This window comes from Cryobacterium sp. TMT2-42-4, assembly GCF_004402645.1.
GTDB classification, from domain to species: Bacteria; Actinomycetota; Actinomycetes; order Actinomycetales; family Microbacteriaceae; genus Cryobacterium; species Cryobacterium sandaracinum.
Map to the genome: position 1 here is coordinate 1 of NZ_SOFT01000041.1, position 57,671 is coordinate 57,671.

The 57,671-nt window shown below is 68.2% G+C and carries 46 protein-coding genes and 1 tRNA gene (1 of these 47 running past the window's edge); 37 read left to right on the forward strand and 10 right to left on the reverse strand.

Annotated features, from left to right (window positions below; all coding sequences use genetic code 11):
- Nucleotides 1–316: 316 nt before the first annotated feature.
- Nucleotides 317–2,836 carry a DEAD/DEAH box helicase gene (locus tag E3O18_RS13350; RefSeq protein WP_241973325.1) on the forward strand — a complete coding sequence of 840 codons (2,520 nt, stop codon included), beginning with the start codon at nt 317–319 and terminating at the stop codon, nt 2,834–2,836.
- Nucleotides 2,837–2,875: 39 nt separating this feature from the next.
- The gene (locus tag E3O18_RS13355; RefSeq protein WP_134393855.1) at nt 2,876–3,925 is read left to right on the forward strand and encodes a Gfo/Idh/MocA family oxidoreductase; all 1,050 of its coding nucleotides are present in this window, start codon (nt 2,876–2,878) and stop codon (nt 3,923–3,925) included.
- A 98-nt stretch (nt 3,926–4,023) separates the two neighbouring features.
- On the opposite strand, the gene E3O18_RS13360 is transcribed toward E3O18_RS13355, so the two are convergent.
- The 4 genes from E3O18_RS13360 to E3O18_RS13375 all read right to left on the reverse strand — a co-directional run bounded on the left by E3O18_RS13360 (nt 4,024) and on the right by E3O18_RS13375 (nt 7,937).
- Nucleotides 4,024–4,515 (reverse strand): LysM domain-containing protein, encoded by a 492-nt coding sequence (locus E3O18_RS13360; RefSeq protein ID WP_134393854.1) that lies wholly within the window; start codon nt 4,513–4,515, stop codon nt 4,024–4,026.
- Between the two features lie 75 nt (nt 4,516–4,590).
- The gene (locus E3O18_RS13365; RefSeq protein WP_134393853.1) at nt 4,591–5,964 is read right to left on the reverse strand and encodes an L-serine ammonia-lyase; all 1,374 of its coding nucleotides are present in this window, start codon (nt 5,962–5,964) and stop codon (nt 4,591–4,593) included.
- A gap of 42 nt (nt 5,965–6,006) precedes the next feature.
- Complete coding sequence (locus E3O18_RS13370; RefSeq protein ID WP_241978197.1) at nt 6,007–6,525, reverse strand: CoA-binding protein; 519 nt, start codon at nt 6,523–6,525, stop codon at nt 6,007–6,009.
- 119 nt (nt 6,526–6,644) lie between these two features.
- Nucleotides 6,645–7,937 (reverse strand): O-acetylhomoserine aminocarboxypropyltransferase/cysteine synthase family protein, encoded by a 1,293-nt coding sequence (locus E3O18_RS13375; protein WP_134393851.1) that lies wholly within the window; start codon nt 7,935–7,937, stop codon nt 6,645–6,647.
- 120 nt (nt 7,938–8,057) lie between these two features.
- On the opposite strand from E3O18_RS13375, the gene E3O18_RS13380 reads away from it, so the two are divergent.
- Nucleotides 8,058–9,233: an FAD-dependent oxidoreductase gene (locus tag E3O18_RS13380; protein ID WP_134418319.1), complete on the forward strand. Its 1,176-nt coding sequence runs from the start codon at nt 8,058–8,060 to the stop codon at nt 9,231–9,233.
- A 56-nt stretch (nt 9,234–9,289) separates the two neighbouring features.
- Here E3O18_RS13380 and E3O18_RS13385 read toward each other — a convergent pair whose 3' ends face one another.
- From E3O18_RS13385 to E3O18_RS13395, 3 genes are all read right to left on the reverse strand, one after another.
- Complete coding sequence (locus E3O18_RS13385) at nt 9,290–10,282, reverse strand: putative sulfate exporter family transporter (RefSeq protein ID WP_134393849.1); 993 nt, start codon at nt 10,280–10,282, stop codon at nt 9,290–9,292.
- Between the two features lie 127 nt (nt 10,283–10,409).
- On the reverse strand, nt 10,410–11,510 hold the full coding sequence (locus tag E3O18_RS13390; protein ID WP_134418321.1) for an acyl-CoA desaturase: 1,101 nt from the start codon (nt 11,508–11,510) through the stop codon (nt 10,410–10,412).
- Nucleotides 11,511–11,692: 182 nt separating this feature from the next.
- Nucleotides 11,693–13,180 (reverse strand): phospholipid carrier-dependent glycosyltransferase, encoded by a 1,488-nt coding sequence (locus tag E3O18_RS13395; RefSeq protein ID WP_134393847.1) that lies wholly within the window; start codon nt 13,178–13,180, stop codon nt 11,693–11,695.
- A gap of 39 nt (nt 13,181–13,219) precedes the next feature.
- Between E3O18_RS13395 and rsmI the strand changes: the two genes are divergently transcribed.
- The 23 genes from rsmI (at nt 13,220) to E3O18_RS13510 (ending at nt 41,866) form a co-directional block, all read left to right on the forward strand.
- On the forward strand, nt 13,220–14,086 hold the full coding sequence (gene rsmI / locus E3O18_RS13400) for a 16S rRNA (cytidine(1402)-2'-O)-methyltransferase (RefSeq protein WP_134393846.1): 867 nt from the start codon (nt 13,220–13,222) through the stop codon (nt 14,084–14,086).
- A 125-nt stretch (nt 14,087–14,211) separates the two neighbouring features.
- Entirely contained in the window at nt 14,212–15,774 is a 1,563-nt protein-coding gene (gene metG / locus E3O18_RS13405; RefSeq protein ID WP_134393845.1) for a methionine--tRNA ligase, read from the forward strand.
- A gap of 31 nt (nt 15,775–15,805) precedes the next feature.
- Nucleotides 15,806–16,726 carry a TatD family hydrolase gene (locus E3O18_RS13410; RefSeq protein ID WP_134393868.1) on the forward strand — a complete coding sequence of 307 codons (921 nt, stop codon included), beginning with the start codon at nt 15,806–15,808 and terminating at the stop codon, nt 16,724–16,726.
- A gap of 236 nt (nt 16,727–16,962) precedes the next feature.
- On the forward strand, nt 16,963–17,763 hold the full coding sequence (gene rsmA / locus E3O18_RS13415; RefSeq protein ID WP_241973333.1) for a 16S rRNA (adenine(1518)-N(6)/adenine(1519)-N(6))-dimethyltransferase RsmA: 801 nt from the start codon (nt 16,963–16,965) through the stop codon (nt 17,761–17,763).
- Nucleotides 17,764–17,815: 52 nt separating this feature from the next.
- Nucleotides 17,816–18,751, forward strand: coding sequence for a 4-(cytidine 5'-diphospho)-2-C-methyl-D-erythritol kinase (locus E3O18_RS13420; RefSeq protein WP_134393843.1), 936 nt, complete (start codon nt 17,816–17,818; stop codon nt 18,749–18,751).
- A 148-nt stretch (nt 18,752–18,899) separates the two neighbouring features.
- On the forward strand, nt 18,900–20,705 hold the full coding sequence (locus tag E3O18_RS13425; protein ID WP_134393842.1) for an ABC-F family ATP-binding cassette domain-containing protein: 1,806 nt from the start codon (nt 18,900–18,902) through the stop codon (nt 20,703–20,705).
- Between the two features lie 196 nt (nt 20,706–20,901).
- The gene (locus E3O18_RS13430; RefSeq protein WP_134393841.1) at nt 20,902–21,771 is read left to right on the forward strand and encodes a MetQ/NlpA family ABC transporter substrate-binding protein; all 870 of its coding nucleotides are present in this window, start codon (nt 20,902–20,904) and stop codon (nt 21,769–21,771) included.
- A gap of 66 nt (nt 21,772–21,837) precedes the next feature.
- Complete coding sequence (locus E3O18_RS13435; protein WP_134397729.1) at nt 21,838–22,899, forward strand: methionine ABC transporter ATP-binding protein; 1,062 nt, start codon at nt 21,838–21,840, stop codon at nt 22,897–22,899.
- A gap of 1 nt (nt 22,900) precedes the next feature.
- The gene (locus tag E3O18_RS13440) at nt 22,901–23,560 is read left to right on the forward strand and encodes an ABC transporter permease subunit (protein WP_134393839.1); all 660 of its coding nucleotides are present in this window, start codon (nt 22,901–22,903) and stop codon (nt 23,558–23,560) included.
- 261 nt (nt 23,561–23,821) lie between these two features.
- Entirely contained in the window at nt 23,822–24,292 is a 471-nt protein-coding gene (locus E3O18_RS13445; protein ID WP_134418322.1) for a hypothetical protein, read from the forward strand.
- 2 nt (nt 24,293–24,294) lie between these two features.
- Nucleotides 24,295–25,101, forward strand: a complete 807-nt coding sequence (locus tag E3O18_RS13450) for a lytic murein transglycosylase (RefSeq protein ID WP_241978195.1) — start codon at nt 24,295–24,297, stop codon at nt 25,099–25,101.
- An 8-nt stretch (nt 25,102–25,109) separates the two neighbouring features.
- Complete coding sequence (locus E3O18_RS13455) at nt 25,110–26,951, forward strand: PASTA domain-containing protein (RefSeq protein ID WP_166784934.1); 1,842 nt, start codon at nt 25,110–25,112, stop codon at nt 26,949–26,951.
- A 168-nt stretch (nt 26,952–27,119) separates the two neighbouring features.
- Nucleotides 27,120–28,160, forward strand: coding sequence for a phosphate ABC transporter permease subunit PstC (gene pstC, locus E3O18_RS13460; RefSeq protein ID WP_134418324.1), 1,041 nt, complete (start codon nt 27,120–27,122; stop codon nt 28,158–28,160).
- The gene (pstA, locus tag E3O18_RS13465; RefSeq protein ID WP_134418325.1) at nt 28,160–29,485 is read left to right on the forward strand and encodes a phosphate ABC transporter permease PstA; all 1,326 of its coding nucleotides are present in this window, start codon (nt 28,160–28,162) and stop codon (nt 29,483–29,485) included. The genes pstC and pstA overlap by 1 nt, the downstream gene beginning before the upstream one ends.
- Nucleotides 29,482–31,131 carry a phosphate ABC transporter substrate-binding protein PstS gene (gene pstS, locus E3O18_RS13470; RefSeq protein WP_241976478.1) on the forward strand — a complete coding sequence of 550 codons (1,650 nt, stop codon included), beginning with the start codon at nt 29,482–29,484 and terminating at the stop codon, nt 31,129–31,131. Before pstA ends, pstS begins: the two co-directional genes overlap by 4 nt.
- Nucleotides 31,128–33,827 (forward strand): hypothetical protein, encoded by a 2,700-nt coding sequence (locus tag E3O18_RS13475; protein ID WP_134393834.1) that lies wholly within the window; start codon nt 31,128–31,130, stop codon nt 33,825–33,827. Before pstS ends, E3O18_RS13475 begins: the two co-directional genes overlap by 4 nt.
- A 112-nt stretch (nt 33,828–33,939) precedes the next feature.
- Nucleotides 33,940–35,046 (forward strand): hypothetical protein, encoded by a 1,107-nt coding sequence (locus E3O18_RS13480; RefSeq protein WP_134418326.1) that lies wholly within the window; start codon nt 33,940–33,942, stop codon nt 35,044–35,046.
- A 36-nt stretch (nt 35,047–35,082) separates the two neighbouring features.
- Nucleotides 35,083–36,147, forward strand: a complete 1,065-nt coding sequence (locus tag E3O18_RS13485; RefSeq protein ID WP_134393832.1) for a hypothetical protein — start codon at nt 35,083–35,085, stop codon at nt 36,145–36,147.
- A gap of 107 nt (nt 36,148–36,254) precedes the next feature.
- Nucleotides 36,255–37,349 (forward strand): DUF916 domain-containing protein, encoded by a 1,095-nt coding sequence (locus tag E3O18_RS13490; RefSeq protein ID WP_134418328.1) that lies wholly within the window; start codon nt 36,255–36,257, stop codon nt 37,347–37,349.
- A gap of 45 nt (nt 37,350–37,394) precedes the next feature.
- A complete protein-coding gene (locus E3O18_RS13495; protein ID WP_134393830.1) occupies nt 37,395–38,213 on the forward strand; it encodes a hypothetical protein in 819 nt (272 codons plus the stop codon).
- Between the two features lie 176 nt (nt 38,214–38,389).
- Nucleotides 38,390–39,268: a sortase gene (locus E3O18_RS13500; protein ID WP_134418329.1), complete on the forward strand. Its 879-nt coding sequence runs from the start codon at nt 38,390–38,392 to the stop codon at nt 39,266–39,268.
- Nucleotides 39,269–39,488: 220 nt separating this feature from the next.
- On the forward strand, nt 39,489–40,301 hold the full coding sequence (locus tag E3O18_RS13505) for a phosphate ABC transporter ATP-binding protein (RefSeq protein WP_198410928.1): 813 nt from the start codon (nt 39,489–39,491) through the stop codon (nt 40,299–40,301).
- Nucleotides 40,302–40,345: 44 nt separating this feature from the next.
- Nucleotides 40,346–41,866 carry a CYTH and CHAD domain-containing protein gene (locus tag E3O18_RS13510; protein WP_134393828.1) on the forward strand — a complete coding sequence of 507 codons (1,521 nt, stop codon included), beginning with the start codon at nt 40,346–40,348 and terminating at the stop codon, nt 41,864–41,866.
- Nucleotides 41,867–41,869: 3 nt separating this feature from the next.
- Here the strand turns inward: E3O18_RS13510 and E3O18_RS13515 are convergent, their stop codons facing one another.
- Nucleotides 41,870–42,361: a MarR family transcriptional regulator gene (locus E3O18_RS13515; protein ID WP_134393827.1), complete on the reverse strand. Its 492-nt coding sequence runs from the start codon at nt 42,359–42,361 to the stop codon at nt 41,870–41,872.
- A 123-nt stretch (nt 42,362–42,484) separates the two neighbouring features.
- Here E3O18_RS13515 and E3O18_RS13520 point away from each other — a divergent pair.
- The 3 genes from E3O18_RS13520 to E3O18_RS13530 all read left to right on the forward strand — a co-directional run bounded on the left by E3O18_RS13520 (nt 42,485) and on the right by E3O18_RS13530 (nt 45,021).
- Nucleotides 42,485–42,556, forward strand: a tRNA-Gln gene (locus E3O18_RS13520).
- Nucleotides 42,557–42,618: 62 nt separating this feature from the next.
- Nucleotides 42,619–44,043: a bifunctional UDP-N-acetylglucosamine diphosphorylase/glucosamine-1-phosphate N-acetyltransferase GlmU gene (glmU, locus tag E3O18_RS13525; protein WP_134393826.1), complete on the forward strand. Its 1,425-nt coding sequence runs from the start codon at nt 42,619–42,621 to the stop codon at nt 44,041–44,043.
- Nucleotides 44,044–45,021 carry a ribose-phosphate diphosphokinase gene (locus tag E3O18_RS13530; protein WP_104100824.1) on the forward strand — a complete coding sequence of 326 codons (978 nt, stop codon included), beginning with the start codon at nt 44,044–44,046 and terminating at the stop codon, nt 45,019–45,021.
- Between the two features lie 97 nt (nt 45,022–45,118).
- Here the strand turns inward: E3O18_RS13530 and E3O18_RS13535 are convergent, their stop codons facing one another.
- Nucleotides 45,119–45,487 carry a hypothetical protein gene (locus E3O18_RS13535; RefSeq protein WP_134418330.1) on the reverse strand — a complete coding sequence of 123 codons (369 nt, stop codon included), beginning with the start codon at nt 45,485–45,487 and terminating at the stop codon, nt 45,119–45,121.
- 166 nt (nt 45,488–45,653) lie between these two features.
- Here E3O18_RS13535 and E3O18_RS13540 point away from each other — a divergent pair, with 166 nt between their 5' ends.
- The gene (locus E3O18_RS13540) at nt 45,654–46,613 is read left to right on the forward strand and encodes a hypothetical protein (protein ID WP_134418331.1); all 960 of its coding nucleotides are present in this window, start codon (nt 45,654–45,656) and stop codon (nt 46,611–46,613) included.
- Nucleotides 46,614–46,735: 122 nt separating this feature from the next.
- Here E3O18_RS13540 and gndA read toward each other — a convergent pair whose 3' ends face one another.
- Complete coding sequence (gene gndA, locus E3O18_RS13545; protein WP_134418332.1) at nt 46,736–48,193, reverse strand: NADP-dependent phosphogluconate dehydrogenase; 1,458 nt, start codon at nt 48,191–48,193, stop codon at nt 46,736–46,738.
- A gap of 338 nt (nt 48,194–48,531) precedes the next feature.
- On the opposite strand from gndA, the gene E3O18_RS13550 reads away from it, so the two are divergent.
- The 7 genes from E3O18_RS13550 to E3O18_RS13580 form a co-directional block, all read left to right on the forward strand.
- Nucleotides 48,532–49,143, forward strand: a complete 612-nt coding sequence (locus E3O18_RS13550) for a 50S ribosomal protein L25/general stress protein Ctc (protein ID WP_134393822.1) — start codon at nt 48,532–48,534, stop codon at nt 49,141–49,143.
- A 38-nt stretch (nt 49,144–49,181) separates the two neighbouring features.
- Nucleotides 49,182–49,763: an aminoacyl-tRNA hydrolase gene (pth, locus tag E3O18_RS13555; protein WP_134393821.1), complete on the forward strand. Its 582-nt coding sequence runs from the start codon at nt 49,182–49,184 to the stop codon at nt 49,761–49,763.
- Nucleotides 49,764–49,815: 52 nt separating this feature from the next.
- Nucleotides 49,816–53,442, forward strand: a complete 3,627-nt coding sequence (mfd, locus tag E3O18_RS13560; protein WP_134393820.1) for a transcription-repair coupling factor — start codon at nt 49,816–49,818, stop codon at nt 53,440–53,442.
- Nucleotides 53,443–53,491: 49 nt separating this feature from the next.
- Complete coding sequence (locus E3O18_RS13565; RefSeq protein ID WP_134393819.1) at nt 53,492–54,211, forward strand: MazG family protein; 720 nt, start codon at nt 53,492–53,494, stop codon at nt 54,209–54,211.
- 287 nt (nt 54,212–54,498) lie between these two features.
- Entirely contained in the window at nt 54,499–55,755 is a 1,257-nt protein-coding gene (gene hisS / locus E3O18_RS13570) for a histidine--tRNA ligase (protein ID WP_134418333.1), read from the forward strand.
- Between the two features lie 105 nt (nt 55,756–55,860).
- Nucleotides 55,861–57,141: a phosphopyruvate hydratase gene (gene eno, locus E3O18_RS13575; RefSeq protein WP_134397746.1), complete on the forward strand. Its 1,281-nt coding sequence runs from the start codon at nt 55,861–55,863 to the stop codon at nt 57,139–57,141.
- A gap of 125 nt (nt 57,142–57,266) precedes the next feature.
- On the forward strand, nt 57,267–57,671 hold the 5' portion of the coding sequence (locus tag E3O18_RS13580) for a septum formation initiator family protein (protein WP_134343481.1). Its footprint extends 72 nt past the window's final position; 405 of the gene's 477 nt are visible here — the first part of the coding sequence; its start codon is at nt 57,267–57,269; its stop codon lies beyond the right edge, outside the window.

Here is a 57,671-nt window from a genome sequence, read left to right on the forward strand (position 1 = left end):
CCGAGGCCGGCCAGTGCGGCGGCCACGCCGGCCGTCGCGGGCCGCCCGAGCCGTGCCGAGGCCGATCGGGCCGGCGGCCCGGGCGAGGGAGGCGTCGGCGACGTCGGAAGTGAGGACGAGGAAACGTCGCGGCTGGCCATGTCGCCAGCCTAGATTTGCGGCCTGTGAGTCCTCCGCAATGGCCCGTGACGGCCGCGGTGATCGGACATATCGTCCCTGTGTTCACGCTCAGCCGGAGGAGAGACCCTGCTCGGTTCCGACCCGGCCGCCGGGCGCGGAGCGGATGCCCAGTGGAATAGGGCAGGATCGAAGGATCATGGCAACTCTCACCGCCCTCCCGCATGTCACCGATCCCGATGTGCTGTTCGAGGCCTTCGAAACGTGGGCGGGGGAGCAGGGTCTGTCCCTGTATCCCGCGCAGGAAGAGGCCCTGATCGAGATCGTCTCCGGGGCGAACCTGATCCTCAGCACCCCGACCGGCACCGGTAAGTCCCTGGTCGCCGTCGGTGCGCACTTCGCCGCGCTCTCGGCCGGCAAGCGCACCTTCTACACGGCGCCGATCAAGGCCCTCGTCAGCGAAAAGTTCTTCGCGCTGGTGGAGATCTTCGGCGCCGAGAACGTGGGCATGATGACGGGGGATTCCTCGGTCAACTCCGACGCCCCGATCATCTGCTGCACGGCGGAGATCCTGGCCAACCTCGCCCTGAGAAACGGTGCGGACACTCCTGTGGACCAGGTCGTGATGGACGAGTTCCACTTCTACGGCGACCCCGACCGCGGCTGGGCCTGGCAGGTGCCGCTGCTGCTCCTGCCCGGGGTGCAGTTCATCCTCATGTCGGCGACCCTCGGCGACGTCACGTTCATCGCCGACGACCTCTCGCGCCGCACCCGTCGGACCACCGCGGTCGTCACGGGCGTGGAGCGCCCGGTGCCGCTGCACTACTACTACGAGACCACGCCCGTGCACGAAACGGTGGAGGAGCTACTGAAGACCGGGCAGGCTCCGATCTACATCGTGCACTTCGCCCAGGCGGCCGCGCTCGAACGGGCTCAGGCCCTCAGCAGCGTCAAGGTCGCCACCAAGGAACAGAAGGAGGCGATCGCTGAGCTGATCGGCGAGTTCCGCTTCACCACGAGCTTCGGCAAGACCCTGTCCCGGCTGATCCGGATGGGCATTGGCGTGCACCACGCCGGTATGCTGCCCAAGTACCGCCGCCTGGTCGAGCAGCTCGCCCAGCGCGGCCTGCTCCGCGTCATCTGCGGCACCGACACCCTCGGCGTGGGCATCAACGTGCCGATCCGCACCGTGCTCTTCACCGCACTCACCAAGTACGACGGCGTCAAGATGCGCCAGCTGAACGCCCGCGAATTCCACCAGATCGCGGGCCGCGCGGGCCGGGCCGGCTATGACACGGCCGGCACCGTCGTCATCCAGGCGCCCGACCACGAAACCGACAACCTCAAGGCCATCGAGAAGGCCGGCGACGACCCTAAGAAGAAGCGCAAGATCATCCGCAAGAAGGCGCCCGAGGGCTTCGTGTCCTGGGGTGAGCCCTCGTTCCAGCGGCTTGTGGCGGCCGAGCCGGAAACGATGCACTCGAGCATGCAGATGACCGCGGCGATGCTGATCAACGTCATCGGGCGCGGCGGCGACGCGTTCACCCACGTCCACGACCTGATCTTCGACAACCACGAACCCTGGAATCGCCAGCTCGCGCACGCCCGGCGTGCCCTCGGGATCTACAAGACCCTGCGCGCGGCAGGGATCGTGGAGCAAAGCGCGGCCGGGGACATCCGTCTCACCGTCGACCTGCAGCCCAACTTCGCCCTCAACCAGCCACTGTCGCCGTTCGCGCTCGCCGCGTTCGACCTGCTCGACGCCGACCCCGATGTGGCCGGCCCCGGCAGCGGCCACTACGCCCTCGACATGATCTCCATTGTCGAGGCCACCCTCGACAACCCGCGCCCGGTGCTGATGGGCCAGCAGTTCGCGGCCCGCGGCGAGGCCGTGAACGCCATGAAACGCGAGGGCATCGAATACGACGAGCGGATGGCGCTGCTCGAGGAGATCACCTGGCCGAAGCCGCTCGAGGAGTTGCTGCACGTCACCTTCACCACCTACAAGGAATCCCAGCCGTGGATCGCCGACTTCGAGCTCAGCCCGAAGACGGTCGTGCGGGACATGTACGAGCGGGCCATGTCCTTCGGTGAGTTCGTGGCCTTCTACAAGCTCGCCCGCAGCGAGGGCGTCGTGCTCCGCTATCTCTCGGATGCGTACCGGGCCGCCCGGCAAACCATCCCCGACGACGCCAAGACGGAAGACCTGCTCGACCTGATCGAGTGGCTGGGCGAGCTGGTGCGCCAGGTCGACTCGAGCCTGCTCGACGAGTGGGAGGAACTCATCCACCCGGACCTCGCCGTGCACTCGGATGCTGCCCAGTCGGTGCTGCCGCCCGCGCCCCGCCGCCTGACCACCAATACCCGCGCGTTCCGCATCCTGGTGCGCAACGAGCTCTTCCGCCGGGTGCAGCTGGCCGCGCTCGAGAACTACGACGCGCTGGGCGAGCTCGACCGGGAACACGGTTTCCACACGGATGCCTGGGTCGATGCCATGGACGGCTACTTCGCCGAGCACGACGAGCTGCTGACCGGGGCGAATGCGCGCAGCGCGGACCTGATCATCTTCGACGAGGGCGCATCCGTCTGGACCGTGCGGCAGATATTCGACGACCCGGCGGGGGACCACGATTGGGGCATCAGCGCCACGGTCGACCTGGCCGACTCCGACGAGCTGGGCGCCGCCGTCGTGCGCGTCACCGGCGTCGACCGGCTGTAGCGGGCCGGGCGGAGGCCGCACCGGGAGTACCGTGGGAGCATGACGCAGTCGCCAGCATCCGTCGCCCCAATCCGCACCGGACTGATCGGGTTCGGCACGTCCGGACGCGTGTTCCACAGCCCGCTCCTCGCCGCGAACCCCGAGTTCTCGCTCGACCTGATCGTCACCCGCGACCCCGTGCGGCGAGAGCAGGCCGGTGAGCGTCACCCGGGGGCGCGCCTGATGTCGACCGCCGAGGACCTGTTCGCCGCCGCGGACGACCTGGACCTGGTCGTGATCGGCTCACCGTCGGGCACGCACGTCGAACTCGCCCACGCCGCCCTCGACGCCGGGCTCGCCGTGGTCGTCGACAAGCCCTTCGCGGTGACGGCCCGGGACGGCCGCGGCTTGATCGAGAAGGCTGTGAGCCTCGGCCTGCCGCTCACCGTGTTCCAGAATCGGCGCTGGGACGGCGATTTCCTCACCCTGCGCGGCCTAGTCGCCGCGGGGGCGCTGGGCGATGTGCGCCGGTTCGAGTCCCGGTTCGAATGGTGGAAGCCGGAGCAGACCAAGTCGTGGAAGGTCGGCGCGACCATCCAACAGGGCGGCGGGGTGCTCTTCGACCTCGGCGCCCACCTGATCGACCAGGCCCTGCAACTGTTCGGCCCGGTCGACGACGTCTACGCGGAGACCCTCATTCGACGCCCGGGTGGGGCCGCCGACGACGACACCTTCGTGGCGCTGCACCACGGGTCGGGGGTGCGCTCGCACCTGTGGATGAACGGGATCGCCGCCCAGGTCGGCCCGCGCTTCCACGTCCTCGGCTCCGAGGCGGGCTACACCAAGTGGGGCCTCGACGGCCAGGAGACCGCCCTCGGGGCGGGTGCCCGACCGACCGACCCGGGTTTCGGCGTCGACCCGGAGTCCGCCTGGGGCGTGCTCGGACGGGACGGCGCGCTGACCCGGGTGCCGACCGAGCGCGGCAACTATGCGGCGTTCTACACCGGTCTGGCCGACGCGATCCTGCGTGGGGCGCCGATCCCGGTCGACCCGCGGGACTCGCTGCGCACGATCACCCTGATCGAGCGCATCAACCTGCTGACGCACTAAGGCACATGCGTCCCGGCCCCGCCGTTACGGCGGCCACAATCTCCGTCGAATTCGTACCGGAGCCGTAGCGAGACGCTGGGAACGTACCCCCGAGCGCGCTACCCGGTGGTTGTCCAGTCGAGGTTGATCACGTCCCGGATGTAGATATTCTCACCGAGACCCGACACCGACGGATTCATGCGCAACAGCTGCTGCACCGGTAGGTCGAAGCGCTGCGCGATGGCGAAGAAGTCGTCGCCCTCCAGCACGGAGTAGCTGGTCGGGGCGCCCGCACCATCGGTGACCGGGGCGCCGGTGGCACCCGTACTGGCGCCAAGGTCGACGGCCGGGCCCTCGGGCAGCGGCTCCACGGGCACGGCATCGGCGTTGGGCGTGATAGTCGGATTCGGCACAACCGGGGCCTCGGGCTCGGGGGACGGCGTGGGGGTGGGTGTGGGAGTCGCAGTGGGCGTCGGCGTGAAGGTGACCGTCGCGGTGACCACCGGAGCCGGGGCGCCGGCGCACCCGGTGAGGCCGAGCGGGAACAGCAGCATGGCGGCCAGAGCGACCCGCGCCCGGACAGGAGTGGTTGTCGGTCGCGCAGAATTCATCGGATGTCCCCCTCGCAGAAAGTTCCGTTCGTGCCCCCGAGCGGATGCGTCCAGCTTAGGGCGCGAGTGGCGATGTCAGCATTCGATCACGTTGACGGCGAGGCCACCCTCGCTGGTCTCCTTGTACTTGGTCGACATGTCCAGGCCGGTCTGGCGCATGGTTTCGATCACGGCGTCGAGGGAGACGAGGTGCGTGCCGTCGCCGTGCAGGGCCAGCCGGGCCGCCGACACGGCGGTCGACGCGGCGATGGCGTTGCGCTCGATGCACGGCACCTGCACGAGCCCGCCGACGGGGTCACAGGTGAGGCCCAGGTGGTGCTCCATCGCGATCTCGGCCGCGTTCTCCACCTGCCGCGGCGTGCCGCCGAGAACGGCGCAGAGTGCGCCGGACGCCATGGCGCAAGCGGAGCCGACCTCGGCCTGGCAGCCGCCCTCCGCCCCGGAGATGGAGGCATTGGCCTTCACGAGCGAACCGATGGCAACGGCGGTGAGCAGATAGCGACGGATTCCCGCGGCATCCGCCCCGGGCACGAAGCGCAGATAGTAGTGGCCGACTGCGGGGATGATGCCGGCCGCGCCGTTGGTGGGGGCGGTGACCACGCGGCCGCCGGAGGCGTTCTCCTCGTTGACGGCGAGGGCGAATGCATGCAGCCATTCGGTCGAGGTGTCGCGTTCACGCAACGGCAGCCGGTCATATTCCTCTAGCTGCATGCGCACGGCCGCCGCGCGGCGCTTGACCTGAAGGCCGCCGGGGAGGGTTCCGGTGGCCGCGAGCCCGGACTCCACGCAGTCGCTCATGGCGTTCCAAATTGCGTCGAGGCCGACGTCGAGCGTCTCGGTCCCGTGGATCGCCTCCTCGTTGGCGCGGGCGATGTCGCAGATGGCGACGGCGTAGAGGTCGCAGAGGGCGAGGAGTTCGGCGCTGGAGGAGTACTGCCGCGGCTGTGGCACGGCACTGCTCGGACCGATCGGGTCGCCGTCGCGCCGGATGAAGCCGCCACCGATCGAGTACCAGGTCTCCTCGAGCAGGGGGACGGCGTCGTGCCCCCAGGCCGTGAGGGTCAGCGCGTTGGGGTGGCCGGGCAGCCGGGTGCGCGCCTCGAAGGCCACGTCGTCCTTTCGCACGGGGATGGCATGGCTGCCGCCGAGCATCAGCACGGCGTCGTCGGCCAGGCCGGACCAGGCGGAGCGCACGTCATCCGGGTCGCAGGTCTCGGGGCGGAGCCCGGAGAGGCCGGCCAGGACTGCGTCGGGCGTGCCGTGGCCGAGTCCGGTCGAGCCGAGCGAGCCGTAGAGCGAGCAGCCGATTCGGGCCACGTCGGCGAGTAGTCCGGCATCGCGAAGGTGGTCCGCGAAGGTGAGCGCCGCCCGCATCGGGCCCACCGTGTGGGAGCTGGAGGGGCCGATGCCGATGGAGAAGAGGTCGAGTGCCGACACATACGCAGTCATCCGACCATCGTAACCGTGCCGGGGTTTCACCCCGGGGACGGATCAGCGGATGATTTTGCGCGCCGTGATCTGGCCGGTGTCGAACCCGAGGAGGTGCAGCCCGCCGTGGAACCGGGCGTGCTCGATCTTGATGCAGCGGTCCATCACCACGGTGAGTCCCTGCGATTCGCCGTATTCGGCGGCCTCCTGGTTCCAGATGCCCAGCTGCACCCAGACGGTGGGCACCCCGATTGCGAGCACCTCGTCGATCACGGCCGGGATGTCGCCGGCGCGACGGAACACGTCGACGATGTCGGGCACCTCGGGCAGCGACGCGAGGTCCGGGTAGGCCGTCTCGCCGAGGATGGTCGTCGCGTTCGGGTTGACGAAGTAGACCCGGTAGTCGCTCGACTGCTGCAGGTAGGTACCGACGAAATAACTGGAGCGGGCCGGATTCGGCGACGCGCCGACGATGGCGATGGACTTCGCCGCCCGCAGGATCTTCAGCCGGGCCTTGGCGTCGGGACCCACCCAGGTGCGCTGGGATTTCAGCAGCTTCGCGAGGGGGGAACCGGCGGGCACTGAGCAACTGAGCCCATTGGCGAGGTGCACGGTGTCGTGCGCGGTAGCATCCGTGACCGGTGCGGCGTCGCTGTCGTGGGTGGCGCCGGGGGTGGCGTCGATGTTCACGTGGTGCTCGCTCATCTGGTCCCCGCAATCCGGCTAAGGGCCTGGTCGAGGTCGTAGATGATGTCCTCGACGTCTTCGATGCCCACGCTGATGCGGACCAGGCCGGGCAACACGCCGGCGTCGGCGAGCTGGGTCTCGTTCAGCTGAGCATGGGTGGTGGAGGCCGGGTGGATGACCAGGGTCTTGGCGTCGCCGATGTTGGCGAGGTGGCTGGCCAGGTCGACCGATTCGATGAAGGTTCGCCCGGCGTCGCGGCCGCCCTTCACGCCGAAGCTGAAGACCGATCCGGGGCCCTTCGGCAGGTATTTGAGGCCGCGGTCGTAGTGCGGGTGGGCCGGCAGCCCGGCCCAGTTGACGTACTCGATCCGGGGATCGGCGTCGAGCCACTCGGCCACCGCGCGCGCGTTGTCCACGTGCGCCTGCATCCGGAACGGCAGTGTCTCGACGCCCTGGGCGAGCAGAAACGCGGAGTGCGGGGAGAGGGCCGGGCCGATGTCGCGCAGCTGCTCGGCGCGCAGGCGGGTGAGGAACGCGTACTCGCCGAAGTTGCCGGCCCACTCGAGACCGCCGTAGCTGGGCACCGGCTGGCCGAACAGCGGGAACTTGTCGCTGTGCCAGTCGAAGCGTCCACTCTCGACGACGACGCCGCCGAGAGTGGTGCCGTGCCCGCCGAGGAACTTGGTGGCGGAGTGGATCACGATATCGGCGCCCCATTCGATCGGCCGGGTCAGGTAGGGCGTGGCGATGGTCGAGTCGATCACCAGGGGGATCCCGGCCGCGTGGGCGACGGCGGCGAGACCCTCGATGTCGGCGACCTCGCCGGAGGGGTTGGCCACCGTCTCGGCGAAGATCAGCTTGGTTTTCTCGGTGATCGCGGCGGCGTAGTCGGCCGCGTCGGCGCTGCGCACGAACGTCGTCTCGACCCCGAACCGGCGCAGCGTCACGTCGAGCTGGGTGATCGAGCCGCCGTAGAGGTTGGCACTGGAGACGATGTGGTCTCCCGAGCCGGCGAGGCTGGCGAAGGTGATGTACTGCGCGGACAGGCCGCTGGCGGTGGCGACGGCGCCCAGCCCGCCCTCGAGGCTGGCCACGCGCTCCTCGAAGGCCGCCACGGTCGGGTTCGCGAGACGGGAGTAGACGTTACCGTACTTCTGCAGGGCGAAGCGGGCGGCGGCATCCGACGCGTCATCGAAGACGAATGCGCTGGTCTGGTAGATCGGCAGGGCCCGCGCGCCGGTGACGGCGTCGGGGATGTTCCCAGCGTGGATTGCCCGGGTCTTGAAACCGTACTCGCGATCAGCCATGGCCTTACGTTAGCGATGATCGCCGGGGAGACGGGACACGGGCGTAACAGTGCGAAACGGATGCCGACTTGCGGCCGCCCCGGTGCCCGCGCCTGCCGCCCGGTCGGGCAGGATAAGGGCATGGAAGAGCGCGTGGAGACGGTCGTCATCGGCGGCGGGGCAATGGGGTCGGCGACGGCCTGGCAGCTGGCGCGGCGGGGCCGGCCGGTCACCGTGCTGGAGCGGTTCACGCCCGGGCACCTCAACGGTGCCTCGCACGGCGCCTCCCGCAATTTCAACACCGCCTACGCCGAACCGACCTACGTGGCGATGCTTGCCGAGGCGTTGTCGCTCTGGCGCGAGCTGGAAGCCGAGACGCAGAGCACACTCCTGCGTCAGGTCGGCGTCGTCAATCACGGGGCGAATCCGTCGTTCGACCGAGTGGCGGCAATGCTGGCCCGGGTGGGCCTTTGCGCCGAGTTCCTCACGCCGGAGGCCGCAGCCGAACGCTGGCCGGGAATCCGCTTCGACGGCCGGGTGCTGTTCGCCCCCGACGCCGGCCGGGTGAACGCGGATGCCGCGGTGACCGCCCTGCAGACCGCCGCGGCCACCGCCGGGGCCGACGTGCGGCACGGCATCCGCGTGCAGCGCCTGGAGGTGCAGGGCGACGACCGGGTGCGGGTGACCCACGAGGCCGGCACGATCATCGCCCGCCGCGCCATCGTCACGGTCGGCGCGTGGACCAGCGCACTGCTGGCCGGGGTGATTCCGATTCCGCGCCTCACGGTGACGCAGGAGCAGCCGGCGCACTTCGCCTTGCGCGACGCCTCCCCGGCCGCCGCCGCACACGCCGAGACCGAGTGGCCCGGCTTCAACCATGCGCCCGCCTGGTCCGACCCGCGCTACGGATACTGGTACTCGCCGGTCTACGGCATGTACACGCCCGGCCAGGGGATCAAGGCAGGCTGGCACGGCGTGGGTCCCGGCACCGACCCCGATGCGCGCAGCTTCCAGCCCGAGCCCGTTCAGCTGGCTGCCCTGGCGCGCTATGTGCGCGAATGGCTGCCCGGCGCAGACCCCGACACGCTCGACCCGGTCAGTTGCACCTACACGACCACGGCCGACGAGGACTTCGTGCTCGACCGGGTGGGCCCCGTGATCGTGGGGGCCGGCTTCAGCGGCCACGGCTTCAAGTTCACGCCGACGGTCGGGCGCATCCTCGCCGACCTGACCACGGGCACCGCAGCCGCTCCGCCGCGGTTCGCCCTGAACCGGGCGCCGAACGCCGCGGCCGGGGGCTGGCTCTCCCGCCGCTGAGCGCCACCGCGCTGATCGGCGTCGAATTCGTTCGGGACGAAGCCGCTGACACCGGCTCAGGGCAGCTGCACGGCGGCGAAGGCGAGGGTGGCGATCAGCGTCCAGGAGGTCAGCCCCACGAGGAGGGCCCTGCCTCCGGTGCGCAGGATGGAACCGAGGTTCACGGCGGCGCCGAGCCCGAAGAGCGCGGCCGCGAGCAGGTAGGTCTGCACGGTGTCCGCGCCGGCCAGCACGGTGTCCGGCAGCGGGACGAACGTGCGCACGAGAACGGCGGCCAGGAAACCGGCCACGAACAGGGGCACGAGCGGTGGGCGGAACGCGGGGGCATCCGTCACCGTGGCGACGCGCGTCTCGCGGCGGCGCTCGCCGACGGCGACGACGGCGACGATCGGCGCGAGTAGCAGCACCCGGGTGAGCTTCACGACGACGGCCACGGCCAACGCGGCGGGCCCGGCGATCTGCGCGGTCGCGACGACCTGGCCGACGTCGTGCACGCCGGCGCCGACCCAGTGCCCGAACTGCAGATCGGTCAGACCGAGCGGATGCCACAGCACCGGCAGCACCGCGATGGCCAGCGTGCCGCAGAGGGTGACCAGGGCGATCGGGGTGGCGGTGTCGACATCCTTCGCCTTGACCACCCCGCTCATCGCGCCGATCGCGGACGCCCCGCAGATGGAGAAGCCGGTGGCGATCAGGATCGGTTGGCGGCCGGGCAGGCGAACCGCGCGCCCGAGCCAGTAGGTGCCGACGAAGGTGATCAGCACGATCAGGACGGTGGTCATGATGGTCATCCAGCCCAGGCCCAGAATGTCCACCAGGCTCAGCTTCAGGCCGAGCAGCACGATGCCGATGCGCATGAACCGGGTGGCCGCGAGCTTCAGGCCCGGGGAAAGGACTCCCGTCAACGCACGGTGGGCGGCCGGGAGATTACCGGCGACGATTCCGAAGGTGACAGCGAGCGTGAGCAGCGGCAGGGCGGGGAAGACCGCGTGTACGATTCCGGCGAGCAGCGCGGCCGCGGCCGCGACCAGCACACCGGGCAGCCACATGCCACCGAGTTTACGGCCAGCTTTGCCTGCGGCGGGCCTGCTACCCGTAGCCGATCCATGAGAAAAGCCCCTCTCCCGCACGGGGACAGGGGCTGTGCTCACGGCTTGTCGGGGTGCGTCAGCCGATCTACCGGTGGTGGAAACGGGCGACCATCGGGCAGTCGAACGGGTCGCGAGCGCCGAGTCCGACCTTGTTCAGGTATGCGATGACGATGCCGTAGGACTCGAAGAGAGACGTCTCCGTGTAAAGGATGTCGTGCGTCTTGCAGTATTCCTTGGTGATCTCCTGGGCCTTGCGCAGGTGCGGCCGGGCCATGTTCGGGAACAGGTGATGCTCGACCTGGTAGTTGAGCCCGCCCATGAACGTGTCCATGAACGTGCCGCCGCGGATGTTTCGGGAGGTGAGCACCTGGCGGCGAAGGAAGTCCACTTTGCTCTCGTGGGGGAGCTGCGGCATGCCCTTGTGGTTCGGCGCGAAGGACGCCCCCATGTAGACACCGAAGACGGCCAGCTGCACGCCGATGAACGCGAACGCCATGCCGACGGGGAGGAAGTAGAAAATCGCGGCGACGTAGAGCACGATGCGGGTGGACAGCATACTGATCTCGAGCCAGCGCTTGTCCACCTTCTTCTTGCCGAAGACGGTTTTGAAACCCTGCACGTGCAGGTTGAACCCCTCGGCCATCAGGAGCGGGAAGAAGAGATAGCCCTGCTTGCGGGTGACGAACGAGCCGAGCCAGCTGACCTTCGCTGCGTCCTCTTCCCGGAAGACGATGAAGTCGGGGGCGATGTCCGGGTCCTTGCCGATGACGTTCGGATTAGCGTGGTGACGACTGTGCTTGTTCATCCACCAGGCGTAGCTGATGCCGACGAACAGGTTGGCGAGGATGCGCCCGGCGCGGTCATTCGCGCGGCCGCCCTCGAACACTTGGCGGTGCGACGCCTCGTGGGCGAGGAACGCGTACTGGGTGAGGATGATGCCGAGCACGCCCGCGACGATGAGCTGGTACCAGCTGTCGCCGAGCAGCACGAACGCGGTCCCGGTTCCCAGGGTGGCGAGCACCAGCATGGCGAAGACGAACCAGTAGAAACCCGTGGCACGCTTCAGCAGGCCAAGGATGCGCACGGTGTGCAGCAGCGATGAATACTCGGTGGTGGGGTTTTTCGAATCGCCACCCGGGCGGGTCTTGACAATGCGCACCGTGGGTGCGGCAACAGCTTCCGACATGAGGCCTTTGGTTTGTATCCGGACTTCTCAGTCGGTGATAGAGCAAACACTCGTAGAACAGATACTCATATCCTATGGGCCGGACCCCTCGGACACGGGTGCTTTCACACCGCTTTCCCAGTCGCTATATGCCCACAGGAGCATATAGCTGGCTATCAGTTTCCCGGAAAAGCACGTGCAAATCAGCGCCAGCTGGGAAGCCAGATGTGCAGTTGCCAGAACGTAAACGGGGTCTGGATGCCCGTCCAGAGCGGGTAGAAATACGCGCTGAGGAGCGCGGCCGCCACCAGGAAGCCCAGCACGACCCAGCGTGCCCGGGGGAGGAGGAGACCGAGCACGAAGGTGAGGCCGAGGAGCAGATAGGGCTCGAACGCGATCGTGTAGAACTGGAACACCGTGCGGTTCAGATACATCAGCCACGGCAGGTAGCCGGCGACCAGCCCCATCAGGATCAGGCCGACCTGCCACTCGCGGTAGCGCGCCAGCCGGTACACCAGGTAGAAGGTCGCGGCCGTGGCCGCCCACCAGATCAGCGGGTTCGCGATTCCGGTAATCGCCTCGGAGCAGGTGGCGACGTCGCATCCGTTCTCGCCCAGCGCCGATCCGCGGTAGTACATGCTGGTCGGGCGCACCATGAACAGCCAGGTCAACGGGTTCGCCTGATACGGATGCGGCGTGGAGAGCCCCACGTGATAGGTGTAAGCCGCCACCTGGTAGTGCCAGAAGCTTTGCACCGAGTCGGGAATCCAGGCGAGGGCGCCGGTCCACGCGGCCTCCGGCGTAGTGGCCCAGTCGCGGTAGTAGCCTCCCCGGGTGACGAACCAGCCGGTCCAGGAGGCCAGGTAGGTGGCGACGGCTACCGGCACGATCAGCAGGAAGGTCGCCGGCGCCTGCTTGAGTACGGCGGCGCTGAACCAGAACGGAAGCCCGGCACGGCGCCGGGCGAGGGCGTCGACGAGAACAAGGTAGACGCCGAAGGCGGCGAGGAAGTAGATGCCCGACCACTTGACGCTGCAGGCGAGCCCGAAGGCAAGGCCGGCCGCGAGCAGCCAGGGCCGCCGCCACAGGGTCGGACCCCAGCCCGGCTGCCGCCCGGCCTCACGCGCCTGGACCAGGAGAGCAGACAGCCTGATGGCGTGCCGGTCCCGGTCGAGCAGCACAGCGCCGAACCCGAGAAGTGCGAAGAACATCACGGAGTTGTCCAGCAGGGCCACGCGCGACATCACGATGGCGTTGCCGTCGATGGCGAAAAGGAACCCGGCGATCACGGCCAGCACGGTCGACCCGAACAGCTTCTTCGCGATCAACATCAGCAGCACGACCGCCAGCACACCGATCAGGGCGGTGGCTATCCGCCAGCCCCAGCTGTGTTCGGGGCCGACGAGGGCCATACCCAGTGCGATCAGCCACTTGCCGAGCGGCGGATGCACCACGAACGACGGGTCGGACAGGAAGACATCGGTCTGCCCGGCGGCGAAGAGGGCGTCCGCTCCCTCGGGCCAGGTCGACTCATAGCCGAGGTTGTTGAGAGTCCACGCGTCTTTCACATAGAAGGTTTCGTCGAACACCAGCGAGCGCGGCACGCCGAGATTCCAGAGTCGCAGCACCGCCGCGAGCAGGGTCACCGCCAGCGGCCCGGCCCAATGGAAAACGCGGCTTGTCAGGAACACGTGACCATCGTAGTGAGCCGGGGCTGAGAGACTGGGATCATGATCCTCCTGGCTGCCACCCCGATCGGAAACCTGGGCGACGCGTCAACGCGTCTGATCGAGGCGCTCGGTACGATGACGATTATCGCCGCCGAGGACACCCGGGTCACCGTGCACCTGCTCAAGGCCCTGGGCATCGAGAACCGCCCGCGGCTGATCAGCCTGCACGACCACAACGAGCGCGGCAAGGCGGCCGAACTCGTCGAACTCGCCCGCGACACCGACATCCTGGTGCTCAGCGACGCAGGGATGCCGACGGTCTCCGACCCGGGTTTCCACCTGGTGGATGCCGCGGTGGCGGCCGGTGTCGTCGTGTCGGTGTTGCCCGGGCCGTCGGCCGTGCTCGCCGCGCTCGCCGTGTCCGGGCTGCCGACGGACCGGTTCACCTTCGAGGGCTTCCTGCCCCGCAAGCACGGCGACCGGGTCTCGGCCCTCCGCGAGGTGGCCGCGGAGCGGCGCACAATGGTGTTTTTCGAATCGCCCAACCGGCTGGCGGCCTCCCTGACGGATCTGGCTGCGGTGCTCGGGGCCGGGCGCCGCGTCGCGGTCTGCCGTGAGCTGACCAAGTTCTACGAGGAAGTGAAGCGCGGTACCGCGATCGAGCTGGCTGATTGGGCCGCCGGCGGGGTCAAGGGCGAGATCGCCATCGTGGTCGCCGGGGCGGAGGCACGCGTGCTGGATCTGGAGACCGGGGTGGTCGAGGTGCTCGCGCTGGTGGGGTCGGGCATCCGTCTCAAGGATGCCGCCGCCGACGTGTCCGCCGCCACCGGGCTCGGCAAGCGCGCCCTCTACGAGGCGGCGCTGGAGCGCAAGACGGGCAAGCCCGCCGCGGCCCGCACGGACTTTCAGGCTCTGCCTCTGCCCTGACGTTCCCTGCTCCGAACCGATTCGACCGAGATTTTGGCCGCCGCGGCTGCAGGACGCCCACCGCGACGAACGCGGCACAAGGTAACACGGCCAGTGGCATCCGCCGCTCCTAATAGGATAAGAGCATGTCCGACGGTTCATCTTTTTACATCACCACGCCCATTTTCTACGTGAATGATGTCCCCCACATCGGGCACGCCTATACCGAGGTGGCTGCCGACGTGCTCGCACGCTGGCACCGGCAGTCCGGCGAGGATGCCTGGCTGCTCACCGGAACGGACGAGCACGGGCAGAAGATCCTGCGCACCGCGACCGCCAACGGCGTCACGCCGAAGGAGTGGGCCGACCGTCTGGTCGAAACCGCCTGGAAGCCGCTGCTGAAGACGGTCGACATCCGCAACGACGACTTCATCCGTACCACCGATGTGCGCCACGAAGTGAACGCGCAGAAGTTCCTGCAGCACCTCTACGACTCCGGCCACATCTACACCGGCGAGTACGAGGGCTTCTACTGCGTCGGCTGCGAGGAGTACAAGCAGCCGAGCGACCTCATCGATGGGGTCGGCGAGTACGCCGGGCAGCAGGTCTGCGCCATCCACTCCATCCCCTGCGAGCTGCTGCACGAGAAGAACTACTTCTTTCGGATGAGCACGTTCGCCGACCAGCTCCTCGCCCTGTACGAGGAGAACCCGAACTTCGTACAGCCCGCGTCGGCGCGCAACGAGGTCATATCCTTCGTCAAGCAGGGCCTCAGCGACCTGTCGATCTCCCGCTCCAGTTTCGACTGGGGCATCAAGGTGCCTTGGGACGACAGCCACGTCGTCTATGTCTGGTTCGACGCCCTGCTCAACTACATCACCGCCGCCGGCTACGGCCACGACGACGAAAAGTTCAGCCGCCTCTGGCCGGCGACGCACGTCGTGGGCAAAGATATTTTGCGTTTTCACGCCGTCATCTGGCCTGCAATGCTCCTCGCCGCGGGCATCGAGGTGCCTCGCCAGGTCTTCGGCCACGGCTGGTTGCTCGTGGGCGGCGAGAAGATGAGCAAGTCCAAGCTCACCGGTATCGCCCCAAGCCAGATCACGGATACGTTCGGCTCCGACGCCTTCCGCTACTACTTCATGCGCGCGATCAGCTTCGGCCAGGACGGCTCTTTCTCCTGGGAAGACCTGTCCGCCCGGTACCAGTCCGAGCTGGCCAACGGCTTCGGCAACCTCGCCTCCCGCGTGATCGCCATGGTCGTGCGCTACTGCGACGGCGAGATCCCCACCGCCGTCGACTTCAGCGAAGCCGACGAGCTCATTCGCGGCACCGAGAAGAGGGTGACGGATGCCGCCACGCTGTCCATCGGACACCTCGCCATCCACGACGCCATCGCCGCGATTTGGGAACTGGTCGACGAGCTCAACGGCTACATCACCGCCCAGGAGCCGTGGTCGCTCGCGAAGGACCCGGCCAACCGGGACCGACTCGAAGCCGTGCTGGTCACCGCCGTGCGCGGACTGGGCACGCTCGCCGTGCTGCTCTCGCCGGTCGTACCGCAGGCCACGGCGAAGCTCTGGACCGCCCTCGGCGGCTTCGGACTGGTCACCGACCAGCGCATCGACCGGGCCTGGGAGTGGACCGGCGGCCCGCGGGTCTCCCCGCTCGAGGCGCTGTTCCCTCGCATCGAGGCCACGGTTGGCTAACGAGCCCGAGCCCGAGCCCGAAGCCGGCCCCGTGCGCCAGCGCGAAAAAGGCGCCGGCCGGGACCTGAGCTACCCGCCGCGGCCCGACCCGCTCGTCGTTCCGGTCTACGACAACCACACCCACTTGGAGATCGCCGACGGCGAGCAGTCGCTGAGCGTGGCCGAGCAACTCGACCGCGCGTCCAGCGTCGGCGTGCGCGGCGTCATCCAGGTCGGCGGCGACCTGAAGACCTCGCGCTGGTCGGCCGCGATGGCTGCCCGGGAGCCGCGCATGCTCGCGGCCGTCGCCATCCACCCCAACGAGGCCCCCGTCTACGAGGCCGCCGGCACCCTCGACGACGCCCTGGCCGAGATCGCCGAACTGGCGACGCGCCCGCGCGTCGTCGCCATCGGGGAGACCGGCCTGGACTTCTTCCGCACCGGCCCCGAAGGACACGCCAGCCAGCTCCGCTCCTTCGAGGCGCACATCGACATCGCCAAGCAGAACGGCCTCGCGCTGCAGATCCACGACCGCGACGCCCACGCCGCGGTGATCGAGACCCTGCTGCGGGTCGGTGCGCCCGATCGCACCGTCTTCCACTGCTTCTCCGGCGACGCCGAGATGGCCCGCATCCTCGCCGACAACGGCTGGTACCTCTCGTTCGCGGGAACCGTGACCTTCAAGAACGCCCGGAATCTGCGGGAGGCCCTGGCCGCGGTGCCGCGCGCTCTGCTGCTGGTCGAGACGGATGCCCCGTTCCTCACCCCCGCACCCTTCCGCGGCCGCCCGAACGCGCCGTACCTGCTGCCGCACACCCTGCGCGCCATGGCCGACCACCTCGAAACGGAGGCCACCATTCTCGCCACCCAGATTTCGTCCAACACCGAACTCGTCTACGGACGGTGGGACGCCGAACCGGTGACGGTCACCGAGCCAAAGCCCGACACGAGCCCGTTCGGAGGCCTCGCATGACCCCGCCCCGCCACGGCTACGCTCCCGGAGACGAACCCGAGGCCGGCACCCGACCCGTCAGCGACGAAGTGACCGGCGGCCGGCACGCCGCGCCGGCCGCCGTGCCGGAGTCGGCATCCGCTCTCGAAACGGATGCCGAGCCCGCGGACCCCGCGGCTGCACCCGCTGCGGCTCCAGCCGCCGCTCCCAGCGCACGGTCCCTCCTCGGCCCCGCCGAGATCCGCGACCTGGCCGAGATGCTGGGCGTCAACCCCACCAAGAAGCTCGGCCAGAACTTCGTCATCGACGGCAACACCGTGCGACGCATCGTCAAGGTCGCAACCGTCTCACCCGGCGACACCGTGCTGGAGGTGGGCCCCGGGCTGGGATCCCTCACGCTGGGGCTGCTCGAGACCGGCGCGACCGTCGTGGCCGTGGAGATCGATGACCGGCTCGCCGAGCAGCTGCCGCTGACGGTCGAGCTGATGCATCCCGGAGCGCCGCTCACCGTCATCCGCAACGACGCGCTCAAGATCACCGAACTGCCCGGCGACCCGAGCCGCCTCGTGGCGAACCTGCCCTACAACGTGTCGGTGCCGGTGCTGCTCTATCTGCTGGAGCACTTCTCCTCCATCCGGGCCGGAGTGGTCATGGTCCAGGCCGAGGTGGGGGAGCGCCTCGCGGCGCCATCCGGCAACAAGGTCTACGGCAGCCCGAGCGTCAAGGCCGCCTGGTACGGGGCATTCCGCACCGCCGGCAAGGTCAGCCGCCAGGTGTTCTGGCCGGTTCCCGGCGTCGATTCGATCCTGATCGCCTTCGAACGGCGCGCCCGGCCGCTTGAATCCGAGGAATTGCGCCGCGCCACCTTCGCCCTCGTCGATGCCGCGTTCCAGCAGCGCCGCAAAATGCTGCGCCAGTCGTTGTCCGCCGTTCTCGGTGACCCATCGAGTGCCACCGAGATCATGACGCGCGCCGGAATCGACCCTACCGAGCGCGGCGAGCAGCTCACGGTCGAGGACTTCCTGGCGATCGCCCGCGCCCAGCTCGCCGCACACTGACGCGTGCCGCCGCGGGGCAGTCGCGACTGTGCGGCTGGGCTAGGTTAGTCACATGACCAACCCGGCCCCTTCCCCCGTGGTGCATGCGCGGGCGCCCGGAAAGATCAACGTGTTCCTCAAGGTCGGTGCGGTCCTCGAAGACGGGTACCACGAGGTGGCCACCGCTTACCAGGCCGTGTCACTGTTCGAAGACGTGCGCGCTTGGCCGGCCGACGACTTCTCGGTCGTGTTCACCGGTCCCATAGACGCCTCGGGTCTCGCCGTCGACGGCAGCAACCTCGCCATCAAGGCCGCGCGCGCCCTGGCCCGTAAGGCCGGCTATCGCGGGGGAGTGCGCCTCTCGATCGAGAAGAACGTGCCCATCGCCGGCGGCATGGGTGGCGGGTCGGCGGATGCCGCGGCCACCCTCCTCGCGTGCGACACCCTCTGGGGAACCGACGCCACCCGCGACGACCTCATCGAGATCGCCGCGACCCTCGGCGCTGACGTCCCGTTCGCCTTCACCGGCGGCACCGCCATCGGCACCGGGCGCGGCGACCAGCTCAGCCCAGCCCTGGCCAAGGGGCAGTTCCACTGGGTGCTCGCCCTCGCCGACTTCGGCCTCTCGACCCCCGGCGTCTACAACGAGCTCGACCGCCACCGCGAACGCCACGCCCAGGACATCTTCCCTGCCCAGATCCAGCCCTCCGTCGACACCAACGTGCTCCAGGCGCTTCGGGCCGGCGACCCGCGGATGCTGGCCGAGGCCCTGCACAACGACCTGCAGGCTCCCGCGCTGCACCTGGCCCCCGGCCTGGGCAAGGTGCTCGAGTTGGGTGAGGCGAACGGCGCCCTGGCCGGCCTGCTCTCCGGCTCCGGCCCGACTGTGGCTTTCCTGGTCGCGGATGCCGACAGCGCCCTCGAACTCCAGGTCGCCCTGAGCGCGTCCCGCCTGCGCGTGGTACGCGCCACCGGTCCGGTGCACGGGGCCCGGATCATCCACGACTAGCTCCCCTTTTTTTGCCGCAACTGTGGCCCGATCGGACATCTGTTGCCGGTGTGTCGGCAACAGATGTCCGATTCGGCAACAGTCAGGCCACCGGGTGCGAAACCGGTGCGCGCGGGGCTCTCAGCCGCGCCAGCTAAACTTGAAGGCTATGGCACATTTGCTCGGGGCCGAGTCCCTGCACCTTGAATTTCCCACTCGCGTCATTTTTGACAGCGTCACCGCCGGTCTCAACGAAGGCGACCGGATCGGCGTCGTCGGCCGCAACGGCGACGGCAAGTCCACCCTGATGCGCCTGCTCGCCGGCCGGATGGAACCCGACGCGGGCCGCGTCACGCGCCGGCGCGGCGTCACCATCGGCATGCTCGACCAGTCCGACGACCTCGCTTCGGGCCAGACCGTGGGCCACACCATCGTCGGCGGCATCGACGAACACGTCTGGGCGGGCGACGCCAAGGTGCGCGACGTGATTGCGGGACTCGTGCGGGACATTCCCTGGGACGCCCTCGTCGATGACCTCTCCGGTGGCCAGCGCCGCCGGGTGGCTCTGGCCGCCGTGCTGATCGGTGACCACGACGTCATCTTCCTCGACGAACCCACCAACCACCTCGACGTGGAGGGCATCTCCTGGCTGGCCGGTCACCTGAAGACCCGCTGGGCCACGAACTCCGGCGGGCTGGTGGTCGTCACCCACGACCGGTGGTTCCTCGACGAGGTCTGCAACATGACCTGGGAGGTGCACGACCGCCTGATCGAACCCTTCGAGGGAGGCTACGCCGCCTACATCCTGCAGCGCGTCGAACGCGACCGGATGAGCAGCGTGATGGAGGGCAAGCGCCAGAACCTGATGAAGAAGGAACTGGCCTGGCTGCGGCGCGGTGCCCCCGCCCGCACCGCGAAGCCCAAGTTCCGCATCGACGCCGCCAACGAGCTGATCGAGAACGAGCCGCCGCCCCGCGACACCGTGTCGATGCAGTCGATGGCCATGCAGCGACTCGGCAAGGATGTCGTCGACCTGATCGACATCGGAGTGAAGTTCGGCGAGAAGACCGTGCTGAACGACATCACCTGGCGCATCGCACCGGGCGAGCGCACCGGCATCATGGGCGTCAACGGCGCCGGCAAGAGCACGCTGTTGAACCTGGTGGCCGGCACGCTGATGCCCACTACGGGCACGGTCAAGCGTGGCAAGACCATCAAGGTCGCCGTGCTCACCCAGCAGCTGTTCGAGCTCGACGGCATCCAGAACGACCGCGTCAGCGAGGTTATCGGCCGCCAGAAGACGTCGTACATGGCCGGCGGCAAGGAGATCACGCCCGGCCAGATGCTCGAGCGCATGGGCTTCATGAGCGCCCAGCTGACCACCCAGGTCAAGGACCTCTCCGGTGGCCAGAAGCGGCGCCTGCAGCTGCTTCTGATCGTGCTCGACGAGCCGAACGTGCTGATCCTCGACGAGCCCACCAACGACCTGGACACCGACATGCTCGCGGCCATGGAAGACCTGCTCGACTCCTTCCCCGGCACCCTGCTCGTCGTCTCGCACGACCGGTACCTGATCGAGCGCGTCACCGACAACCAGTACGCGGTCACCGAGGGCGGCTTCCGCCACCTTCCCGGCGGTGTGGACCAGTACCTCGAGATGCGCAGGAAGCAGACGAGCGGCATCGACAAGCCCGCCGAGGCGAACGCGGCGAACACCTCCGGCGGGAAGGCGTCGCGTAAGCTCGCCATCGGCGGCGCCGACCTCCGCAACGCGCAGAAGGAACTCGCCTCCATCGATCGCAAGGTCGCCAAGCAGAATGCGCGGGTCGCGGCCCTGCACGAGAGCCTCGCCGTGCACGACCAGTCCGACTTCGACGGCCTTGGCGTGCTCAGCACCGAACTACAGACGCTGGAGTCCGCCATCGCGGGCTTCGAAACCCGCTGGATCGAACTCTCTGAGCTGATCGAGGGTTAGTTTCGCAGATGCTGTGACCGCGTGTGACGGAGGAGCGCACGCGGCGCAGCATCTGCCGATAGCCTTGGGACGTGCCTCGCGATGCAGCGGCACAGACTCCCACCCCTTCTCGACCCGTGGTTCTTCTGTGCCCGAAAAACGCGCCGGCATCCGCCGCCGACCAGACGGCACCACAGCTGACAAAGGGAACCCCATCGTGAAGAAGAAACTGCTCGCCGCCCTCGCGGTCGTACCGCTCGCCGCACTGCTCGCCGGTTGCTCCGGCGCGGCCGCCGACGAGACCGTTAAGATCGGCGTCGTCGGTGCGAGCGACCCCTACTGGGCCGTCTACGAGGAGGCCGCGGCGGATGCCGGCATCACGGTCGACATCGTCGACTTCGCCGAATTCGGGCAGCCGAACCCGGCCCTCTCCGCGGGCGAACTCGACCTGAACCAGTTCCAGCACATCGTCTACCTCGCCGAATACAACGTGGCCAGCAAGGACGACCTGACGCCGGTCGGCGCCACCGCGATCTACCCGCTCGCCCTGTACTCCACCCAGTACGACGACGTCAATGAGATCAAAAAGGGCGACACCGTCGCGGTGCCGAACGACGCGAGCAACCTGGCCCGCGCGCTGCTCGTGCTGCAGTCCGCGAAGCTGATCACGCTGAGCGACGGCGGCAGCATCTACTCGACCCTCGACGACATCGACACCAAGAAGTCCAAGGTCACCGTGACCGCGCTCGAGGCGTCGCTCACCGCCACATCTCTTCCTGACGTTGCCGCTGCGATCATCAACAACGACTTCGTCGAGAAGGCCGGCCTAAAGGTCGATGACGCCCTCGCCCAGGACGACCCCACCGACCCCAACGCGTTGCCGTACGTGAACGTTTTCGCGGCCCGCGCCGAGGACAAGGACAACCCCACGTACCAGAAGCTGGTCGAGATCTACCAGACAACGAAGGCCGTTCAGGACGGCGTGCTCGACGTGTCCGCCGGGTCCGCCGTGATGGTCCAGACTCCGGTCGCCGACCTCGAGTCGTCCCTTGCCACGGTCGAGAAGGACACCGCAGCCCAGAAGTAGCGCTGTCCGACCTCAGCCCAGCACAGCCGCCCAGCCCGGCGCCACGCCAGTCAGTAAGGACGTCCCATGCCCGCCCCCACCCCCGTTGTCGAACTGCGTGACGTGAGTAAGGTGTACCTGCCCACGACCCGGGGCGGGGCCGAGGTCGTCGCCATCGACAAGGTCAGCCTCACGATCGACGCCGGGGACGTCTACGGCATCATCGGTTATTCGGGGGCAGGCAAGAGCACCCTGGTGCGGCTTGTGAACGCCCTCGAACGGTCGACGTCGGGCGAGATCCTGATCAACGGCACCGACATCGCCCGCCTGCCCGAGCGGGAGCTGCGCCCGGTGCGGCTGGGCATCGGGATGATCTTCCAGCAGTTCAACCTTCTGGGGTCACGCTCCGTCGCGGCGAACGTCGCCTATCCGCTCGAGGTGGCCGGCCAAACGAAGGAGAAGCGCCGGGCCCGGGTTGCCGAGATGCTCGACTTCGTCGGGCTCGGCGACAAGGCGGGCGCCTATCCCGACCAGCTCTCCGGCGGCCAGAAGCAGCGCGTGGGCATCGCGCGGGCCTTAGCCAGCCAGCCGGGCATCCTGCTCGCCGACGAGGCCACCAGCGCCCTCGACCCGGAGACCACCTCCGAGGTTCTGGACCTGCTCGGGCGGGTGAATAAGGAATTCGGGGTCACCATCATCGTGATCACGCACGAGATGGATGTCATCCAGACCCTGGCGACGAAGGTCGCCGTGATGGACCAGGGCCGGGTGATCGAGCGCGGCGACGTATTCGACGTGTTCTCGAACCCGCAGCAGGCGGCCTCCGCCCGGTTCGTCTCGACCGTGGTCAAGGGTCTCCCTTCTTCGTCGGAACTCGCCGTGCTGCGGCGGCGTCACCCGGGTCGCCTCGTCACGCTGGCGTTCCGCGACAGCAGCGTCGATCAGGCCCGCGTGTTCGGCGAGTTCGTCTCCGCCGGCGTCACCTTCGAGGTCGTCTACGGCGGTATCAACGAGATCCAGGGCCGGTCGTTCGGGCACCTGACGCTGGCACTGGCCACGCCGGGGGCGACGGATGCCGCGGCCGACGCCGCCATCGACGCCGCGCTCGACCGGGTGCGAACCCTCACGACCGTGACCGAGGTGCGCTGAGATGGACAGTCTGATCGACCTGTTGCCCGAACTCTGGATCGCCGCGGGGGAGACCCTCTACATCGTCGGTCTCACGCTCTTCTTCGGCGGGATCGGCGGCCTGCTCGTGGGCCTCGGCCTGTATCTGACCCGCGCCGGCAGCATCCTCGAGAACCGCGGGGTCTTCGTGGTGCTGAACCTGCTGGTGAACATCGTGCGGCCGATCCCGTTCATCATCTTCCTGGCCGCCGCCCAGCCGCTGGCGCGGGTCGTGGTGGGAACCGGCATCGGAAACGCGGCGATCATCTTCACGATCTCTCTCGCGGCATCCTTCGCCATGGGACGGATCGTGGAGCAGAACCTGCTCACCGTGACGCCGGGCGTGATCGAGGCGGCCCGCAGCGTGGGGGCCGGGCCGATCCGGATCATCTTCACCGTGCTGCTGCCCGAGGCGCTCGGCCCGCTCATCCTCGGCTACACCTTCATCTTCGTGGCGCTCGTGGACATGTCGGCGGTCGCCGGCTACGTCGGCGGCGGCGGCCTCGGAAACTTCGCGCTGCTCTACGGTTACCGACAGTTCAACCCGGTCGTGACCTGGGCCGCCGTGCTCCTGATCATCGTGCTGGTGCAGTTGGTTCAGTTCCTTGGAAACTGGCTGGCCCGGAAGGCCTTCCGCCGCTAGGACGACCCCTGAGTGTGGGACATCTTTCGCGCGTTCTTACAGCGCCGGCCATCCCTCGTTCACCTCCGGTTCAGGTGATGCTCCCGGACCGGACATTCGTGGGCTGGAAAGTACACGCGGGGTCGGCCTATCCGAGCCGCCTACACGTCACAGTGGCCCCTTCGCTGCATCATCCTTGCCCAGGGAGTCATCTTGTCGCCGAGCCCGAGCATCGTCTTCTCGGCGTTTGAATCCGCCGCCGACCCCCGATTGCACGGATGGGTGGCTTTCCGTGAAAGTGTGCAGAATGTCGCCACTCCCGTTAGGGCGGTCGCCGTGCGGGACGGGTACCGCGCCGGTCCCTTGCTCACGGGAGCGCCGCGGCACTCCGGCATCTGGCGACTGCTCGCCTCGAACCGGCGCGAGCTCGGCCGTAGCTCCTCCGTCTACGCAACGTTCTCCAGCGCGCGAACCCACGTCCTCGAACTCAAAGGCCAGTGCGATTCGATGGTTGCCACGGTTGTCACGGGTCCCAGGGCCGGCACACACGGGTGGGTGATCAGCGTCGGTGATGTAGTCGTGATGACTGCAGGGCGCTGGTATGGCGCGGCGTCGACCAGCCGTGAGGCCTCGGCTGGAACCATTGAGGCTTTCCACAGCGCGCTCGTCGGTGCGGACGCCCGTCACGCCACGGAGGCCGGGCAGCGCGGCAACCGGGTCCTCTCCGACGAGGAACGGGCTCTGTCCTGGTGACCGTGCGCAAGCACCGCGGAACCACCATGATCGCCACGGTCGCCGGCCTCTCCGTACTCGGCTGGCTGGTCTTCGGCTGGCTGGTACCCGGTTTCCAGGCACCCGAGGGCGTGCGGGCCAGTGTCGCACCGGCCGCGTCGGCGGTCATCACCACCGTGCCGCCAGAGCTTGCCCGATCGCTGCCCGCGGCCGAACCAGCGCCCGCCACGCTTGCCCTGCCGACGGCTGCGCCTCCGATTGATGGCAATGCGGCGCTCGCCGACCCTGCCTGGGCCGTCCGCGTCTCCCCAGCGGCCGGCATCCCCGTGCGCGCCCTGCTCGGTTATGCAGGGGCTTCCCTGGCCCTGGCGGCCGAACAACCGGGCTGCCACCTCGGTTGGAGTACCCTGGCCGCCCTCGGCAACGTCGAATCCGGTCACGGCAGCCACGACGGTTCGGCACTCAGTGCGGATGGCGCCGCCCGCCCGGGCATCTTCGGCCCGGCACTCGATGGCGGCGCTTTCGCCGCGATGGGCGACACCGACCGCGGGGCCTGGGACGGCAGCACCGAATGGGACCGTGCGGTCGGGCCACTGCAGTTCATCCCCGCGACCTGGCAGCGGTGGGGTGCCGACGGCAACGGGGACGGCGTCGACGACCCGCAACAAATCGATGATGCCGCCCTCGCTGCCGGCCGTTACCTTTGCCACTATGGCGAGCTGTCCCGGCCCGATCGCTGGCGCGCCGCCGTGTTCGCCTACAACCACGTCGATTCCTACGTGAACACCGTCGCCGCGACGGCCGATTCCTACGCCGATCTGGCAGGTTGAGGAGCTTCGTGACGGACAAGACCTCGGCTGGAGACGGCCTGATCTCCGGCAGGTACCGGCTCGGCGATCTTCTCGGTACCGGTGGGTCGGCATCCGTTTTCGCCGCCGTCGACACCGCCACGTTTTCGGACGGTGACGTCGGCGCCCACCGGGTGGTCGCACTCAAGATCCTGCACCCGCACCTGTCGCGGTCCGACCACTCCCGGCGGGCGTTCCTCGCCGAGGCCACGGCGGCGGCCGGCCTGCGGCACCCGAACATCGCGCAGGTGCTCGGCATCGGCGTACACGACACGGGAGAGGAACCGCAGGCCTGGATTGCCCTCGAGCTCGTGCCCGGCATCACCCTCGCGGAGCACATCGAGCAAAACGGCGCCCTCGAGCCGGGCCAGGCGCTCACCATCGCCTCGGCCGTGCTGCGAGCGCTCGAGGCCTCACATGCTCGTAAACTGATCCACCGGGACGTGTCCCCGGCGAACATCATGGTCGACACCGACGAGGGGGGAGGATTCTTGATCGGGGATGTGCGGCTGCTCGATTTCGGTCTGGCGGATGCCGCCGGCAGGCCGGTCCTCGGAACCGACGTCCTGCGCAGCGCACCCGCGCCGCAGGCCCGGGAGGATCAGGGGGTTCCGGATCTGCCAATCGAACCCGTCGCCCCGGGCGTCCTGGGCAGTGTGTACTACATGTCGCCGGAGCAGGCCCGCGGCGGCGCCGTCGACGAACGAGGCGACCTCTACCAGCTCGGTGGCGTACTCCACTTCGTGCTCACCGGGAAGCCGCCGTTCTCGCGAGATTCGGCTGCTGCCGTGATGCGGGCTCACGTGCTGGCGCCCCCGCCGGTGCCCTCGGTCCTGCGTTCCGGTATTCCTCGCGCCGTCGACCGGATCGTAGTCAAAGCGCTGATGAAGGATCCCGCGAGCCGATTCCAGTCTGCCGCCGAGATGGCGGGCGGTATCGGAATCCTGATAGCCTCCGGCGTCGTCGGCCCGGCCGGGCGGGGCCGAGCGGCGGGAGATGAGCGCACCCGGGTATTCGGGCAGACCGCCGCACCGGCATCCGACGAACCGGGATCCGTCGCACCGGGATCCGAGGCCTTGGCCGGCGACGCACCGGCACCCGACTGGACGCGCAGCGGCCGCACCCGGAGCGGCAGCGGGCTCTGGCTTCTGGCCCTGCTGGTCGTCGGGGGCATCGCCGTCGGCTGGGTCGTGGCCGCGAGCGGGTCCGAGCCGGCGTCGATCGCCGTCGCGAGCAGTCTCCCGACGCCGCCGCCGACGCCGAGCCCGGTGCCCGCGACCGACGGCATTTCAACGGACATCCTGATTCAGAGAGTTCGGATGCCCGAGCTCACCTCCCTGACCCTCGCTGCAGCCCGAGCAGCGCTCGCCGCGGCCGGACTGGAGGTCGGCGCCGTCGAGACGCAGGCCTCGGCCCTGCCGGCCGACACCGTCCTGGCGAGCCTCCCGGCCGAGGGAACCCGCATCGATCCAGGCCGCACGGTCGACCTCGTCATCGCCTCCGGATCGAACGCGATCCCGACGGTGCGGGGACTCACCCAGGCCGCGGCTGCTGTCGCCTTCGAGGAGGCCGGTTTCGTCGTGCTGACTGAGTCCCGTGCGAACTCTACGGTGCCGCCGGGTACGGTGCTCGCAAGCCTTCCGGCGGCACAAACGGTGTGGCGTCTGGGGATAACCGTTACATCGATCGTGGCGAGCGCGGCCTTTCCCGTGCCTGAGGTACCTCCGACTCCCACCCCGACGTCCACATCGCAGACGCCGACGCACGCGCCGACGATCGCCCCGGACGCGGGCGCGACCCCGTCGCCCGCGGCCACGTCAGCCTCCCGCTGAGCCGACTCCGCGGCGGCAGCGATCACGCCCGGTCAACTCTCCACTCCGCGTCCATCTCTAGCTGGACAAATCGACGCTCAGTGTTAACCCAGCGCCCCAAACATATGTCTCGGACGTGCTACCGCCGCGTTTGTTCCGCTCCCCACACCCGAATGTGCAAGGACACCCATGTCGTTTTCGACCCTTTTCGACGCGCTTGCGGTCGAGCCGCCAACGATCGATCCGGCGAACCCGGACTCGTCCCCGCGCCGTTCCCTGGCAGCACGTCCTTCGGTCTCGGATTCGGTGTTCCGTTCGGTGGCCTTCCTCGCCGGCTGCATAACCGTGGCGATCATGCTCGCCGTGGGCTTGTTCCTGTCGTTGCGGGCCTCGGAGGCCCTCGGGGTCGCCGGCTTCAGCTTCCTGGTCGAGCAGGACTGGTCACCGGAGTCGCAGAAATTCGGCATCGCATCCGTCTTGTTCGGCACCATCACGATCGCGGTGATCGCGATGTGCGTCGCCGTGCCGCTCGCCCTCGGCACGGCCCTGCTCATCTCCGAGGTCGCCCAGGGCCGGATGCGCTCCACGCTCGTCACGCTCGTCGACCTGATGGCCGCCGTGCCAAGTGTGGTCTTCGGCCTCTGGGGTGTCTTCTTCCTGCAGGCCAACGTGATCCCGGTCGCCACCTGGATCTCCACCTACTTCGGCTGGATCCCGTTCTTCCGGGTCGAGGACATCACCGGCCAGACCCTGACCGAGGCGAGCGCCTTCACCTCCTCGGCGTTCATCGCCGGCATCGTGGTGGGCCTCATGGTGGTGCCCACCCAGACCTCGGTGATGCGCGAGGCCTTCTCCCAGGCTCCGATCGGCGAACGCGAGGCCGCGTTCGCCCTCGGGTCGACGCGGTGGGGCATGATCCGTGCGGTCGTGCTGCCCTTCGGTCGCGGTGGCATCATCGGCGGCACCATGCTCGGCCTCGGCCGAGCCCTCGGTGAGACCATCGCCGTCTACATGATCATTTCCCCGATCTTCACAATCAACTGGGAGGTGCTGAAGACCGGCACCAACTCCGTCTCCGCACTCATCGCCCTCCGCTACGGCGAGTCCAGCTCGTTCGGCCTCTCCGCGCTGATGGCAGCCGGGCTTGTCCTGTTCCTGATCACCCTCGTGATCAACTTCACGGCCTCGTCGATCGTGGCACGGTCCCGATCCGGGGCAGAGAGCGACTGATGACGATCCTCCTCGAACCCACCGGAACGGTCACCCCCGAACCGACACCGACGGCCCCGGCGCACACCACCACGATCCCGTCCCCCGGGGGCGCCCCGATCGGCCCGCGACGCCGGGTGCGCGGCGCCCGCCTCGACGACCGGTTCAATGTGCTCGGCGCCGCCTCCGCAGGCATCGCCGTCGCTGTGCTGCTGTTCGGTTGGTTCAGTCCGCTCTCCGGCGGCGTCGGCTGGCTGCTCGTGGCCTTCATCGCCTTCATCGGCTTCTACGCCCTGCTGGTGAGCTTCGCCAGCGACTGGCAGGAGGTCAAGGACCGGGTGATGGGGGTGTTGCTCGCCAGTGCCGGGGTGGTGCTGTTCGGCGCCCTGGTCTTCGTGGTGGCGTTTACGCTGGTGCGCGGCCAGGAGGCCCTGCCGCACCTGAACTTCTTCACGCAGAGCATGGAGCTCGCCGGCCCGCTGGACGGCCTCGAGGTCGGTGGAATCGTGCACGCGATCCTGGGCACGCTGATGCAGATCTCGATGGCCCTCGCCATCACGATCCCGCTCGGAATCCTGACGGCGCTCTTCCTCAACGAGGTCGGCGGCAAGTTCGCCCGCTTCGTGCGCACGATTTCGGATGCGATGACGGCCCTGCCCTCCATCGTCGCCGGACTCTTCGTCTATTCCGCGATCATCGTGTTGATCACCCATCAGCGCTCGGGCTTCGCTGCGGCGATGGCCATCACCGTCATGATGCTGCCCATCGTCATCCGGGCCTCCGACATCGTGCTGCGGCTTGTGCCCGGCAACCTGCGCGAGGCCGCCTACGCCCTCGGGTCGACCCGGTGGCGCACGGTGTGGCACGTCGTTCTGCCGACGGCCCGGCCCGGTCTGGCCACGGCCGTGATCCTCGGCACGGCTCGCGGAATCGGCGAGACCAGTCCGGTGCTGCTCACATCCGGGGTGACCGCCGTCGTCAACTGGAACCCGTTCGAGGGTCCGATGATCTCCCTGCCGCTGCAGGTCTTCGACTTCGTCAAGTCCCCCGAGCCGAACATGATCGCCCGCGGCTTCGGCTCCGCTGCCGTGTTGATCCTGCTGGTGCTCGCACTCTTCGCGATCGCCCGCCTGATCGGGGGTAAGGGTCCCGGCCAGCTGGGCCGCCGGCAGCAGGAACGGGTCGTCGCGGCATCCGCTCGCGACCTTCAGCGCATCACCCTTCAGGGCAACCGCCGAGTCCTGCTCGACGCCTCGGCCGCGCAGGACGACCACCGGCCACCGCCATCCGCGCCTACGCCATCCGCCCCACCGTCAGACCCCAACCCGAAGGAGACGTCCTCGTGACGCGCCAGCCCCGGCGGATTCGTGCAATCCGCGCCCTGTTCGCCCTCACCGTCGTGCTGGTCAGCGTGCTCGGCACCGTGCCTGCCCAGGCCGTGAGCTACGACCCGATCACCGGTACCGGCTCGACCTGGTCGCAGAACGCCCTCGACCAGTGGCGCAAGAACGTGGCCTCGAACTATGGCATGACCGTCAACTACTCGGGCGTCGGCTCGTCGGCCGGCCGGCGTGACTTCGTCGCTGGCAACGTCGACTTCGCCGTCAGCGAGATCCCGTTCCAGACCCGGCCGGAGGACAACTCGGCCCCCGAGGTGCCGTCCCGCGGCTACGCGTACATGCCGATTGTGGCCGGCGGCTCCTCGTTCATGTACAACCTCAAGATCGGCGGGGTGCGGGTCTCCAACCTGCGCCTCAGCGGTGAGGTGATCACCAAGATCTTCACGGGCGTCATCACCAAGTGGAACGACCCGGCGATCCAGACCGACAACCCCGGCCTGGCGATGCCCGACAAGGGCATCGTGCCGGTCGTTCGCTCCGACGGCTCCGGGTCGACCGCCCAGTTCACCCTCTGGATGTCCAAGCAGCACCCTGACCTGTGGAGCGCCTTCTGCGCCAAGGTCGGCCGCACCTCCTGCGGTCTCACCTCCCAGTACCCGACTTACGGCAACGCCAAGGCACAGAGCGGCTCCTCCGGCGTGGCCGGTTATGTGAGCCAGGACTACGGCGAAGGCGCGATCACCTACGTCGAGTACTCCTACGCCCTCGAAGCCGGATTCCCGGTGGCCAAGGTGCTCAATGCGGCCGGCTATTACGTGGAACCCACCGCCGACTCGGTCGCGGTGGCCTTGCTCCAGGCGCAGATCAAGACGGATGTCCCCGTCACCAGCCCCGACTACCTCACCCAGATCCTCGACGGCGTCTACAACAACGCCGACGCGCGCAGCTACCCGTTGTCGAGCTACTCCTACATGATCGTTCCGACCGCGGTCGGCGGTGTCTTCACGGAGAAGAAGGGCCTCACCCTGGGGGCCTTCGCAAACTACATGCTCTGCGAGGGGCAGCAGCAGGCGGAGGCTCTCGGGTACTCGCCGCTGCCGATGAACCTCGTGCTGGCCGGGTTCGACCAGATCAAGCGGGTGCCCGGCGCGGATGTCTCCGGCGTGGACATCAACAAGTGCAACAACCCGACGTTCAAGCCCGGCGATTCGCCCTCGAGTAACCAGCTGGCCGTGACGGCCGCGCAGCCCGCCGAGTGTGACAAAGTCGGCACCAGCCAGTGCACGACCGGCACCGCCGGCGCGCCGGGCGATACTCCGACCTCCGGTACGGGCACCGGCGGCACCGCCGCGGGCGGTGCCGCGGCGGCCGATGCCGCTGCGGGTGCTGCTGGGGGTGGCGTGGCGGCCGGCCCAACGGATGCCGTGGCCGCGGTCTACGACGAGAACGGTGCCCTGGTCTCGGCCGGAGGCACCGGTTCCGGGGTCGTGGGCAACGCGGTGGCCTCGCCGTTCACCCTCCCCGACACCGGCTGGGGAGCCCAGCAGGGCATTATGCTCTTCGCCGGAATCCTCCTGATCGGGTCGGCTGTGCTGCCGCCGGTGCTCTGGCGGCGGCTGAAGCCGCTGGCCGCGAAAGCGGGCTTGAAATGACGCGCCGTACCGTTGCCACGGAGTCGATCTGGGTCCGTGCGGGTGCCAGCGGAATCGTCGTCGGTTTAGTCGTGGGGATCGGGGTATCGGTTCTCGGCGCGCTAGCCCCGTCGCCGGCGTCCGCCGACACCTCGAGCGCCGTCACGGTCACCGCGGCGAGCGCGATCACGCCCACCGGGTCACCGTTTCCCGACCTCGCGGTGACGGTGTCGAAGACGACGGACCTCACATCTGAGGGTGTGCTCGTCAGTTGGACCGGTGCAGGCAATAAGAAGTCCACCCGGCCGCAGGGCAACGTGGGCGGTGAGAATTTCCTGCAGATCGCGCAGTGCTGGGGCGAGGACCCGTTGCATCCCGGGCATCCCGACCGCACGACCTGCCAGTACGGCGCTTTCGCAAACGCGGGGCGCGACTCTGGGGTCGTACCCAACGTCGACCCCGAAGATCCTGAAGCGGTCGAGGCCGCCAAGGGTCTGGCCCCGAACATCGCGGCAGAGGATGAGCAGTACACCACCCCGAACTACGGCGCTTCCGCGGGCCCGTTCACGGCTATCCCTTTCAGGGCGGCCAGCGGCGAGTCCATTTCGGCGGTCTTCAAGAACACCGGTTCCTCCGTGCCGACCCACTACATCACCGACACAGCAGGCAAGGTACAGACCGCCCGCGGTGACGCGACCGCCGATGGCGTTACCCTGCCGAGCGGCATCGTCGGCGTCGACCTGGCGTCGAACCAGTTCTACACCCCGTTCACCTCGAATGAGATCAAGTGGGCCGGGTCCGATGACACCGGCACCGGGTCAGCGAAGTTCGAGATGCAGACGTCGATGCAATCACCGGGCCTCGGCTGCGGCCAACCGGTCATCGTCACCGGGCAGCCGACGACGGGCCAGTCCTGCTGGCTCGTGATCATCCCCCGAGGCACCGGTGACTCTGGAGTGACCCAGATCATCCGCCCCGGCCTGTTCTGGGATGCATGGCAGCACAGCGTCGCCGTCAAGCTCGATTTCAAGACCGTCGGCATCCGTTGTGAGATCGGCAGCTCCGAAGCGCAGCTGAGCGGCAGTGAGCTCATCGCCGGTGCGATCTCCTCCTGGCAGCCCGAGTTGTGCGCCGGCACGAACGGTTCGGCCTTCGTGCTGTCGACCGGCAGTGAGGCCGATTCCCTCGCCTCGGCTGCACAGAAGGTCCCGGGACCACTTGCCTTCACGTCTAGGCCCTACAGCACCACCGCCGCGGACCCCCTGCAATACGCCCCGGTCGGCATCGCCGGTATCACGGTGAGTTTTGCGATCGACAGACGTGTCAGGCCATCCGGGGATGTTCCGCAGGCCTACATCGACGCCGAGACCCAGGCTTTCAAGACGGTGAATCTCACGCCGCGACTGCTGGCGAAACTTCTCACCGCGTCCTACATCGGTTCCCTGCCGCCGGGCGCCGACCTCACCCACGTGAACTACACGAGCTACGCCGAGCAGGGAAAGAATGCGGCCAACATCACGCGTGACCCGGAGTTCCTCAAGATCAACGACCCGGAGTGGGCCTACCAGGACCTGAATAGCATCTCGCTCTCCGATGTGCTCGCGCCCTCCGGCCGCTCCGATCTGGCCACACAACTGTGGCACTACGTATTAGCGGATACCGAGGCGGTCGCCTTCTTGAACGGCACCCCCGACGAGTCGGGCATGATCGTGAACCCGTACTACTCCACCAGCACCGCGGTGAACCCGACCGGCACGGGGCTGACCCTCCCCAAAGACAGCTTACCCAAGGCCGACCCGGTCGAGACTGTCCCCGATACCGCTTCCACCGCTCCGGGTCCTGTGAACCTTGTTACGTGGCGGCCCTACGCCTCTGATTGGGAAACCGGTGCCTACTTGACACTGCGCGGCGACGGGCAGGCGCTGGGCGAGTGGGATCTCAATGCCACCCCGCGTAAGTACCAGAAGGCCGTGCGCAGTCTCGCGGGCGATCAGGCAGTGCTCGGTCTCACCACGACGGCGTCCGCAGCTCGCTTTCAGAATGTGACGGCGTCACTGAGGAACTCTGCCGGGGAATTCGTCGCGCCGACGTCGGGGTCGATGCTCGCGGCGGCCAGCGCAATGACACCCACGCCCACACAGTCGAAGGTGCTCGAGTACGATCCACAGTCGGCGCAGGCGATGGCGGCGCCCACTGCCTACCCGCTGACGATGCCGGTCTACGCGGCCCTGAATCCACTGCAGACCGACGCGGCCCTCCGTGCCAAGTACGCGAACCTGATCACCTACGCCGCATCGCGGGGCCAGGTCCCCGGCACGGCCCTGGGGCAGCTCCCGGCGGGCTACGCGCCGATGCCACAAGCCTGGATCGCCCAAGCCCTGCTGGCGGCGACGGCGATCAAGGACGGCATCAGCCCGATTACGAAGCCTGTCTCCCCATCGATCCCTGCGGCGGCCTCCAGCGGCGCGACGGCCACCTACTCCCGTCCGGCGGCAGCCAGCGCGGCGACCGCCGTTGCGGCCGCCGCGGCGCCCGTCACCGGTGTCGCAGCCGATCCCGCGGCGACAGGCTCAGCGGCAGGCCCGCTCGTCGGCAAGCCGACCCCCGACGACCCTGCCATCGGCCCGGTCTCTGCTGCGGTTCCCGCTGGACTACTCGCCGGACTGTTCGCAGCAGGCTCGGTTCCCATGATTTCGCGCTTCAGGAGACGATTCTGATGCCGCGTACCGGCTTGACGACTCGATACGGGGCCTGGGCACCGGAGCGAAACGCCAGGAAAGACGCGTCCGCCCGGAAGCGTCTCGAGCACCACATCCGAAAGGCATCACAGTGATTTCGAAGAAGGCTATTGCGCTCTGCGCAACTGTCGGCGTTGCCATCTCCGGCATTGCCCTTGCTTCACCGGCCATGGCTGACCCCGTGTCCAACAGCTACAGCATCGTGGGCTCCGACACCCTCGAGGACGTCGTCAGCGCCCTCGCGAACGGAACCAATGTAACCGGGTCAGTTGTGCGTTCCACGGTCAACTCCGCAACCATCGGGTCATTCGACGCTACGGGCTCGGCGTACATCACCACGAAGCCCAACGGGCCGCGCTTCGGCCGGCCCAACGGCTCCGGTGACGGCGTCAAGGCGCTGAGCCGCTCAATCGACGGTGGACAGTACACCTCCGGTTCCACCGGAAGCCCGGCCAACGTCGTCATCTCCGGCCAGGTCGACATCGCACGGTCCTCAAGCGCGGGAACCCGGAACGACGCCGGCGAGCTTCTCTATGTTCCGTTCGCCCGCGACGCCATCGCGTACGCCTATAAGGGTGCAGCGACGGGCATCGAGGGAATCAATACTTCACAGATGAAGAGTCTCTACGAGTGCTCACCCGGCTTCCAGATCAGCGGTGTCACGGTCACGCCGATCATTCCCCAGAACGGATCCGGCACCCGCAAGGATTTCCTGGCGAAGATCGGCTCGACTGAGACGCTCATGAAGACCGTCACCGAGGGCGGCTGTGTCGTCGAAGGACAGGAGCACGACGCGACCACCCTGACCGCCGAGTCCGTCATGCCGATGGCAGTATCTCGTTGGGTTGCCATGAACACCGGTGCCTCGTACGACAAGCGAGGCACCGGCATACTCGGTTCCCTCGTTGCCGGCGTCACGCCGATCACCGGCACTGGCACCACGATGGCTCCGAACTCCGCGTACTACGCAGACACCACCTGGGGTCGCGACACCTACCTCGTCGTCGAGAACGCGAAAATGGACTCCACAAATGTGAAGTACGACGCAGGTCTCTTCAAGCTCCTTGACTCGGCTCAGGGGGGCGCGCTCACCAACGCCCAGACGCTGGTGTCCAAGGCTGGCGCCGTCAAGAAAAAGTTCGGATTCCTCCCTCCCACGACCGGCGTCGTCTCGTACCGCGTCGCAAAGACCGCGTAGCCGGCACCTCCACCACCGAGAACAGGAACAGATTTCATGAAGCTCAATCACAAGACCCGCTTCGCCGCTGTTGGAGTTGTGTCACTGGCGCTCGTCGCCGGTTCAGCCATCGCCTCCGCGAGCGCCGTCACCCAGGTCAACGGCTCAGACGCGCCGATGTACACCTACGACACGGACGGCGTACTCGTCACCAACCTTGCCCGCACTTGGGGCTTTGACGAGGACCTCTACTCCGGTTCCACCACCGCCGCCTACGACGACTCCTACCTGTGCCCCGCGATTTCGACCGGTGCGAGCATCTTCCTGTCGCCGGTCGGCGGCGAGCGCAGCGTCGGCGCGTGGTCTGCCACCGCGGTTTCCGCATTTGCCCCGGGCCGGACCACCGAGGTCGTCGCTCCGACTCTTACCCCGGGTATCATGATCAACGGTACGCCGGGCGCTTTGGCAAGCAAAGCGAGTGGCGGACGATACAGCCTTGGCCTCGCCTGCACCACGAACAGCGGTGTGACCGTCGTTGGTGCCTTCTACCGCACGATCAACATGACTCCCGTCACCGGAGTCTTCACGTTCGAGCTCCAGGAAGACGGAGGCACGCCGCCGCCGCCCCCCATCAATGCAATCGCTCTCGCTCCGACAACGACCGCTGCCGTAGTGTCCAACGGCGTGCTCGCGCTGACGGTCCCGGCCGGCGCCGCGGCGTCGTTCGGCACCCCGTCACTCGTGAGCAACAAGTCGACCACGACCGGCACCCTCGGCAACATCACGGTCAACGATGGCCGGGTACTCACGCGCGAAGGCTGGAACCTCAGCGCGACCGTCGCGGACTTCAAGAACAGTACGGATGCGACGAACATCATCAGCAAGTCCCAGCTCGGCGTCGCGCCGAAGCTGGTCGTTGCCGGCACGTCCGCGACCGGCGTCACCGCCGCCGCGGTCCAGGTGGCCGGTGCGGCATCCGGGACGTACAACTTTGCCTCCGGCTCGGCAGCGAACACGGTCGGCGACAGCGTTCTCAACGCAGACCTGACCTTCGTCGCTCCTCAGGACAAGGCCGCCGGCACCTACACCTCGACGATGACCCTCACGGTCGTCTCGAAGTAGGAGCAGGCACCAGCTGAACAACGGGGGAGGAACGGCGTTCGCGCCGGTCCTCCCCTTCCTCTCACACTGTTTTCCGCCAACGCAGCATCCGCAGAAAGACCGCAGAAATGAGTACGCCGATCGTGACCCTCCGCACCGCCGCCCCCCGCCTCCTGTCTGTCACCGCCGGCGTGTTGGTCACCCTGGGATTGACCGTCAGCCTCGGCGTCTCAGGGGCCTCCGGCGCCTGGGCGGCCGACTCCGACGGTATCGCCGGCGCACCCTCTGCCGGCGGCGGCGTCGACCAGTCCCGGTCCCGGTTCAGCTATCAAGTCGAACCCGGCCAGACGCTCCAGGACGAATACCTGGTCGAGAACACCGGCACCACCGTGCAGGCCGTCACCGTCTACGCCACTGACGCCTTCAACGCCGACGACGGCAGCTTCGCGCTCCTCGAGGGAGCCGCGACCCCCGCGGACGCCGGAACCTGGATCGCTTTCGACAACGGCACCAACAGGATCCAGGTCACGCTCGACCCCGGCGCCCGGCAGGTGCTGCCGTTCACCGTGACGGTCCCGGCCGATGCCACGCCCGGGGACCACGCCGGCGGCGTCATCGTCTCGGCCCTCTCCCCGGCCGGACAGGTCACGGTCGACCGGCGCGTCGGCATCCGCCTGTATGTGCGCGTCAAGGGCCCGCTGCAGCCCGGCCTGACGATCAGCAGCATCGAATCGTCCTACCAGCCGAGTGTCAACCCGTTCTCGGGCGAGACCACCCTGAAAATGAGCCTGACCAACAACGGGAACGTGTCGCTCGGTGCCGACACCGTCTCGCAGGTGCGCGGCTTGTTCGGGATTCCGCTCTCCGGGCTGGTCGATCAGGAGATCTCCGAGATGCTGCCCGGCAGCTCCCGCACGGTCAGCATTGTGATTCCCGGCGTGGGCGCCTGGGTCTACCTGAACCCGCACGTGTCGCTGGCCGCGACCGTCGACGAGGACGCCCTCGCCGCGGGAGTGCTTCCGACCGGCGCGCGCAACAGCGACCTCTTCGTGGTGCCGTGGGCGTTTCTCCTTCTGGTGCTGGTCGGGGGAGGGACCTGGCTGATCGTGCGGTTCAGCCACAAGCGCGACGCCACGCAGGCCGCCGCCTGGATCGAATACACGGAGGCCGAGGCGCGCCGCAAGGCGCGGGATGAAGCCCCGGCCGAGTTTGCCTCTCGTTAGCTTTCCCGTCAGATCATCGAAACCTTGGACGTGCTAACTAAACCGGTGCTTACCTCCCCTGCCGTGCGCCGGCTTCCGATCGTGGCTCTCATCGCTCTCCTCGCGATGACGGGCATGGTCGGTGTCGCCCTGGGCGCTGCTGCCCCCAGTGCCGTCGCCCGAAGCGCGACTGCCCCCAGTGCCACGTCGGCGACGGATGATCCGCGCGGCGTCGATCTGTCCGTCACGGTGCTCGGACCGACCGGATCCTCGTCACCGGCGGCGCCGGCGGGGCCCGGCGCCACGCCCCGCACGACGGCGCCGCAGCCGGCGAAACCAGCCTCGGTGCGCGGAGTCACCCAAACGACTGCAGCAGGGTCGGCCGCGGGGACCCACGCGCTCGGAATCGACCCCACGGCCGTGGGCGGCGTCCTCTATGTCAGCGGCGTCACCGCGTTGCCGAAGCCGGACTTCGGCCCCGGCGGGGGCGACATCGTGCTGGCCTTCACCCTGAAGAATGTCACGACCACCCCGGTCACGTCGAGTCTCAAATTCTGGATCACGAACGCTGTCGGCATGCAGTTGGCCGCAGTCGACGCCGTCGAGGTCGCCGACCTTTCACCAGGGGAGACCCGCACGGTCACGGCCACCCTGCCCGACGTCGGCCAGTGGACTTTGTTCACCGGTCACGTCACCTTGACGCCACCGACCGAGGTTCTCGGAACGGCGCTGGGACCGGTGTCCCGGGAGTCCCTCGTCGTCATCCCGCCCTACTTCCTCCTGCTTGTGTTCACGGCCGCCGGCGCATTGACTCTGGGCTTGCGGAAGCTGCCCGTCGTGCGTCGTGCTCGCAACCCGGCAATCGGCGATGGGATGGCGTCGTGACCATCGCAAAGCCGACGCGCCGGTTCAGGGCACCCGGTACGGTCCGCCCGCCCGGCCCGCCCGGCCGTCCCGGCCGTCCCGGCCGTGCGGAATCCAGTCGGCGGTCCGGACCGCCGCGGCCTCCGACGGAGCCCGGAGCACCCAAGCCGCCGAAAATCCCCAGGCCACCCCGACGGATGCCGACGCCCCCGCGACCGCCGGTCGACCTCAGCCCGCGTGATCAGGCCATCCGTTCGACCCTGACGATCCTGGCCGTGCTGATCCTCGGTCTGCTGGCCAACATCACGGTGCTCGGTCAGCTGCAACACGTCGTCAGCCAGCAGCGGCTCACCAACACGTTCCGGTACGAACTCGCCGAGGGAACCGCTCCGGTCAGCGAGGGCACGGTCGACAAGGTCCTGCTCACGGCGGGCACGCCCGTCGCACTGATCGACATTCCGTCCATCGATGTGCACGAGATCGTGGTCGAGGGCACCGACTCCGGCACCCTGCGGGCCGGGCCGGGCCACCGCCGCGACAGCGTTCTCCCGGGGCAGGCCGGGTACAGCGTCATCATGGGCCGGGCCGCAGCCTTCGGCGGACCGTTCAGCCGACTCCAGGAGTTGCGCCCCGGGCAGGAATTCACCGTCATTACCGGCCAGGGCGAACACACGTACTCCGTGCTCGGCGTTCGCTACGCCGGCGATCCGACGCCGCCCGCGCTCGGAGCCGGCAAGAGCCGCCTGGTGCTCGAGACCGCGCGCGGCCCGGCCTTCGTGCCCACCGGCGTCGCCAGAGTGGATGCGGAACTCGTCTCGGAAGCGAAGCCCGCCGGCCCCCGCCAGACCACCTATCTGACCCTGCCGCTTGCCGACAAGGAACTGGCCACGGACACGTCGACCGTGTGGGCGCTCGTCTTCGCGCTGCAGTTCCTGCTCGTGATCGAGCTCGCCGCAGTCTGGGCATTCAGACGGGTCGGCCCCCGCAAAACCTGGACCGTGTTCCTTCCCGTGGTCACCGTTGGTGGGGTCTTCGTGGCCGACCAGCTCGTGCGCCTGCTCCCGAATCTGCTCTAGCAACCCGAAACGAGTGGTTATGAACGAGAACGTGTTCGACGACGAGTTGACGCAGGTGCTTCCGGCTGTGCCGCTCTTTCCCGCAACAACGCCACCACCACGATCGGGGCAGCGCGACCGGAAGCTGCGCCTGCCTGCCCGGTCGGTGTCGAACCGGCGCAGCCGTTTGGGCGGATCGGGCTCGCCGTGGTCAAAACGCCCGGCCGGCCCAGATCTGGTCATCGACGCGCCCTCGCATCAACCGAGCGCGCGCGCCCCTCTCGCCACGCTCGAGGGCCGCAACGTTTCGGCCTGGTTCGGCGAGCGCCAGGTTCTCGACCGGGTCAACCTGACTATGCCCGCGGGCGTCATCACCTCGCTGATCGGGCCGTCAGGTTGTGGCAAGTCGACGTTCCTGCGCATCCTGAACCGGATGCACGAGCTCGTTCCCTCGGCGAGCCTCGCCGGCCAGGTATTGCTCGACGGCGTAGACATCTATGACCCGGAACGCAAGCTCGTCGACGCTCGCAAACACATCGGGATGGTCTTCCAGAAGCCCAACCCGTTCCCGGCGATGTCGATCTACGACAACGTGATCGCGGGCCTCACTCTCACCGGCCAGCGTGCGTCGAACGACGAGAAGGACTACCTCGTCGAGAGCTGCCTGATCAAGGCCGGTCTGTGGAAGGAGGTCCGGGACCGTCTGCGCGCCCCGGGCGGCGGGCTGTCCGGCGGCCAGCAGCAACGCCTGTGCATCGCCCGATCCCTGGCGGTGACTCCGCGCATTCTGCTGATGGACGAACCGTGCTCGGCCCTCGACCCTACGTCGACGCGGGTGATCGAGGAGACCATGCTCGAACTCGCCCGGGAGGTGACCATCGTGATCGTGACCCACAACATGCAGCAGGCGCAGCGCGTCTCGCAGAACTGCGCCTTCTTCCTCGCCGCGCAGGGTACGCCCGGCGGGATCGTGGAACACGGACCCACCGACGCCATGTTCGGCAACCCGATCGACCCGCGCACGGCGGACTACGTTAACGGCCGGTTCGGGTAGACGGTGCGGTCGGCGCTGGCGCTGTTTCGGCCTAAGCTGTGGCCATGACCACTGTGGGTTTCGCCGAGATCGAACGCAAGTACGACGTGAATCCGGCTACGGTGTTGCCGCTGCTGCACGACCTTCCCGGCGTGACGCACGTCGAGGAGCCCATCGAACACCAGCTCGACGCGGTTTACTACGACACCGATGATTTTGTGCTCGCGGCGCGGCACCTGACCCTCCGCCGCCGCACCGGAGGGGATGACGCCGGCTGGCACCTCAAGCTTCCGGTGTCACCGGACGAGCGCCGCGAGCTGCGCGAATCGCTCGGAGACAACCCTGACCGTATCCCCGAATCGCTGCTGAACCTGGTGCGGGTCCACCTGCGCGGGCGCCAGCTCGTGCCGGTCGTGCACCTCCAGAACCGGCGCATTCTGCACCGTCTGGTCGGCGAGAACGAGGCCGTGCTGGCCGAGGTTTGCGATGACCACGTGGAGGCAGAGAGGTTCGCCCCAGTGCCGTTGACCCAGACCTGGCGGGAATGGGAGGTCGAACTCGTACACGGCTCTCGCGACCTGCTCGACGCCGCCCAGGAGCGGCTGTCGTCGGTCGGCGTGGAGCCATCCGTGAACCCGTCCAAACTGGCCCGCGCCCTCGGCGACAAGGTGCCGGAGTTCGTCACGGTCTCGGCGATCCGGCCGACCCGCAAGAGCTCGGCCGGCACCGTGCTGATGGCCTACGTGCAGGAACAGGTGCGTGCGATCGGCGTGCAGGATGCACGGGTGCGGGAGAACGACTCGGACGGCGTGCACCGGATGCGCGTGGCCACCCGCCGCTTGCGCTCGGCCCTGTCTACCTACCGGGACCTCCTCGACAGGTCGGTCACCGGCCCCATCCGTGATGAGCTGCGCTGGCTGGCCGGCGCGCTCGGCGCCGCCCGGGACGCGGAGGTGATCCGGCAGCGCCTCGCCCATCGGCTCGCTCAGGAACCGGCCGGGCTGGTCGTGGGCGCGCTGGGTGAGCGAATCGACACACACTTCGCTGACGTCATCCGCGTGGCCAGGCGCCAGACCCTCGAGACCCTCGACTCCGAGCGGTACTTCCGGCTGCTCGACACGCTCGACGCCGTGCTGACCACCCCGCCGCTGCTCACCCGGGCTGACAAGCCCGCGAGCACCGTCATCCCCGAACTGATCCGTGCCGACTGGAAGCGGCTGCGCGCAGCGGTTTTCCTGGCGCAGGGAACCCCGTCCGGTGCCCTTCGCGATGAGGCGTTGCACGAGGCGCGGAAGCGGGCCAAGCAGCTGCGCTACGCGGCCGAGACGGCGGCGCCGCTGCGGCGCACCCGCGCGGCGCGGCTCGTGGCCGCGGCCCGGCAGGTGCAGGACACCCTCGGCGACCACCAGGACAGCGTCGTTGCCCGGGACGTGCTGCTCCGGCTCGGCATGGCCGCGTACCTGCAGGGGGAGAACGCCTTCAGCTACGGCCGGCTGCACGCCGTGGAACAGGGCGGGGCCGCCGCCGTGGAGACGCACTTCTTCCGCACCTGGCGTGACTTTCCGAAGGCTTCGATCTCGAAGTAACCCCTAGTCGAAGCCGAGGCTGAGCTTGCGCAGCAGGGTCGCGAGTCCGGCCTGCTCGCTCGGCGACAGCGTGGCGAGCAGCTCGGCCTCGGCGTCGACCAGCCGGGTGATGGCGGCATCCACCCGGGTCAGGCCGGCCGGGTTCATCCCCACGAAAATGCCGCGCCCGTCGTTGGGGTCCGTGCGCCGGGTGACCAGCCCCCGCTCGACGAGCCGGTCGATCCGGTTGGTCATCGTGCCGCTGGAGACCAGCGTCTGCTGCAGCAGGGCTTTCGGGCTCAGCTCGTAGGGTGCCCCCGCACGGCGCAGCGCCGAGAGCACGTCGAACTCCCAGGAGTCCAACTCTGAGCGGGAGAACGCGGTGCGGCGGGCGCGGTCCAGGTGCTTGGACAGACGGGCCACGCGTGACAGCACCTGAAGCGGTGCGAAGTCGAGGTCGGGCCGTTCGCGCAGCCAAGCGTCAACGATCCGGTCGACTTCGTCATGTGCGGGCATCCGTCTATTATCCCGTTCGGGCACGCCAACCGGCGCAGGAGCGCGTCCCAGGAGCGCCGGGGCGCGCTATCGGCGCGATATCTGGCAGACTTGTTACCGTTGGTCGGCCGTCGGTCGGCGAATTCCGCCGTGGTGTAATGGCAGCACGACAGCCTTTGGAGCTGTTAGGTCTAGGTTCGAGTCCTGGCGGCGGAGCACTGCATGGCGTCACCATCCGGTCTTCCCCGGGCGGCTCCACCGAAGCTAGAGGAAACCCCGTGATTGATTCCCGACTCGCAATCGTCGTGCTGGCCGCCGGCCAGGGCACCCGCATGAAATCAAGCACTCCGAAACTGCTGCACGAGCTGGCCGGTCTCCCCATTCTCAGCCATGTGCTGGCGACATCCCGCGCCCTCGAAGCGGCACACGTCGTCACCGTGGTGCGCCACGAGCGCGACCAGCTGGCCGCCCTCGTCGGCAAGGACCTGCCCGAGAGCCTGATCGTCGACCAGGACGAGCTGCCCGGCACCGGACGGGCCGTGGAGCAGGCCATCACCGCCCTCCCCGATGACTTCGAGGGCGACGTGCTCGTGGTCAGCGGCGACGTGCCGCTGCTGAACGCGGCCACGCTGGCCAGTTTCGTCGCCGCGCACCGCGACCGGGACGTCTCGGCCACCGTGCTCTCCTCCTTTCCGGAGGACGCCACCGGCTATGGCCGCATCGTGCGCTCCGAAGAGGGCGCCTTCGACCGCATTGTCGAGCAGAAGGATGCGACGGCCGAGGAACGTGCCATCTCCGAGACGAACGCCGGGGTCTACGTCTTCCGCGTAGCCGAGTTGCGCGAGCAGCTGGCCAACGTCACCACCGAGAACGCGCAGGGAGAGAAATACCTCACCGACGTGGTCGGGCTGCTACGCCAGGCCGGGGCCGAAGTGCGGGCCGTGCCGGTCGCGGACGCCTGGCTGGTGGCGGGCATCAACGACCGGTCCCAGCTCAGCGAGACCGCGCGCCAGCTGAACGGCCTCATCGTCTACGGCTGGCAGTTGGCCGGCGTGACCGTGCAGGATCCTGCTACCACCTGGATCGACCTCAAGGCAAAGTTGGCTCCGGATGTCATCATCCGGCCGGGTACGCAGATCCTCGGTTCGACCGTGATCGAGACCGGTGCCGTGATCGGCCCGGACACCACCCTCCTCGATTGTGAAATCGGCGAGAACGCGGTGGTGAAGCGCACGGATGCGACGCTCGCGGTCATCGGCGCCGGCGCATCCGTCGGTCCGTTCGCCTATCTGCGCCCGGGCACGAGCCTGGGCGCTGACGGCAAGATCGGCACCTTTGTCGAGACCAAGAACGCGACCATCGGCGCGGGTAGCAAAGTGCCGCACCTCAGCTACGTCGGCGACGCGACCGTGGGAGTGGGATCGAACATCGGGGCCGGCACGATCTTCGCCAACTACGACGGTGTGACCAAGAACCACACTGAGATCGGGTCCCACGTGCGCACCGGGTCGCACAACGTGTTCGTCGCGCCGATTAGGATTGGGGACGGAGCGTACACGGGTGCCGGAACAATCGTCCGTAAGGACGTGCCGGCCGGGGCCTTGGGCCTCACCGTGGCCCCACAACGCAATATGGACGGCTGGGTACAGACCAACCGCCCAGGAACCGACGCGGCGGCGGCTGCGGCAAAGAGTGGAGACTAGGTGTCTGGAATCAAGACCAGCGGCGAAAAGCGACTTGTACTGGTTTCGGGGCGAGCGCACCCGCAACTGGCACTGGACATCGCCACGGAACTTGGTACCGAACTCGTTCACACCGACGCACGCACCTTCGCGAACGGCGAGATCTACGCGCGCTTCGACGAGAGCGTGCGCGGCTCGGACACCTTCGTGATCCAGTCGCACACCGACCCGATCAACGAGTGGCTGATGGAACAGCTGATCATGGTCGACGCGCTCAAGCGGGCCTCCGCCAAGCGCATCACCGTCGTGGCGCCGTTCTACCCTTACGCCCGCCAGGACAAGAAGGGCCGCGGCCGCGAGCCGATCTCGGCCCGGCTGATCGCCGACCTGTTCAAGGTCGCCGGAGCCGACCGGATCATGGCCGTCGACCTGCACGCCGCCCAGATCCAGGGTTTCTTCGACGGCCCCGTCGACCACCTCTTCGCCATGCCCGTGCTGCTCGAGCACTTCAAGGAGAAGCTCGACCCGGCCACCCTGACGGTCGTCTCGCCCGACATGGGCCGCGTGCGCGTCGCCGACATCTGGAGCGACAAGCTCGGCGCCCCGCTGGCGATCATCCATAAGCGTCGCGACCCGAAGGTCGCCAACCGGGTCTCCGTGCACGAGATCGTCGGTCAGGTCGAGGGTCGCGTCTGCCTGATCGTCGACGACATGATCGACACCGGCCGCACAATCGTTCTCGCCGCCGAGGCTTTGCGCGCCGCCGGCGCGATCGGTGTCGTCGTCGCCGCAACCCACGCCGTGTTCAGCCATCCGGCGCTGGAGCTGCTGCAGAATCCCGCGATCTCCGAGGTCGTCGTCACCGACACCCTGCCGATCCCCGAGGAGAAGCGCTTCCCCACGCTCACCGTACTGCCGATCGCGCCGCTTCTGGCGCGGGCCATCCACGAGGTCTTCGACGAGGGTTCCGTCACCTCGATGTTCGAGGGCGCCGCATAGCCGCGGGCCCTTCGCACAGCGAACCCCGGCCGGTCGTCGACGAATGTCGGTGACCGGCCATCGGTCTGTCCGGGCCCGGTCCTGATCGGGGTCGGGTCTACACGGGCATCTCGGTGCTGGGCGCCCGGGGCGCCGAGGGAATGATGCCGAGCGGCACGACATACGTCTCGCGCTCGTTCAGATCGATCGCGTAGCACTGCCAGCCGAAGCCGCCCGGGCCGCTCAGCTCGAAGCGGGCGTCGAAGTCGACGGCGCCCGGATAGTACCGAGCCGTGGCCACGCTGCACGCATTGGCGGCCGTGGTCGTCGCCACCTGCACGCTCGTCAGGATGCCGGGCACGATCAGCGCCACGAGCCCGAGCACGACGACGATGCGCATGATCAGGAGGGTGCGCGGGCTGCGCAGGGGCCGGCCGGCATCCAGCGGCTCGTAACCGGAGAGTTCGGGGTGGTCGTCGCTCGTCATCAGGCTCCCAGTATCGCAAACCCGGCTGCTTCGTGCTGGAGCTCCCCAACAGTTTGTCCCGCCGGGTGCGACGCGGCCACCCCTCCCCCGGCTCCCCGGGCCGCGCGGGACCCACGGAACACGGGGGAGCGGCACCGTACCCGCTTCACACCGCGACCCTCGGCAGATGGCTGACGCGCGAATCGACGAGCACACCGGGTTGTACCTCTCGGGCGGGGCCGCCACCACGGAGTCAGGTGACCGGCAGTTTCGGCGTGAGGCGCAGTTCGGGAGGAGCGCACTACGGTTACGCCGTGGTGTCTTCACCACGACGGATCACTGGGGGCCGCTCTCACCGCGACAGAGGCACCTCGCCGAGATCCGCGCGGTCGTCGCCACGCGGACGCGCGACCCTCTGATCAGCCATCAATCGGCGGCGGCCGTGTGGGGGACTCCCCTGGCTGAGGCCTGGCCGAGCACGGTGCACGTGCTCGCACCACCGCAGTCCGGGGCGCGGAGCAAGAATGGCGTGACGGTCCACCGCAACGACGTTCCCGACGGTGACATCGTCGACATCGACGGGATGCTCGTGACCAGTCCCGCGCGCACCCTGCTCGACCTGGCACGCACCACGAGTTTTGCCACAGCCGTCGTCGCGATCGACCACGCCCTCGACCCGCGAAGTGCATCCCCGGAGGTCTTCCTGACGGACGAGGTGCTGCGCGAGAAACTCCAGGAGTCGGTGTCACCCCGGGGATGGGTGAAGGCGGAACGGGCCATCCGCTTCGGACGGCCCAATGCGGACAACCCGGGTGAATCGCTCAGTCGCGTGGCGATCTTCGAGCTGGGCTTCCCCGATCCCCTGCTGCAGACGTGCCATCGCAACCCTCGCGGCGGCTTCTACTTCACCGACTTCGAGTGGCCGACCTATCGTCTGATCGGGGAGTTCGACGGGCAGGACAAATACCTGAAGGCAGAGTACCTCCGGGGACTCACGCCCGGGGAAGCGGTCACCCGGGAGAAGGTGCGCGAGGATGACCTCCGCGCGGAAGGCAATCGCATGGCCCGCTGGGGTTCGGCCGATGTGCGCCGGCGCGGTTCGCTCCTGCGCATCCTCACAACCGCAGGGCTCCCGGTCCTCCGCTAATCTGCCGGCTGGCACACCGGTGTTGCCAGAGCATAAAACTGTTGCCGAAGCGGACACCTGTTGCCGGTGTGCGGGCAACACTCGTCCGCTCCGGCAACAGTTGCGGCACCGGAGGAGCGGGTCTAGTGCGAGGAGCCCTTGGTCTCGATCTCGCTGCGGTCCCCGGACCACAGGGTGTGGAAGGTTCCGGGCATGTCGACGCGCTTATAGGTGTGCGCGCCGAAGAAGTCGCGCTGGCCCTGCACGAGTGCGGCGGGGAGCCGCTCGCTCGCGAGCGAGTCGAAGTAGCTGAGCGCCGACGCGAAGCCGGGAACCGGGATGCCCGACAGTGCCGCCGTCGAGACCACGCGGCGCCACGCCGACTCGCCGTCGGCGACGGCCTGGGCGAAGTACGGGTCGACGAGCAGTGACGTGATCGACGGGTCGTTGGCGTAGGCGTCGACGATACGGTTCAGGAACTGGGCGCGGATGATGCAGCCGCCGCGCCAGATCGTGGCGATGGCGCCCTTGTCCACGGTCCAGCCGTACTTCTTCGCACCGGCGATGATCGCGTCAAAGCCCTGGGCATAGGCAACGACTTTCGACGCGTAGAGCGCCTGGCGCACGTCGTCTTGGAAGGTGTGGCCGACGACGGCGATTTCCGGGCGGGCGGTGATGGCGGCGCGCACGGGGACGCGCTGCTCCGGGTGGCTGGACACGGCGCGGGCGAAGACGGCCTCGGCGATGCCGCCGACGGGCACGCCCAGGTCGAGCGCGTTCTGCACGGTCCACACGCCGGTGCCCTTCGAGCCGGCCTCGTCGAGCACGACATCGATAAACGGCAGGCCGGTCTTGGCGTCGACCTGGCGCAGCACCTCGGCGGTGATCTCGATCAGGTAGCTCTCGAGGTCACCCTCGTTCCACTCGGTGAACACGTCGGCGATGGCGGCGGGGGAGTGCCCGGTCACCTTGCGGAGCAGATCGTATGCCTCCGCGATGAGCTGCATGTCGGCGTATTCAATGCCGTTGTGGATCATCTTGACGAAGTGACCGGCGCCATCCGTGCCGATGTGAGTGACGCAGGGGACGCCGTCGACGACGGCCGCGATCGATTCGAGGATCGGGCCGAGGGTCTTGTAGGCCTCCACCGAGCCGCCGGGCATAATGCTGGGGCCCTTGAGAGCACCCTCTTCGCCGCCGGAGATGCCGGCGCCGACGAAGTTCACGCCCGTGGCGCGCACCTCTTTCTCGCGGCGGATGGTGTCCTGGAAGTCGGCGTTGCCACCGTCCACGATGATGTCGCCGGGCTCGAACAGGTCGGTCAGTCGGCTGATCACGGCATCCGTGCCCGCACCGGCCTGCACCATGATGATCGCGGTACGCGGCTTCTGCAGCGACGCCACGAACTCCTCGATGGTCTCTGAGGCGACGAAGCCGGCCTCGGGGTGCTCGGTCGTGAGCAGGCGGGTGCGCTCGGGGGAGCGGTTGTACACCGCCACGGTGTTGCCCGCACGGCTGGCCAGGTTGCGGGCGAGATTCGAGCCCATCACCGCCAGTCCCACTACGCCAATGTTTGCCTGTGCTGCGCCGGTTTCGGCCACGTTTGCTCCTTCAGCTATCTGTTCTCAGAACTCCTTCAAGGCTAGTCGCTCGGCCCATGGCCGTGACGTGGGGTGACGCAAGCGGCGTTGGTGACGGATGCCGCTGCGCGCGTTCGCCGCGCGCCGTCGCCTCCGCTAGACTCAGGAGTTGAACTTCGGCGAGGGCTGCCGCCCGCCGGGAAACCGAGGGTGCGGCATCCGTTATCGACGCGGCGGAATGCTTCACGGCCTTTCCTCACGCTGACACGCGTTCGAGTTGAAAATGAACCAGTACCCATCTTTGCGGGCATCGTCCGCAAACCAGATCTGGGCCGTAGCGGTCCGCAAGGAGATACACCATGGCTGACGCCACCAACAAGATTGTCGCCGACCTGCGCGTGAAGTTCGGCAAGGGCGCCGCCCGCAAGCTGCGCGTGCTGGGCAAGATCCCCGCCGTCATGTACGGCCACGGCACCACCCCGGTTCACGTTGCGCTTCCCGCGCACCAGATCGGCCTGCTGCTGCGTCGTGCGAACGCCGTCCTCGAGCTGGACATCGACGGCAAGACCCACCTGACCCTGGTCAAGGACGTGCAGAAGGACCCGTTCCTGCAGATCATCGAGCACCTCGACCTCATCGTCATCCGCAAGGGTGAGAAGGTCCAGGTCGAGGTTGCCGTGCACCTGACCGGTGAGTCGGCCTCCGGCACCATGGCTGACCTGGACTCCAAGACCCTTCTTCTCGAGGTCGAGGCCACCAGCATCCCGCAGAACGTCCAGGTCTCGATCGAGGGCCTCGAAGACGGCGACCAGATCCGCGCGAAGGACGTCGTGCTGCCCAAGGGCGCCACGCTCGTCTCCGACGAAGAAGCCGTCGTCGTGCTCGTGCACCTGCCTGCCGAGGAAGAGGAAGAGGAAACAGAAGAGGGCGAGGCCGTAGAGGGCGACGCCGAGGCTGCCCCCGCCGAGTAGTCATTCCCTTCTGGTTTCGTCGCAAGCGGAGGATTCCCCTGGACGACAATCTCTGGCTCGTAGTCGGGCTCGGCAACCCCGGGCCCGACTACGCCAGCAACCGACACAACGTCGGCCACATGGTGGCTACCGTGCTCGCCGACCGCGTGTCGGCCAACTTCAAGAACCATAAAACGAATTCCTCGGTTGCCGAAGGGCGCAGTTTCCCGGGAGGTCCGAAGCTGGTGCTGGCCAAGCCGAACACGTACATGAACGTGACCGGCGGGCCGGTGGCCGCGCTCCTGCGCTTCTACTCGCTGGAGCCGGCACGCCTGATCGTGATCCACGACGACCTCGACCTGCCGTTCGACACAATGAAGATCAAGGTCGGCGGGGGCCACGGCGGCCACAACGGCCTCCGGGACATCATCGCCGCCGCAGGCACGAACGAGTTCATCCGCATCCGCGTCGGCATTGGGCGCCCGCCCGGCCGCCAGCCCGCCGCGGACTTCGTGCTGCACGACTTCACGTCCACCGAGCGATCGGCTCTGCCCAACCTGTTGACGGATGCCGCCGACGCGATCCAACTGATCGCCGCCGAGGGCGTCGCCGCGGCGCAGCAGAAGTTCCACGCCCCCTGATGCCCTCTGGCCGCCCGGGTTGGCTGTCAGCCTGGTTGCGTAGACTTGTCTGGTGACTCTTCAGGGCTTAATTGCCACACTTTCGCGCGCCTCCACATTCGACAATGCCCTCGCCTTCGCGAACCGGGACGTCGACTTCTCCCTCACCGAGGGGCTCCGCGCGCCGTTGCTCGCCGCGCTGCTCGAGCAGCGCACCCGGCTGGAGAAGGCCCCGGCCCTGCTGCTGATCACCGCCACCGGGCGGGAGTCGGAGGCGCTGCACGAGAACCTTGCCTGCTTCGCGGCCGACGCCGAGATCATCGACTTCCCGGCCTGGGAGACGCTGCCGCACGAACGGCTCAGCCCCAGCGCCGAAATCGTCGGTAAGCGGCTCTACGCCCTGCGACGGATGCGCGAGTGGGAAGAGAACGCACCGGCGGGGCGGCGCCCCCTGATCGTCATCGCGTCCGTGCGCGCCGCGCTACAGCCCGTGGCCGACAACCTCACCGACTACGAGCCGATCGACCTGGTCGCCGGCCAACGCGGCCACGACCTCTCCGCCATCGCGCGCCAACTCGTCGACGTTGCGTACGCCCGGGTGGACATGGTCACCCGGCGCGGCGAGTTCGCGGTGCGCGGCGGTATCCTCGACGTGTTCCCGTCGATCGCACCACACCCCTTCCGGGTCGAGTTCTTCGGCGACGAGGTCGAACAGATCCGCGCGTTCTCGGTCGCTGACCAGCGCTCCTTCCCTGACCCGGTCGACTCGGTGAGCCTGCCGCCGAGCCGCGAGCTGTTGCTCAGCCCCGCCGTGCGGCAGCGGGCGCGCGAGATGCAGCACGAGTTCCCGAGCCTGTCCGGCCTGCTCGCGAAGATCGCCGAGGGCATCCCGGTCGAGGGCATGGAGAGCCTCGCGCCCGCCCTCGTCGACCGGCTCGTGCCGATCACCCACTACCTGCCCGCCGAGGCGGCCGTCGCCGTCATCTCGCCCGAGCGCGTCGCATCCCGCGCGATCAGCCTCGCCGAGACCAACCGGGAGTTCCTCGGCGCCGCGTGGAGCGCCGCGACCGCGGGCGCCGAGGCGCCGATCGACCTGGAATCCGGCGACTTCCTCACCCTCGGGCGGCTGCGCGAGGCCGTGCAGTTCAGCGCGCCCGGCGCCCCCGCGTCCGCACACGTGTGGTGGACCCTGAGCTCCTTCCAGGCGGCGCCGACGGACGCGCCAGTTCTTCCGGAGCACCGCGAAATCGACGACCTGCTCACGGTGCGGGTCGAGGGCGACGCCGTGCCGAGTTTCCAGGGCAACGTCGAGGGCGCCGTCGGTCACCTGGCCGAGCGGCTGAAGGCCGGCTGGACCGTCGGCATCGTCGCCCAGGGTGCCGGGCTGGTCGAACGTGCCGCCGACGTTCTGGCCGAGCGGGAGCTGCCCGCCCGGATCGTCACGGAATGGCCGAGCCGACCCGAGGCCGGTATCGCCTACCTGCTGAAAGCATCCGTCGACCACGGTTTCGAACTGCCGGAGACGAAATTCTCCCTGGTCAGCGAGTCAGAATTCTACGGCCGCACCGTCGGCTACGACGCGCGCCAGGTGAAGAAGCTGGCCAGCCGACGCAAGAACGTCGTCGATCCGTTGCAGTTGAAGGCCGGCGACCACGTCGTGCACCAGACGCACGGCATCGGCCGGTTCATCGAGCTCACCCAGCGTGAGGTCTCCAGCGGCGGCCGCAACCCGGTCAAGACCAAGCGCGAATACCTCGTGCTCGAGTACGCGCCGTCGAAGCGCGGGCACCCGGGAGACAAGCTCTACGTGCCCACCGACCAGCTCGACCTGGTCAGCCGCTACGTCGGCGGCGAGGCGCCGGCGCTGAGCAAAATGGGCGGCAGCGACTGGTCGGCGGCGAAGACCAAGGCGCGTCGTGCCGTGCGGGACATCGCCGTCGAGCTCGTCAAGCTCTACTCCGCACGGATGGCCAGCAAGGGTCATGCCTTCGGGCCAGACACCCCCTGGCAGCGCGAGCTGGAGGAGGCCTTCCCATTCGCGGAGACGCCCGACCAGCTCACCACCATCGACGAGGTCAAGGCCGACATGGAACGGCCCATCCCGATGGACCGGCTGCTCTCCGGCGACGTCGGGTTCGGCAAGACCGAGGTGGCCGTGCGCGCCGCGTTCAAGGCGATCCAGGACGGCAAGCAGGTCGTCATGCTCGTGCCCACCACCCTGCTCGTGCGCCAGCATATGGAGACGTTCCAGGAACGCTTCGCCGGGTTCCCGGTGCACCTGCGCGCGCTCAGCCGGTTCCAGTCCGAGAAGGAATCCCGCGAAACCATCGCGGGCATGCTCGACGGCACCGTCGACCTCGTGATCGGCACCCACCGGCTGCTGTCGGACTCCATCGTGTTCAAGGACCTGGGTCTCGTGATCATCGACGAGGAGCAGCGCTTCGGCGTGGAGCACAAGGATGCGCTGAAGAAGCTCAAGACCAACGTGGATATCCTCGCGATGAGCGCCACGCCCATCCCGCGCACGCTGGAGATGGCGGTCACCGGCATCCGGGAGATGTCCACCCTGGCCACCCCGCCGGAGGACCGGCACCCGATCCTCACCTTCGTCGGACCGTACTCCGACCGCCAGGTGGCCGCGGCCATCCGGCGGGAGCTGCTGCGGGAGGGCCAGATCTTCGTCGTGCACAACCGGGTGTCGAGCATTAACCGGGTGGCCGCGAAGCTGGCCGAGCTCGTACCCGAGGCGCGGATCGCCGTGGCGCACGGCCAGCTGCCTGAGGCCCAGCTCGAACAGGTCGTCGTGGACTTCTGGGAGCGCAAGTTCGATGTGCTCGTCTCGACCACGATCATCGAGACCGGCCTCGACATCGCCAACGCGAACACGATCATCATCGACCGGGCCGACAAGTTCGGGCTCAGCCAGCTGCACCAGCTGCGCGGGCGGGTCGGCCGTGGCCGCGAACGCGCCTACGCCTACTTCCTCTACGACGAGAACAAGCCGTTGACTGAGATCGCCCACGACCGGCTGTCGACCATCGCGGCGAACAACGAACTGGGCGCCGGCATGCAGGTCGCGCTGAAGGACCTCGAGATCCGCGGCGCCGGCAACCTGCTCGGCGGCGAGCAGGCCGGCCACATCGCCGGGGTCGGCTTCGACCTCTACCTGCGCATGATCGGCGAGGCCGTGAGCACCTTCCGCGGCGACGTCGCGGAGGGCCAGACCGAACTTCGGCTGGAACTGCCCGTCGACGCGCACATCCCCGAGGACTACGTCGACAGCGAACGGCTGCGCCTCGAGGCCTACCAGAAGCTGTCCGCCGCCAGCTCGCCGACGGCCGCGAAGGATCAGATCGACCTGGTTCTCGAGGAGCTCACCGATCGCTACGGAGAACCGCCGCAGCCGGTACAGAACCTGGTGCTGGTGTCGCGCCTTCGCTGGCTGGCCCAGCAGGCCGGCCTGGGCGAGGTCGTGGCCATGGGCTCAAACCTGCGGGTGTCGCCGGCGAACCTCGCCGACTCGATGCAGGTGCGCCTGCAGCGCATGTACCCCGGCTCGCGCTACTTCACCCAGAACGGTGCGCTGACCGTGCCCATGCCGCGCATCAACGGGGAACCGCTCGGGGATGCGGCGCTGATCGCCTGGGCCGGCAACCTGCTCGACGCTCTCTTCCCGCGTCCCGTCGCCGCGGTCGCGTAGCCCGCGGCCGGTGCAGAACCCGGCAATTCGGGACGATTAGAGTTGTCTCGTGACCCTTTCAGACATCCCCGCCGGCCCGGCACCGGCCTCCAGTCTCGATGAGCTGGTTCGCGTGGTGGCTCTGCTGCGAGCCCCGGGCGGATGCCCGTGGGATGCCGAGCAGACCCACGAGTCGCTGGTGCAGTACCTGACCGAGGAGACGCACGAACTGATCGAGGCGATCGAGTCGGGCAGCCGCGACGAGATGCTCGAGGAGCTCGGCGACGTGCTCTACCAGGTGATCTTCCACGCCGACCTGGCCGCGCACACCGACGGCGAGGGCTTCGACATCCACGATGTCGCCGCGCACATGACCGCGAAAATGGTCGGGCGGCATCCGCATGTCTTCGGCGACGTGAACCTGGAAACGGCCGACGACGTGGCCCGCGCCTGGGACGACTTCAAGGCCGCGGAGAAGCCCTCCCGCACGAGCGTGCTCGACGGGATCCCGCAGGGAATGCCGGCGCTCGCGCTCGCCGACAAGGTGCTCGGCCGAGCGCAGAAGATCGGGCTGATCGGCACCGAGGCCGCGTTCCCGCTTCCGATCGAGACCGAAGACCAGCTCGGCCCGCTGCTGCTGGCCATCGTGTCTGCGGCCAAGAGTCACGGGCTCGACTCCGAACGTGCCCTGCGCACGGCCCTCCGCGGTCTGCAGGACGAGATCCGCGAGGCCGAGACGACGGATGCCGGCGACGTTGCCGACGCCGGCATCATCGGGCTGCCCGGCTGAGGCCTGCGCGAAGGCCTGCGCGAAGGCTTGGGCTGAGGCCACGCGACGGTGCCGACAGGGCGGTGCCGGAACCGTCCAACCATGAGCCAGACATCCTTCAATGGTCCTCTGTCCGCGCAGATCGGGGCTTGTTTCGCGCCGCCCGGGGCTCGATGCCCATGCTTCTGACCATCGCCCGGGGTGCCGGTGACGACCACGTCGACATCGAGCACTACATCGTATGTGAAGCCGTGTCGGGCGTCCCGGCGGAAACGGACGGGCCGACCCGAACTGACACAATTGGGGCTATGGCAACACCAGTGACCCCTCCCCGTGGCATGCGCGACTTCCTCCCCGCCGACAAGGCATCCCGGGAGCACGCGCTGGCCGTGATCCGGCGAAGCTTCGCGGCGCACGGCTTCGACGAGATCGAGACCCCCGTGATGGAAGACGCGGCCCGGCTGCACTCCGGGCTCGGCGGCGACAACGAGAAACTCGCTTTCGCCGTGCTGAAGCGTGGGTTGAAGCCGACGGATGCCGCGGCTGCCGCCGAATCCGGCGACCTGCTCGGGCTGGCAGACCTGGGCCTGCGCTTCGACCTCACCGTGCCGCTCGCCCGGTTCTACGCGACTCACCGGGCGGAACTGCCGACGGTGTTCCGGTCCATCCAGATCGCGCCGGTCTGGCGGGCGGAGCGTCCGCAGAAGGGCCGCTACCGGCAGTTCGTGCAGTGCGACATCGACATCATCGGCGAGTCCGGCCTGCTTGCCGAGATTGAGCTGATCACCGCGACCGCCGCCGCGCTCGACGCCCTCGGCCTGACCGGGTGCTCCATCCGCGTCAACGACCGCCGCATCCTGACCACCCTGCTCGCGCATTGGCGTGTGGCGCCCGAGCTGAACGAACGCGCGCTGATCGTGATCGACAAACTCGACAAGATCGGCGTCGACGGGGTCGTCACGGAGCTCGCTGGCCTGGGCATCGCCACCGACGGCGTGGCCGATACCCTGAGCCAGATCGCCGATGCCGGTTGGACGGTCGCAGAGCCGACCCCGCCGATCTGGCTCGACACGGATGCCTTCGCCGACCTGCTCGCGCTGCGCGCCGCGATGCCCGAGGTGCGGCTCGTGTTCGACCCGACCCTGGTGCGCGGGATGGGCTACTACACCGGCACCATCTTCGAGATTTCACACCCCGATCTGGGCTACTCCCTCGGCGGTGGCGGCCGGTACGATGGCATGATCGGCCGCTTCCTCGGCACCGAGGTGCCGGCGTGTGGGTTCTCGATCGGGTTCGAGCGTATCGTCGACCTGCTGGGCGTGGATGCGGCATCCGCTGAGAACGCCGTCGTGCTGGTGTACGACAAGGGAACAGACCCGGCCCGACTCGTGGCGCTCAAACGAACACTGGTCGAACAGGGCCTCCGGGTGCGCCTCGAACAGCGCACCAAGAACGTCAAGGCGCTGCTGGAACGCGCGGCCGGCGCCGGTTACGGGCGCTACGCGTTCGTCGGGGCGGATGCCTCCGGCGCGGGCGAACTCGATTTCCGTCCTCTCGGCGGCTGAGGCCAGTCGCTAGACTGTTATGGGATTGGAACACGGCGCTGTCTTCCTCGATTCCTTCAGACCAACACCCCAACAATTAAAAAATACAGGAAACAGGAGATAGCTGTGGCTCTCATTGAGGCAGTAGTAGCGCGCGAGATTCTTGACTCCAGAGGCAACCCGACCGTTGAGGTCGAGGTATTGCTTGATGACGGTTCGGTCAGCCGTGCCGCCGTTCCGTCCGGCGCATCCACCGGTGCGTTCGAGGCTTACGAGCTGCACGACGGCGACAAGTCACGTTATTTGGGCAAGGGCGTCCGCAAGGCCGTTGACGCCGTCATCGACGAGCTCGGCCCGGCAGTCGAAGACCTCGACGCCGCTGACCAGCGCATCATCGACGCCGTCCTGAACGAGACCGACGGAACCGACAACAAGCACCGCGTCGGCGCCAACGCTATCCTCGGCGTCAGCCTGGCCGTCGCCAAGGCCGCCGCAACCTCGGCCGGCCTGCCGCTGTTCCGCTACCTCGGTGGCCCGAACGCACACACCCTTCCGGTCCCGATGATGAACATCATCAACGGAGGCTCCCACGCCGACAACGACGTGGACATTCAGGAATTCATGGTCGTCCCACTCGGCGCCGAGTCCTTCGCCGAGGGCCTCCGCTGGGGCACCGAGACCTACCACGCCCTCAAGGCGCTGCTCAAGTCCAAGGGCCTCTCCACCGGCCTCGGCGACGAGGGTGGCTTCGCCCCCAACCTGCCGAGCAACCGTGCCGCTCTCGACCTCATCGTCGAAGCCATTCAGAACGCCGGCTACACGCCCGGCAAGGACATCGGTCTGGCGCTCGACTGCGCCGCCTCCGAGTTCTACAAGGACGGCGTCTACCACTTCGAGGGCAAGGAACTCACCGCCCTGGAGCTGTCTGCGTACTACGTCGAGCTCGTTGCCGCCTACCCGCTCGTCTCGATCGAAGACCCGCTCGAGGAAGACGACTGGGACGGCTACGTTCACCTCACCGCCGAGCTCGGAGACAAGGTCCAGATCGTCGGCGACGACCTCTTCGTGACCAACCCGGTGCGCCTTGCCAAGGGCCTGGCCCTCGGCACCGCGAACTCCATCCTGGTCAAGGTCAACCAGATCGGCACCCTGACCGAGACGCTTGACGCGGTGTCCCTCGCGCAGCGCGCCGGATACACCGCCGTCATCTCGCACCGCTCCGGTGAGACCGAGGACACCTTCATCGCCGACCTCGCGGTTGCGACGGATGCCGGCCAGATTAAGACCGGAGCACCCGCCCGCAGCGAGCGCGTCGCCAAGTACAACCAGCTGCTCCGCATCGAGGAAGAGCTGGGCGAGGCCGCCGTGTACGCGGGCCGCTCTGCCTTCCCTCGCTTCACGGCATAGTTCGACTGGAGCTCTCGGAGCGCGGGTTCATCCCCGCGGCTTCGGGAGCTCCATTTTTTTGTCCGATTGCGGTTAGGGTTCCAGTGCGGGACAACCGCGACCAGCGATTCACGAAGGGAGTTGCCGTGGCCAGGAAACGCGCCGAAGAACAGCCCGTCGCGCTGCCCCCGACCGAGACCGCGGCCGCGCGCTGGCTGCGCGGCCTGCGCCTGTCCGGGTTTTCTCTGGTGATGATGGGCCTCCTGATCATGGCCGTGATCGTCCTGGCGCCCGGCATCCGCACCTACGCCGACCAGCGCCAGCAGATCGAATCGCTCACGGCGGCGGTCGAGGCCCAGCAGGGCGCGGTGGAAGAGTTGAAGAGCGAGCGAGAACGCTGGAACGACCGCACCTACGTCACCACGCAGGCCAGGGACCGACTGTCCTATGTGCTTCCCGGCGACGTGAGCTTCCTCGTGATCAACGATCTGGCCCTGCCCGTCGCGGGTGACGCGGCCGCACCGGTCGCCACCCCCACCATCCAAACCACC

Coding starts and splice junctions, on each gene's coding strand:
- E3O18_RS13365 (WP_134393853.1), bottom strand. CDS start 5,964: ATGACTGCGTATGTGTCGGCACTCGACCTCTTCTCCATCGGCATCGGC.
- hisS (WP_134418333.1), top strand. CDS start 54,499: ATGGCAACACCAGTGACCCCTCCCCGTGGCATGCGCGACTTCCTCCCC.
- E3O18_RS13500 (WP_134418329.1), top strand. CDS start 38,390: ATGCCGACGCCCCCGCGACCGCCGGTCGACCTCAGCCCGCGTGATCAG.
- E3O18_RS13420 (WP_134393843.1), top strand. CDS start 17,816: ATGACCAACCCGGCCCCTTCCCCCGTGGTGCATGCGCGGGCGCCCGGA.
- rsmA (WP_241973333.1), top strand. CDS start 16,963: ATGCTGGGCGTCAACCCCACCAAGAAGCTCGGCCAGAACTTCGTCATC.
- E3O18_RS13390 (WP_134418321.1), bottom strand. CDS start 11,510: ATGTCGGAAGCTGTTGCCGCACCCACGGTGCGCATTGTCAAGACCCGC.
- E3O18_RS13550 (WP_134393822.1), top strand. CDS start 48,532: ATGGCTGACGCCACCAACAAGATTGTCGCCGACCTGCGCGTGAAGTTC.
- E3O18_RS13485 (WP_134393832.1), top strand. CDS start 35,083: ATGAAGCTCAATCACAAGACCCGCTTCGCCGCTGTTGGAGTTGTGTCA.
- E3O18_RS13380 (WP_134418319.1), top strand. CDS start 8,058: ATGGAAGAGCGCGTGGAGACGGTCGTCATCGGCGGCGGGGCAATGGGG.
- E3O18_RS13515 (WP_134393827.1), bottom strand. CDS start 42,361: ATGCCCGCACATGACGAAGTCGACCGGATCGTTGACGCTTGGCTGCGC.
- E3O18_RS13475 (WP_134393834.1), top strand. CDS start 31,128: ATGACGCGCCGTACCGTTGCCACGGAGTCGATCTGGGTCCGTGCGGGT.
- E3O18_RS13360 (WP_134393854.1), bottom strand. CDS start 4,515: ATGAATTCTGCGCGACCGACAACCACTCCTGTCCGGGCGCGGGTCGCT.
- pstA (WP_134418325.1), top strand. CDS start 28,160: ATGACGATCCTCCTCGAACCCACCGGAACGGTCACCCCCGAACCGACA.
- E3O18_RS13490 (WP_134418328.1), top strand. CDS start 36,255: ATGAGTACGCCGATCGTGACCCTCCGCACCGCCGCCCCCCGCCTCCTG.
- E3O18_RS13535 (WP_134418330.1), bottom strand. CDS start 45,487: ATGACGAGCGACGACCACCCCGAACTCTCCGGTTACGAGCCGCTGGAT.
- pstC (WP_134418324.1), top strand. CDS start 27,120: ATGTCGTTTTCGACCCTTTTCGACGCGCTTGCGGTCGAGCCGCCAACG.
- E3O18_RS13355 (WP_134393855.1), top strand. CDS start 2,876: ATGACGCAGTCGCCAGCATCCGTCGCCCCAATCCGCACCGGACTGATC.
- E3O18_RS13425 (WP_134393842.1), top strand. CDS start 18,900: ATGGCACATTTGCTCGGGGCCGAGTCCCTGCACCTTGAATTTCCCACT.
- E3O18_RS13540 (WP_134418331.1), top strand. CDS start 45,654: ATGGCTGACGCGCGAATCGACGAGCACACCGGGTTGTACCTCTCGGGC.
- rsmI (WP_134393846.1), top strand. CDS start 13,220: ATGATCCTCCTGGCTGCCACCCCGATCGGAAACCTGGGCGACGCGTCA.
- E3O18_RS13350 (WP_241973325.1), top strand. CDS start 317: ATGGCAACTCTCACCGCCCTCCCGCATGTCACCGATCCCGATGTGCTG.
- E3O18_RS13385 (WP_134393849.1), bottom strand. CDS start 10,282: ATGTGGCTGCCCGGTGTGCTGGTCGCGGCCGCGGCCGCGCTGCTCGCC.
- E3O18_RS13375 (WP_134393851.1), bottom strand. CDS start 7,937: ATGGCTGATCGCGAGTACGGTTTCAAGACCCGGGCAATCCACGCTGGG.
- E3O18_RS13435 (WP_134397729.1), top strand. CDS start 21,838: ATGCCCGCCCCCACCCCCGTTGTCGAACTGCGTGACGTGAGTAAGGTG.
- metG (WP_134393845.1), top strand. CDS start 14,212: ATGTCCGACGGTTCATCTTTTTACATCACCACGCCCATTTTCTACGTG.
- E3O18_RS13440 (WP_134393839.1), top strand. CDS start 22,901: ATGGACAGTCTGATCGACCTGTTGCCCGAACTCTGGATCGCCGCGGGG.
- E3O18_RS13510 (WP_134393828.1), top strand. CDS start 40,346: ATGACCACTGTGGGTTTCGCCGAGATCGAACGCAAGTACGACGTGAAT.